Raw genomic sequence first — 42,441 nt, 5'->3', positions numbered from 1 at the left:
AAACGCATGCGCTTATATGCTGAGCGATCGTGGGAAGAGTTTCAACAAGCTGTGTTACGACCGCCGTCTCGGCCATCCAAAGGCCGGCGTAAGAAAGGGCGGCCAGGAAGGCCGAGAAAACATCCGTTGAAGCTCAAGAGCGTCAAGATGGTACTAGAGTAACCGAATGATTCATCTACTAATTTTTGGTAACATGACTACACTTCACGTCCTGTTACCCTTTTAGCACATTGGCGGAAAATAGAAATGGNAAATTTTAATCCAATAAGCTGATATAACCAATATTAACAATTAATTGAATACCATGTCACTTTAGATGCAAGGCTAGTGCTGTGGCAAGCGTTAGCCGGAACAGATCACGGCGCCCGGCGGGCTAGGAGCAGGTAAGCGCAGTCAGGCGCAACTAGAACAGTAAAAGTAACTTGCGCGGCGGTAGCGTAATGAGTTGGCAATTGGGAACTCGCGGAGTAACTAAAATTAGCGGCATCAGAGTCACTTGCGGATCAACAACAGAAGAACTGCAGGAATAGTGACAGAAGTGACTGTGGCAGTGACAGTGACTATTGGCAGTGACTGTGACTGTGGCAACAACAGCAACAACAGCCGAGAAACCTGCAGCCACAGCGAACCTGCGCTCCAACGCTTGCCAGCTACGCTATTTCGTCTAAAACAGGGGGTGTTGTGCATCCTTAACCCTGAAGAGGGCTGCAAACTAGCCCTTTTCGCCGCCCTAAACTCCCCAAGATGGACGTGAACTTTGTACGATGATCTCCCCTCTTTTTTGCGGCCCAATCCCCCGGCACCAAGCCCGCAGACCATGCTCGTCCATTCCTTCGGAATATTTATCCAAGTGCAAGGATACAATGGGAAGGGCACGCTATTAATCCTATGAAACAAAGAAAAAAAATTTGTTCAAAGGAACTTGAAATCTATTCGCAACTTGAGTAATATAAAAGTGGTTGTTAGCACTTGGGATGATCGAGTGCTAATATTAATGACAACATCTACACATAACACCACATATTTAAAGGAGGCTGTTTTTTCATGATCAAACCTTTAGGTGAACGCGTTCTCGTGCAACCGATCGAGCAAGAGGAGACAACGGCATTTGGCATCGTGCTTCCAGACACAGCCAAAGAAAAACCACAGGAAGGTAAAGTCATCGCCGTTGGCAGCGGAACTTTGAAAGATGGCGTCCGCGTTCCGTTGGAAGTGAAAGAAGGAGACCGCGTTATTTTCTCCAAATATGCTGGCACTGAAGTGAAATACGAAGGCAAAGAATACTTGATTATGAAAGAAAGCGACATCCACGCGATCATCGGCTAATCCGCCGATTCGTATCTGAACGAATATCTACACAACTATATGGGAGGTAATTGAACAATGGCAAAAGAGATTAAATTCAGTGAAGACGCCCGCCACGCGATGCTTCGTGGGGTTGACGCTTTGGCAAACGCAGTAAAAGTAACGCTCGGTCCTAAAGGCCGCAACGTTGTACTGGAGAAGAAATTCGGCAGCCCGCTCATCACGAATGACGGCGTAACGATCGCAAAGGAAATCGAACTGGAAAACGCCTTTGAAAACATGGGTGCTCAGCTCGTTAAAGAAGTTGCGACGAAAACCAATGATGTAGCCGGTGACGGTACGACAACGGCAACGGTTCTGGCACAAGCCCTGATCCGTGAAGGTCTGAAGAACGTTACTGCCGGCGCTAGCCCAATCGGCCTGCGTAAAGGGATCGACAAAGCGGTTCGCGCTGCAGTCGAAGAACTGAAGAAGATCTCCAAAACGATCGAAGGCAAACAATCGATCGCTCAAGTTGCTGCAATCTCCGCGGCTGACGAAGAAGTTGGCGAACTGATCGCTGAAGCGATGGAGAAAGTAGGTAAAGACGGCGTAATCACGGTTGAAGAATCCCGTGGCTTTGCAACGGAGCTTGAAGTGGTTGAAGGGATGCAATTCGACCGCGGTTATGTATCTCCTTACATGATTACAGATACGGACAAAATGGAAGCCGTACTTGAAAATCCATACATCCTGATCACCGACAAGAAGATCAGCAGCACGCAAGAAATCCTGCCAATTCTGGAGAAAATCGTACAACAATCCAGACCGCTGCTTATCATTGCTGAGGACATCGAAGGCGAAGCTCAAGCCATGCTGATCGTGAACAAACTGCGTGGTACGTTCAGCGCGGTAGCTGTTAAGGCTCCTGGCTTCGGCGACCGTCGTGAAGCGATGCTGCAAGATATCGCTGCTCTGACTGGCGGCCAAGTGATCACAGAGAAACTTGGTCTGGATCTGAAGAGCACGACGATCGAGCAATTGGGTAACGCTCGTCAAGTTATCGTTACGAAAGAAAATACGACCATCGTGGACGGCAGCGGTGACAAAGCCGACATCGATGCTCGCGTAAACCAAATCCGTGCGCAACTGGAAGAAACGACTTCCGAGTTCGACAAAGAAAAACTGCAAGAACGTCTGGCTAAACTGGCTGGCGGCGTAGCCGTTATCAAAGTTGGTGCAGCTACGGAAACTGAACTGAAAGAACGCAAACTGCGTATCGAAGACGCACTGAACGCTACGCGTGCAGCTGTTGAAGAAGGTATCGTTTCCGGCGGTGGCGTAGCCCTCGTGAACGTATACAATGCAGTAGCTGCGGTTGAAGCAACTGGCGACGAAAAAACGGGCGTTAACATCGTGCTTCGCGCTCTGGAAGAGCCAGTTCGTACGATCGCTGCAAACGCTGGCGAAGAAGGCTCCGTTATCGTGGATCGCCTGAAGAAAGAACCAGTTGGCATCGGCTACAATGCGGCTACTGGCGAATGGGTGAACATGATCGAAGCAGGTATCGTTGACCCTGCGAAAGTAACTCGTTCCGCATTGCAACACGCAGCTTCCGTTGCAGGCCTGTTCCTGACAACTGAAGCCGTGATCGCGGACAAACCAGAACCAGAAAAACCAGCTGCTCCAGACATGGGCGGTATGGGCGGCATGATGTAAGATAGGCTTTAAAGTCTAGCCTAAAGAGGTCTCTCTTTTGAGAGGCCTCTTTTTTTGTCTTCTTATAATATGCAAATGGACGCTCCGTGTAGATTACAGCGGGATCCAATCCACGATTATCACCATGTCGTCAATTTATAGTTCAAATGGCACGAAAACTCATTATAATGGCTATAAAAGTTGTGTAATCTGTCTATGTTGTCGTATATTTTAAGTCAAATGCCAAGGAGGCTTACTAACAAATGATTCGCATTGGCAAAATCAGCTATTGGCACGTTCATGCAGAAGATTACACGAAGCAGGCACTAGAGCATCCTGAGACGAAGCTGGCTGCGATTTGGGATGAACTTCCCGAACGCGGGCAGGCCAAAGCGGCGCAGTATGGAGTACCGTACTATGCTTCACTGGATGAGATGCTTGCGCAGGACGACATCGACGCGGTTATTGTGGATGCACCAACGAATATGCACCGCGACGTCATGGTGAAGGCGGCGGAGGCAGGTAAACATATTTTCACGGAGAAAGTTATCGCCCCTACGGCTAAGGAAGTTTCGGATATTCTCGCTGCGGTTCGAAAAGCGGGCGTGAGGCTGATGGTTTCCCTGCCGCGCCTGTATGACGGTTACACGCAGACGATTGATCGGGTGCTCCAAGGCGGCAAGCTCGGCAAGCTGACGATGGCACGGGTGCGGCTGTCGCATAACGGCGCGACGGCGAACTGGCTGCCTGAACATTTCTTCTCGAAGGAGCAGTGTGGCGGCGGTGCCCTTATCGATTTGGGCTGCCATCCGATGTACCTGGTGCGGCGTTTCTTGGGGATGCCAGAGAGTGTAAGTGCGAATTTCGGCTATGTGACAGGGAAGGAAGTCGAAGACAACGCCGTAGCCATTCTGCGTTATGCGGAAGGGGCGATTGGCATCGTTGAAGCGGGCTTTGTGAACAGCCACTCGCCGTTCTCCATCGAGCTTCACGGAACGGAAGGCACGCTGTTGTACGGATTCCCGGATGAAGTTCCAGTCGTTCGTTACAACGGCGGCAGCGAACAGTGGGAGAAGCTGGAACTGGATGACCGATTACCTTATGCCTTCAGCCAATGGGTGGAACATATCAAGCTAGGCACCGAAGCGACGGACAATATCGCAGCAGCTGTGGATCTGACTAAACTCATGGAAGCATCGAATCGTTCGGTAGCGGAAGGCCGGCCGATTCGGATCGACGAACTGGCTGAATAAACATAACAGATGACCATTGAAGGAAAAGAGGGATCAAGATGCGGGCAGATCATCGCGAATCGACAGGGAAGAAGCCAACTGACCGTAAAACGGCGGGGAGCGCGAGTCCTTTTCCGTACGCCAGAATGGCGGAAAGACAGGATGCACTCGACCGACTGGAGCTGCAATTCCGCTGGGGCGGTTACGGCATTCGCGTGCTGCGCTGCCATCTGGCCTCGTTTCCTCCTGGACATATCATTCAGTTTCATAAGCACTCGGGCTATGAATTTCATTATATTCCGAAAGGCAAAGGCAAAGTCATTCTCGTCGACCAGACCTATGATCTCCACGAGGGCATGTTCTATTTGACCGGACCGGATCTGGTGCATTATCAGGAGTCGGACCCGGAAGATCCAATGTATGAACTATGCCTTCATCTGGAGATCGAGCCGCTGGAGGCGGGTGGCCAACCTGGCGGCTGGGGAGACGAGTTGGAGGCAGCGGAGGCGGAGGAGTGCATCACCTCGTTGGATCGTTTGCCCGTCGCACCGGTCGTTGACCGGTTCCATGCGATGAGTGGTTTTTTGGAAGCGTATCGTATATTGGAGGAACAACCGATCGGCTTCTACACGCTGCTGAAGCAGGAAATCGTGCAGATTTTGCTGCGCACCGTTCGCGTGCTGGACCGGGCCGATGACAGAACGGGAATTCCTGAGAGAGATATGAGCTTCCATCGATACAAGTTGGCCACGCAATACATTCAGGACAACGAAAGCATGCCGATCTCGCTGGAACAGGTTGCAGAAGCCATCGGGATCAGCCCGCGGCAGCTTCAGCGGATCTTCCGAAGTGAAGGGCGGACGACGTTCCGCGATTATTTGGAGCATACGCGGCTGACCGCGATCTGTTCGGACCTGCTCCTGACGGACAAAGCGATTGAGGAGATCGCCATTGCCCACGGTTTCGCGAATCCAAACTATCTGTACCCGGTGTTCAAGAGCAAGTATGAAGTAACGCCAAGCGCGTACCGCAAAATGCACGCGGGCGAGCATTCGGCACCCATTCCAAACGAGAGAAGGAAGCGAGCATATGAGTAAACATGTACGTATCGGCATTATCGGAAGCGGCGGAATTGCCAAAGCCCACGTATCGGCTTACCGGAAGCTTCCGTTCGTAGAGATCGTGGCAGTCGCCGACGTGATTCCCGGCAAAGCCGCGGATTTCGTGGAGGCGCTGCAATTGGACGGAGCGGCAGCCTATGACGGCCATCGCAAGCTGCTCGAGCAAGAGCTGGACGCCGTCAGCATCTGTACGCCAAACGTCTCACATCACGAGACAACGGTGGATTCGCTGAAGGCAGGCAAGCAAGTGTTGTTGGAAAAACCGATGTCCGTCACGTTAGCGGAGGCGCTGGAGATGACGCAAGTGGCCCGCGACACCGGCAACATGTTAACGATCGGGTTCCAGCCCCGCTATGACCCGAATATGAAGCTGTTGCAGGAAATTGTGCAATCCGGTCGGTTAGGCAAGGTCTATTACGCCGAGACGGGCGGCGGCCGCCGGCGTGGTATGCCGGGAGGCACGTTTATCAGCAAGAAGCTGGCTGGAGCCGGGGCGATGGCGGATATCGGCTGCTACTCGCTGGATATGGCGTTAAATACGCTGGGTTATCCTCGTCCGCTCACGGTATCTGCCTTTACGTCGAACCATTTCGGCCGCAATCCGCTTTACCATCCCGAAGCATCCAAGTTTGAAGTGGAGGATTTCGGTGTGGCGATGGTTCGCTTCGAGAACGATCTGGTGTTGCAGTTCAAAATCTCCTGGGCCATGCACATGGACACGTTAGGCGCAACGATGTTCCTCGGTACCGATGCGGGACTCAAGGTTACACCGGCAGGCAGCGGTCCTTGGTCTGGTGTATGGGACGGTGCGGTAGGTTCGGTTACGCTGTACCACGACGAATACGGTCGGAATACCCAGACGCCGATTCCACTCATCGAGCACAAACTGAACTTGTTCGATGAGAAGGTCCGGGACTTTGCTGAAGCGGTGCGCGACGGTCGTCCTGCACCGATCCCCGGCGAGCAAATTTTGATCCAACAAGCGATCATTGACGGCGTGCTGCGTTCCGCTGAAGCGGGGCGCGAGGTGTCTGTAGAACTCCCGCGGAATGATTAATCTTTCATCTATATTCGTTTTATCTCAACAGCCCCTGCGCTTCTTGGCAGGGGCTGTTTATGCGATGTCGCAAAAATGAGGGGGAATGCAGGATTCAACCGACTTCATGTTGAACAATATAAGGAATCTCATGGAAAAGGTGGGATATTTAAGATAACACAGCCATTCTAACTATGGGAAGTATTCTGACATAATCTTGATGGAGTTGTGAAGAGAAAAAGGCGCAGTGAGGCAATGTAAATAACCTATTCAATCAACAAAATTTTGCATTAGGGCTGGTTTTACATTGTCTTAGGAATTCTCTCTCATCTAACATATTATGAAAATTTTGAATATTTAACACTCGATTTACAAAAATAAATGCCATATTTCAAATGATCTATGTTAGAATAAGTGACAAATTGGGGTTCGGGAGGATGCAAATGTGGACTTATCTGATTCGTCGAGCTATTCAATCGGTGTTTGTGTTATTTATCGTTATGAGCGTTTGTTTTTGTGCGATGCGCCTGATGCCAGGGAATATGTGGACCCTTAGCATTGGGATGACCGAAGAGCAAATTCAATATGCGAACGAACAGAAGCATCTCTTTGGTCTGGACTTGCCGATCTACCAGCAATATTTCCGGTGGGTCAATGACCTTCTGCGTGGAAACTTTGGTCTGGATTATTATCACACACCGATTAGTAGTTATATCTGGGGATATTTCTGGAATAGCTTTTACTTATTGGGTACGTCATTTCTCATTGCTTTGCTGATTGCCATACCGTGGGGCATTTATAACAGTAAACGACAAGATGGGCTGTCGGATAAACTAGGTCTGATCCTAAGCCTGGTTGGTTACAGCATTCCTGTGTTTGTGTTGGGGCACTGGCTGCAGGAGATCTTTGCCTTCAAATTGTTCTGGTTCCCGCCAAGCAGCATGCATGCTCCAAACAAAAGAGGGGACTGGGTTGATCTTATCTACCACATGGTTCTCCCCGTGGCCACAGTTACGATCGGACTGATTGCTTATTATATGAAAATGGTTCGCACCAGCATGATTGAGGTGCTGCCTTCCGAATTTCTGAGTCTGGCCCGCGCGAAAGGGGCCTCGGAACGAAGAGTCACCTATCGACATGCATTAAGAGTCGCTGTAGTCCCCGTCATTACCATCATCATGCTGGATTTGCCGACCCTGATATCGGGTGCCGCGGTGGTCGAGAATGTTTTTAACTGGGGAGGTATAGGAAGCTTGGCGGTATTTTCCGCGCAATCCCGGAACTATCCCGTGTTGCTCATGATCATCTTAATCATCTCTGCATTTGTGGTGGTTGCCAACTTTCTGGCTGACCTGCTCTATACAATTGTCGATCCTCGGGTGAAGATTCATCGAAAAAGCGTTCTGCGGCGTTGATCAGCTGGAAGGCAGCGAGCTGTTCATGCGCTGAATAAATTCCCGCGGCGATATGCCTTCTACTTTTTTGAACACTTTGCTGAAATAAAACGCACTTTCATACCCCAGCTTCTGCGAAATTTCATAAATGCGGCCTTCACCGCGAACCATCATTTCCTTAGCGGCTGCGATTTTAGTCTCCGTGACATATTCCACGAAATTGATTTTGGCCGTTTTGGAGAAGAGATGGCTTAAGTAATTGGGGCTGAAGTTAAAAACATCCGCCACCTGATTTAAGGACAGCTTACTGTTCAAGTTCCGCTTCACATAGTCCTGCACGTTCCGCACGATTTGCTCCTTGTAACTTTGCTTGCGGGAAGACAGGATTTCGCAGCAACCGTCCCGGAATTGCACGAGCCAATCGATCACGCCTTGGGTTGTTTGCTTTTTATAGATCGCGCGATACCCCTCCGGCTCATTCTCGAAAATTTGCTCAACCACGTTCTCGCCGTCTGCCAGCAAAGAGGTGGCCATATATAAAATATTGCAAGCCGCATCGGTAGCGGGTACAACTAACTCCGGCCGGCCATTAAACCGATCAATGAGATTCGTGATCATGGTGTGCAATGCGTGGGTATCCAGTTCTTCAAAGGCGCGGCGGATCTCCGAACGGGAGACGATGGCATCGACTCCTGGGGAAGCGAGATTCTCCGCTTCGCTCTGGGTGAAGAAGACAAACGATTGCTGATCGAGGGCAAACGGCAACGCCCGCCGGGCAGCCAGGTAGCTTTCATGCAGCAGGTACGGGTCCTCCACGGCATTCCCAACCGCGCCGATGATTTTTACATTGAAATAGGAATGGAGCACCTCTGCCATATGGTGCAGGAGCTCCTCCACTTCCGGCATCCAGTGGGTCGGATCTGGATCTGACAGAGGCAGCACAATTGCAAAGTTCCGCAAATCCAGGCTGGTTACGAAGCAGGGGCGCGACGAGGCGAGTGTATCCTTAGCCATCTGCACCGTGCTGGAGCACAAAGCGACCAGCTTATCCCCGCGCGGAGGGACGCTCTCCGGTCCCTGAATCCGGCAGGAGCAGACGAGGTGGGCAGGAGCGGATAAATCCAGCTCAAGATCGTCTCGTTGCAACAGGAACTGATTTTTGTTCTCGAACAGCTGATTAAACAGCCGGATAAAAAATTTATCGCGCAGCGCATGTAAATTGCTGCGGTACAGCATACTCGGGTAACTCTCCACGGTTTGGTATTCCCCCAACATGGCAACGGCCTTCTGGACGGATTCGGCCAGGATCTGCGGGGTTAGCTCCAGCTTGACTAAATAATCCGCTGCCTGAAGATGAATGGCGCGACGTGCGTATTCAAATTCCTCATAGCTCGTTAAGAAGATGAAGAGCGGTATCCGGCCATATTTGTCGCGTACGGATTCAGCGACCTGCAGACCGGTTTTGACCGGCATCTTAATGTCGGAAATGACCAGGTCAGGACGCAACGATTCGATCATTTCCTCTGCCTGAGCACCGTTGTGGGCGATGCCAACGATTTCGATCTGATAATCTTCCCATTTGAGCATGGACTGCAGGCCGATACAGACGAGTGCCTCATCATCGGCAATCAGCATTTTAATCATACGATCACTTCCTCCCGTGGTTTACGATAGCGACAAGTTGTCAAAGTTGGAGGTCAAGACTTCCGGCAGGGCAACAGCAAATGCATTCTCGTAAATTCGTTCAACTTGCTTTCGATCGAGAGGCCGTATCGATCCCCAAAGGTCAGACGCAGCCGATCGTGTACGCTGCGGAGCCCGATATTTTCGAACAGGCCTTTGGAGCCGGGTTCTTCTTGCTTGGACAAAATCGCCTCAATTTGGGCTTCACTCATTCCCACGCCGTTATCCTCAATCGTAATCCGCATGTCATACCCGCTCTTGGCCACAGACACCGTGATGTTGCCGCGCCCCTTCGGTTCGATTCCATGAAAAATCGCATTCTCCACCAGCGGCTGCAGTGTAAAGCGGGGAACCAGACTGGAAAGGAGCTCCTCGTTATCAATGATTTGATCCATCGTAATCGTGCCGCCGTAGCGATATTTCTGAATGAGGAAATAGTCATTCATCAGGCTAAGCTCTTCCTGCAGCGGAACCAACTTGCGTTGATCTTTGGCGATGCTGCGCAGCAGCCGCGATAAGGAGGTGACCATATCTGCGATACCCGTAGCGTTCTGAATCGTAGCCATCCATCTTATCGAGTTCAGGGTATTATAGAGAAAATGAGGACTGATCTGGCTTTGCAGCATGCGATATTCCAGTTCCTGCTTCTGCTTCTCGTCCGCGACACGAGATTCCATCAGCGTCAAAATATCCTGGGACAACCGATTGATGCCGCGTCCCACATCCCCGAGCTCGCTGTTCCATTCAATATTCCGGTCGATAAAGAAATTACCTTGCGCGATCTTATCGATCCGTTTGCGCAGCTTCTCTACGGGCAGGCTGATGGTGCGGGTTAAATACAACATAATAAATCCGCTTAATGCCAGCACCAGCACAGAAACGCCAATCATTAGCAGCAGCCAAGCGTTGAGCTGTGGAGCAAATTGCTTCTTGTCCAGCGTCTGGGCGAGTCTGACGCCTTCCCGCACCGGATAGGACACCGAGATGAGGCGTTCCCCGTCCTGCTCCATCCATTCGAGCTTGGTGAGCGCCCCGGTGGCTTCACTTTGATCATACGGCAACAATGTGTAAGGGCTTTCGATTTCCTGCACTTTGTCCCCTTCGATCCGGTACGTTTGGCTGCCAAGGGAGAGCAGCAATTCCGAGCCCTCCGGCAGACTGTAGCCTTTAAGCTTATCGGTGATCACGGAGGTGTTCGCCAGAAGATAGACCGTCCCAATGCGTGCAGCCCGTTCACCGTAAATTGGCAGAACGATGGGGATGCCGCTGGAGCGGGAGAACGGGTCCTGGATCACGCGCTCCCAAGCTTCCTTCGCATCTGGGACCAGACCGGGAAGCTGGGTTATATTATGAATATTCAACGGAACTGAAGCGCTTCCAGAATTGTCGACCTGAATGAACTTATCTTGGTGATCCGTGATGATCAGGCGTCGCACGTAGCTGTTGGACCGGTTCACCCGGAAGTCCTCCTGCATTGACAAGAAGGCATTCAGCCGATCTTTGGCGCTGGCTTCCGGTGAGATAAAATAGTCCTGAATCAGCTGATTGGTAGGCGAGTTCGTACTGCTGGTCAAAGCCAAAGTAAACAAGTTATTTAAATCTTGATCGATGATATGAGAGACGAGCTGCAGGTTAAATTCTGTCGCCTGAATGGTGGTTTTGCGTTGAAAATACGAGATCAGCTCGTAGCTGAAAAAAGACAGAATTCCTGCGATCAGCAAGGCAAACACGGTCATGATCAGGATAATCCGGCTTTTGATAGTGGCTTTTCTTGCGCGCGTGTCGATCACCTCATCCGGTGTAAGATCAATGCGAGTTTTAACCGATATAGATAACAATAACATGAGTTGACATCATCGGTAGCGGTAAGGTTCATAAACAACCATTTTTACATCTTTTGAGTATGATTTTACAGCTTTTCATTCGTTTCTTGAAGAACCAAATAGAAAAGTGTAGGAAAAGAACGTAAAAATGTATGCCCTTTCATTTTAGATTTCGATACCATGAACCTAAGGATTCGGCGCTGCCGATCTGCAAGTTCAAAACAGGAGGAAAAGGGGTTTGAAGATGAGACGAAAGAAAATATTCGGTATTACCTTGGCGGCCGTTCTTCTTATAGGTCTGCTGGCAGGTTGTTCCGGCAACAACGGAAACTCAGGCAAAGCGAATACCACAGAGCCTCAAACGAACAATTCTGCAAGCGTTTCCAACGAGACGAGCGATAAGCCGGTCACACTGAAATGGGCGCTGTGGGATTGGGAAGCCACTGCTTACTACCAGCCTTTGATCGACGCTTATAAGAAAGACCATCCGAACGTAACGATCGAATATGTTGACCTTGGCTCTACCGACTACATGACGATGCTCAGTACGCAGCTCTCCGGTGGTGCTGACCTGGATATTCTGACCATCAAGGACATCCCGGGCTACGTCAACCTGGTGAAGCAGAACCATCTGGAACCGCTGAAGAGCTTCATTGACACTCAAGGCATTGATACTTCCCTCTATGGCGGAACGGTAGAACAAATTCAAATGAACGGCGATGTGTTCGCACTGCCTTTCCGCAGTGACTTCTGGGTCGTTTACTATAACAAGGACCTGTTTGACAAAGCCGGAGTTCCTTATCCTACCAACGATATGACACTGGATCAATACGACGAGTTAGCCCGGAAAATGACGTCCGGCAGCGGCTCGGAAAAAGTATACGGCGCGCACTACCACACTTGGCGCAGTGCAGTACAGTTGTTCGGCATCCTGGACGGCAAGAACAGCATCGTGGATGGAAATTATCAATTTTTGAAACCAATTTACGAACGAATCCTGAAACAGCAAGACGACGGCATCGTGATGGACTACGCTACGTTAAAAACCTCCAGCACTCACTATTCCGGCGTATTCTACAATAACTCCGTTGCGATGATGAACATGGGCAGCTGGTTTATCGCCACGCAAATTGATAAGGTGAAGAGCGGTGAATCCCAAGCTACCAACTGGGGGATCGTGAAATATCCGCATCCGGACGGCGTACCTGCCGGAACAACGCTGGGGACCATTACTTCACTGGCTGTAAACCAAAAGTCCGCTAACAAAGAAGCCGCTTTAGATTTCTTGAAATTCGTTACCGGTGAAGAAGGTGCAGCAGTGATCGCATCCACAGGTACGATTCCGGCGATCAAGAACGATGAAGTGGTCAGCTCCATCGCTTCCATGGACGGCTTCCCAACGGACGAGAACAGCAAAGCAGCTCTCACGACCGAGAGAACTTATCTGGAAATGCCGCTGCATGAGAAGAGTGCGGACATCGAGGTCGTCCTGAACGAAGCACACGACAACATCATGACGAAAAATGCGACCATCGACGAAGGATTGGCAGATATGGAGAAACGGGTGCAAGAGGTACTTAATAACTAATCTGATCTCGCATGAGATTTCGATGCTGCCAGGGGCGGGCCTTATGAGCCCGTCTTTTTTTCCCAATGCTCTAGCACAAGTTGGTTTGGAGGAGAAATCATGCAGAATGAACCCGTGTTAGGAACCAAAGCAGTTAAAAGAAGCGCGTTGTCTAAGAACGTCAAAGATCATTTGGTGGCGTACAGCTTCATTGCCCCCAACTTCATCGGCTTTGCCGTGTTTACGCTGGTGCCGATGGTTTATGCGTTTGTACTCGCTTTTGTGAAATGGGACGGGGCTAACCCGATGGAGTACGTGGGATTGCGTAACTTCTCTCGTCTGTTGCAGGACAGCACCTTTCACAAAGCGTTCTGGAACACCATTATTTATACGATTGGCGTGGTGCCGTTAACGATGGTTTGTGCGCTGGCGCTGGCGATCCTGCTCAATCAGAAGCTGTTTGGCCGCAACTTTATGCGGACCGTGTTCTTCTTCCCCTATGTCGCTTCACTGGTTGCCGTGGCAGCCGTTTGGAATTTCGTGTTCAGCCCCACGATGGGGCCGGTGAACAATCTGCTGCACTCGATTACCGGCATCCCCATTGAGGATTTGCCTCGCTGGGCGGCAGATAAAGATTGGGCAATGTTTACGGTCATTCTTTTTACAGTATGGAAAAATATGGGTTATTACATGGTCATTTATTTGGCAGGTTTGCAGGGAGTAAATCCCGAGCTGTATGAAGCTGCCGAGCTGGACGGGGCGGGGCCATGGAAAAGATTCGTCAACGTGACGATCCCGCAGCTGGCACCTACTACGTTCTTTGTCTTGATGATTCTGATCATCAACTCGTTTAAAGTGTACGACATCTTTATCAACTTGTTCGCCGGTGCCGATAATCAGCTGAACAATTCGACCCGGGTACTTGTCTATCAAATCTATAATACCGCGTTCCGCTCGCTGGATTACGGGTACGCCAGCGCCATGGCGATCGTGCTGTTCCTGCTCGTTCTGGGGATTACGCTCATTCAATTCCAGGGCGAGAAGAAGTACGGACAATAGGAGGATGCAAAAATGACAGGAGCTAACAAACAAGTCAAAACCGTTGCCAAGATTTTTGCGTACCTGGTACTCGCGGTCGTTGTACTATGCATGCTTGTTCCTTACGCGTGGATGCTGTCGTCCTCGCTGAAATTAAATAAGGATGTATTCTCGTTCCCGATGCAGTGGATCCCGGATGCTCCAAGATGGCAGAACTACGTGGAGATCTGGACGCGGATCCCGCTCGGCCGGTTTATATACAACACCGCGAAGCTTTCGGTGATCGTTACTTTGCTTCAACTGCTGACTTCCAGCTTTGCGGCATATGCGTTCTCGAAGCTGCGGTTCAAAGGGAGACACGCGTTGTTTCTCGGCTATATTGCGACCATCGCCATTCCGTGGCAAGCGTATATGGTTCCGCAGTTTATCATGATGCGTTCCATGGGGCTAAACAACACCCATCTTGCGATTATTTTTCTGCAGGCGTTCTCGGCCTTTGGCGTGTTCTTGATGCGTCAGTTCTATCAAGGCATTCCGGATGAGCTCTGCGAAGCAGCACGGATTGACGGACTAAACGAATACGGGATCTGGGCGAAAATCATGCTTCCGCTTTCGAAGCCGGCGCTGTCCACGTTGACGATCTTCACGTTCGTGAATACATGGAACGATTTCCTCGGGCCGATGATTTACTTGACCAAGACGGAGCTCAAAACGATCCAAATCGGGCTGCGAATGTTCATTACGCAATATTCCGCTGAATATGGGTTAATTATGGCCGCCAGCGTCATTTCGATCATTCCGGTGCTGATCGTCTTCCTCGCGCTGCAAAAATATTTTGTCCAAGGTGTGGCCTCGTCCGGAATCAAAGGGTAATCAATGGTAGTCTCGGAAGAAAGGAGCTGAAGTAATGAATAGTTTGACCGTTAATGCCCCGCTCCAAACGCGCAGCGACATGGTGAACGTGTTGGAAGAACTGGTGCATCCCCTACGGCCGTTCTATAGTAAAGGCGGCGCCCGGCTTGGGCTTGGCAAGAGCGGGGTATCCTACCCGGCGGCTGTGGCGGAGATGGAAGGGTTCTCTCGGGTGCTGTGGGGATTAGTACCGTTGCTTGCGGGCGGCGGCAGCAGTGAGTTATGGGACGTTGTTCTGGACGGCATCCGCTGCGGCACGAACCCGGAGCATCCGGAGTATTGGGGCGAGGTCGGCGATTATGATCAACGGCTCGTGGAGATGGCGGTTTTTGGCTACGCGCTGGCATTGATCCCGGAACACATTTGGGAACCGCTTCACCCGGAGGAACGTGATCGGCTGTACCGCTGGCTGAATCAGATAAATCAGCACCCCTGTCACGATTGCAATTGGTTGTTCTTTAACGTGCTGGTGAATGTGGGCTTCCGTAAAGTTGGCTTGCCTTACGATGCGGAGCAGCTGGAGCGAAATCTAAACCGGCTGGACGTATTCTATCTGGAAGATGGCTGGTACAGCGACGGCGTTGGGGGACACAGCGATTATTACGTCCCGTTTGCATTTCACTATTACGGGCTGCTTTACGCACGGATCATGGAACAGGAAGATCCGCGGCGTGCGCAAGTGTATAAAGAGCGGGCCGCGATGTTCGCAGGCGAGTTTCTCGCTTGGTTCGCCCCGGACGGTGCCGCGCTGCCGTACGGACGCAGCTTAACCTACCGCTTCGCCCAATCCGCCTTTTGGAGCGCACTGGCCTATGCGGGTGTAGACGTGCTGCCGATGGGGGTAATCAAAGGTCTGGTGCTGCGCAATCTGCGCTGGTGGTTAAGTCAGCCCATGCGCAGTTCCGATGGGCTGCTCACCGTGGGCTATGCCTATCCGAACCTGGTGATGGCGGAGAACTACAATTCGCCTGGTTCGCCGTACTGGTCGCTGAAAGCGTTCCTGCCGCTGGCCTTGCCGGAGGACCATCCGTTCTGGACGGCGGAGGAGCTGCCGCTGCCGGAGCTGCCGGCGCTGAAGGTCCAGCGCCCGGCACATCTCGTGCTGGCCCGTGATCCTGCGTCCGGCCACGTAGTAGCCTTCAACACCGGTCATCGCGGCACGAACGAGCATACTCATACCTCGGCAAAATACGAGAAGTTCGTGTATTCCACCGGGTTTGGGTTCAGCGTACCGCGCGCGGAGTGGGGATTGTCCCAAGGTGCGTTTGATTCCATGCTGGCACTCAGCGAACGCGGGGAGAACCTGTACCGGGTAAGACGCCGCAATCAGAAGACATCGATTCAGGATAACGTGCTGTATGCGGTATGGAAGCCTTGGTCGAACGTGGAGGTGCACACCTGGATCGTTGCCGGACTCCCCTGGCATGTGCGGATTCATCGCATCGAGACGAAGCGAGCGCTGGATATCGCGGAAGGAGGATTCGCGCTGGGGGTGGAGACGGAGCTCGCGGAGTGGATAGAGGGAGAACGGACAGGGGGGCTGGAAGCTGGTCGGATCGCAGCCGGAGCCGCCAGTCCCGTTGGAGCCAGCGGGGTGCAAAGTCTGCTTGGCTTCGAATCAGCCGAGCTGATTCGCCCGAACGCCAATACGAACGTTCTATACCCTCGCACTGTTCTTCCCACGCTCCTTGCTTCCCTGGAGCCGGGGGTTCATCTGCTTGCCTCTGCGGTTTACGGCGATCCGTCGCCGGGAGCCAAATGGCAGCCGGTGGCGCCTGAAGCGTTAAACCTTACGATTGGGGAGCGGGCGATTGTGATCACAACCTGCTCCGGCAATGACATCCGGATTGGTTTAGCTTAGTCAACGCCGCCGTTTTGGGCTGCGGTGGAAGGAGGAAAACGGATGACCGTTCGCGAGGGCTGGGAGCAGCTGGCCGAAAGTCTTATCCCTTTGAAGGCAGAGGATTATTATCCGCCCGGCGGCGGGCTGGCGTTTTGGACATCGTTGCGTGAAGCGTCGGAGGCTCAGGTCGAGCTTGAAGTGATCCGCAGTGAAGGGGAACGGCTGCTAAAGTTCCCGGCGGAAGAGCTGACTTATTCGCTGTTTTCATTATTTGCCGTTCAGGGCTCGCGGCTGGAGTATGAACGGGTGTATTTTGAGAAGCGACGGCGGCTGAACACCTTCGCCTTTCTGTCGCTGCTTGAACCGGAGTCGGCGGTTTACGAAGCGGCGCTGCGGGATGCCGTCTGGGCGATCTGCAGCGAATTTACTTGGTGCTTGCCCGCACATGTGGATGCGAAGCGTCCGGTCTCCGAGACCATCGACCTGTTCTCGGCGGAGACGGGGTTTGCGTTGGCGGAGTTATCTTTGCTGATGGGCTCTCGTCTGCCGGAGCTGCTGCGGGTACGGATCGCCGAACTGGTGGATGAACGACTGTTCCAGCCTTTTCTGGAGAAAGGCCCTTACCACTGGGAGGAGCTGACGAACAACTGGTCGGCGGTTTGCGCCGGCTCGATTGGTTCGGCTGCGCTGCTGCTGATGACCGAACCGCGCGATTACGCCCGGCTGGCTCGGATCTTAGAGAAAACCGAGCGCAGTATGGGCTTCTATCTGCGGGGATTCGGCGAGGATGGCGGTTGTCCGGAAGGGCTGGGCTACTGGAACTACGGGTTTGGCTACTTTGTGTATTATGCTGACCTGCTGTTAAAGCGAAGCCGGGGGCAGCGGGATTGGTTCAGCGAGGACAAGGTGCGGCGAATTGCCGAGTTCCAGCAAAAATGTTTTCTGGGCGGCCGGCTAGTCGCCAACTTCTCCGACGCGCTGCCGTACGGGAGCGTCCAGCCCGGGCTGTCGCATTACCTTGCGGAGCGGTATGCGGAAGTGGAGGCTCCGCCTGCCTTGCTCTATGCGGATTACCGCGAGGATCACTGCAGCCGCTGGGCGCCGGCGCTTCGCAACTTGATCTGGCGGGACCGCACTGCGGCAGGCCCGGCGGAGTGGAGAGACGGCGACTTTTGGTTTGAAGACGCCGGCTGGCTGATCTCGCGAATTACTGCCGCGGGGGATACGTTTGGTTTTGCCGCAAAAGGCGGGCACAACGGCGAATCGCATAACCACAACGACCTGGGCCATTTCATGCTGGCGGGCGGAGGCGCGTTTTTCCTGTCCGATCTCGGGTGCGGGGAGTATACGCGGGATTACTTTGGCGAGGGCAGGTATCGTTATGACTGTAACGGCTCACAAGGGCATTCCGTGCCGATCATCAACGGCTGCTTGCAGCGGGAGGGACAGGAAAGGGCAGCGTCGAAGCTTCGCTGCGACATGACTGCGGAGGCGTGCGAGTTCGCCTTGGAGTTGTCCAGCGCCTATGAGGATGATAATCTGCAGTCTTTTAGCCGAAGTTGGATTTGGAACAAGACGGAGCTGCCCAGCTTGATGCTTCGAGACGACTTTTGCTTTGCAGAAGTGCCGGAAAGCCTGGTTGAGCGGTTCGTGAGCCCAATTCAGCCGGAGATGACCCGCCCGGGGCAGCTTCGCCTTCACCGCGGCCAGTTTGTGCTGGAACTGTACTATGACCCAGATCAACTGGAGGCGGAGATGGAGGAACGGACCTACCGGGATCATCACGGGAAGGATGCGGTATGGTACGCATTAGATTTTCGGGTGAAGCAACCGGATGTGGGAATTGGCGTTGATTTTCTTTTTAAATTCGCGCGGCAATAAGGAAAATGGAGGACGAGATCATATGCATATCGGAAACGAAAGGGCATGGGTGGAAGCGGCCTGGACGAAGTCGTTGGACAAAACGTTGCGAAACACGGCGAGAATTGGCTCGGGATTTCCCCACGCCAGCAAGGGCGGGGTCTACGATCTGGCTGAGCCGGCCTGGTGGACGGCGGGGTTCTGGCCGGGGCTGCTGTGGCTGCTGTATGAAGGAAGCGGCCGGGAGGAATTGAAAGCGCTGGCACAAGCATGCGAAGCCAAGCTGGATGAGGTGCTGGACGGTTACGTGCGGCTGGATCACGATTTGGGATTCATGTGGACGCTGACCAGCATCGCTTCCTATAAGCTGACGGGGAATGAAACCTCACGGCTGCGGGCACTGAAGGCGGCGAACTATTTGGCGGCGCGCTTTAACCTGAAGGGGCGTTACATTCGAGCCTGGAATCCGTGGACGGAAGGGGAGCGGAACGAAGGCTGGGCAATCATCGATTGTTGCATGAACCTGCCGCTCTTGTTCTGGGCATCCCGGGAGAGCGGCGATCCCCGGTTCGCGCATGTTGCCGAAGCGCATTTGGACACCGTGCTCCATCATTTTGTCCGCCATGACGGCTCGGTCTATCATATCGTGGTCTTTGATCCGGTCACGGGCGAGCGGGTTGGCCCGCAAGGCGGTCAAGGTTACGCTCCGGAGTCGGCCTGGTCGCGCGGGGCTGCCTGGGCGATTTACGGTTTGACGCTGGGCTTCCACCATACCGGCAAGCCGGAGTATCTGTCCGCTGCGCAGCGGGTCGCGGATTTCTTCCTTGATCAACTGCCGGATGATCAGGTGCCGGCTTGGGATTTCCGCGCGCCGGAAGAGCTGCGCGAGCTGCGGGATTCATCCGCCGGTGCCTGCGCAGCTAGCGGGCTGTTGCTGCTGGCAGAGAAGCTTGGCGGTGAGGGAACAGCTGCCGCGAAGTATCGCGAAGCCGGTGAACGCATCCTGAAGTCGCTGTACGAAAATTACGGCGCATGGGACGACCCGGGGGAAGAAGGGTTGATCCTGCACGGGACGAGCAACTACCCGCAAGGGACGAACATCGATGTTCCGCTGATCTACGGCGATTATTTCTTTGTGGAAGGGCTCGCCCGGCTGAAGAGCGGCGGGCCGACGTACTGGGAATAGGGGAAGTATCGGGTTCAAGTGAAGCTAGAATGATGCTAAGCTCTGATCAAAGGATGGGATCAGAGCTTTTGTCATGATCAGGGAACTAGTGATAAGTGAACACTATAATCCGGATGCATAGGAAGCTTTGTATTCAGAAGGTGTCATATTCATATATAACTTGAACCATTTCGAAAAGTAACTTACATGCTGGTATCCTGACTCCAAGGCAGCCTCAAGCACGTTATATCTCCCTGTGCGCAGCAATTCTGCAGCTTTATTGATACGGATAAAATTGACGTACTCCATCGGTCTCATCCCCGTTTGCGTCTTAAAAAAGGTGCAAAAGTGAGAACGGCTCAGGGAGACGGCAGCCGCAAGCTGATCCAAGTCGAGTTTTTCGTGGGAATGCTCTTCAATATAAGTCAATACTTTCTTAATTTGCTCGTTGTCTTTACGTCTATGGGGATATCCGAGAGCATCATTTTTCTCTATGAGTCCGTACCGGCGAAGATCGGCAATCAGCAGCAGGAGAATGCCTTTCACAGCCAACTCGTAGGCAGGCAGCGGATGCTCAAAGCGAAGTATGAGTTGCCGGATGTACTCCAACAATTCAGACGGTGTCCCTCTAGAAGAGGACAACAAGAGGGGGAATTTCTCGGTTCCTTGAAGGATAGGCCTGAGAAATAGCTGCTGAATCCGATCGTTTTGATAGGAGGACAGCCAGGACAATTTGAAAACAATCGAATAATAGCATACAGCCTCATGGTCGTTCACTCCCGAATGCAGCTCGCCCGGATGAACAATGAGCGCTTCCCCCTGACAAAGGGCTAACTCGTGATTTTCGATGCGAAACGTGGCGGAACCCTGAGCCAAATAGATGATTTCCATTTCATTATGCCAATGAACGGGGAGAATGGAATGGGCTCCTGCGGGATGCTCTACCCTGTAAATGTGCATTGGAAATTCGGGAACCCCATGCAGTTTATCTTCCCGGTAACGATGCTCGTACATGGATACCCTCCTTAGGATCGTAATATTGTGATATAAAAACCGGATTATCTGCTAGATGATCCAAGAAAATCAATAATATCATTATATTAAAGCAAATCTATAAGGAAAGGTAGCGATGATTCTGAAGCTGACTCGATGGCAGGCCGAAGCAAATGGAATTCGATTGGACACTACTAATGGAATCATGCAAGTCGTCTTTTGTACACCGAGAATTGCTCGAATTCGTTATACCTTGGATTCGGATTTTAGCAGGAAACCGAGCTTCATGACGGTGGAGCGCTCGCAGAGTAGCAATGTGCAATTTAAGATCATAGACCACTCAGACGATCTGGAAATCACCACAGAGCTGCTTACGATCCGAGTAAACAAAACAACTTGTGCATTTAGCTATTGGGAGGCCGGCGGCAGACTGCTGACGAAGGAGCCGCCCCGAGGTGGAAAAACGCTTGAACGTACTGATGTCTACCGCACGATTTTTGATGTCTCAGCCGGTGAAGTTGCAACGGATCGCGGGGCAGACGGGTTCCGTGCACGTGCAGAGGGAAGCAACCAAATTTTTGACAGGACCGCCTACCATACGAAACTTGAGTTCGAATGGCAGGAGGACGAAGCGCTGTACGGACTTGGTTCACATGAAGAGGGCATGATGAATCTTCGAGGCAAACATCAATATTTGTACCAACAAAATATGAAGGCGGTTGTTCCAGCCCTAATCTCTACCCGAGGGTATGGTGTCCTGATGGACAGCTATTCTTTAATGAGTTTTCACGACGATTCCTTTGGGTCGTACATATGGACTGATGTGGACGATGAAATGGATTTCTATTTTATCTACGGTCCGGAATTTGATCAAATCATCGAGGGGATTCGTCATTTGACAGGAGACGCACCTATGCTGCCCAAATGGGCATACGGTTACATCCAATCGAAGGAGCGCTACATATCCCAAGAAGAGTTGATCGATATCGCACGGGAATATCGAGAGAGAGAGCTGCCGATTGATGGGATCGTCCTGGATTGGCAGTCCTGGACAGGAGAGCTATGGGGGCAAAAGACATTGGATCCGCAGCGCTTTCCAGACCCTTCGGAAATGATGCGGCAGTTGCATGCGTTACACGTCAAGCTGATGGTATCGATCTGGCCGATTATGAAAGAAGGGGGCGATAACCATCGAGAGATGAGCGAGCATGGATATCTGCTGGGAAATCAGGCCACTTATGATGCGTTCACAGATGGAGCCCGACGATTATATTGGGAGCAGGTTCATGCGGGGCTATTCTCCCATGGAGTCGATGCATGGTGGTGTGACTGCACTGAACCGTTTGAAGCGGATTGGACAGGACAGGTCAAGCCGGAGCCTGAACAGCGAATGCTGATCAATACGGCTGAAGCGAAGCGTTATCTTGATCCGGAATATATCAATGCTTACTCATTGCTGCATTCCAAAGGAATTTATGAAGGTCAACGCTCTGTAACCGATCATAAACGCGTAGTGAATTTAACGCGCTCTGCCTATGCAGGCCAGCATCGCTACGGCACGATCACTTGGTCAGGAGATATATCCGCCAATTGGGAGACCTTGAGGAAACAGATTGCAGATGGACTTAACTTTTGTGTGACCGGGTCACCCTACTGGACGATGGATATTGGTGCATTTTTCGTTCGGAACCAAGAGAATCTCTGGTTCTGGAACGGCGATTACAACGAGGGAGTTGCGGATTTGGGATACCGCGAGCTGTATGTCCGCTGGTTCCAATTTGGAGCCTTTCTCCCGATCTTCCGCTCCCATGGGACGGACACGCCTAGAGAGATCTGGAGATTTGGTGAACCAGGGGATCTCTTCTACGAAGCATTGGTCAAATATTTGAAGCTTCGTTATAGGCTGATGCCTTATATTTACTCGCTTGCGGGGGCGGTGGCACACCGGTGCTATACGATGTATCGAGTACTCGCTTTTGATTATCGGGAAGATCCGAGAGTACATGATATCGATGACCAGTTCTTGTTTGGACCTGCCTTTCTTGTTGCGCCTGTGACAACCGCGATGTATTATGGACCCAATTCCCGTAAGCTTCACGATGTGAGGAAGATGCGACAAGTCTACCTGCCGAGTGGAGGTTGGTATGATTTTTGGACCGATGAACATCTTGAGGGCGGGAAGACGATCGATGCGAAAGCGGATTTGGATACGCTTCCACTCTTCGTGCGCGCCGGATCCATCATTCCCATGGGGCCAGATGTCCAACACACGGGGGAACAACCGGAAGCGATGCTTCTGCTGAAAGTATATCCCGGCCAAGATGGAAGTTTTACGCTCTACGAAGATGAGGGGGACACCTATCATTACGAGAATGGCGCTTATTCGATGATCGAGATGAGCTGGGACGATACGAACCGCAGATTGACGATAGGGCAACGCATCGGCAGCTTTCCAGGGATGCCGGAGCACAGACAGTTCATGGTGGAAATTGCCGGGAGAGCGGGTCAAATCGTCGTTTCTTATCAAGGAACCCCAGTCGTCGTTCAGGCGACCGAATTCAAAGTTCAAGGGAGAGATGAAGTGTTATGAAAAAACAAGGACTAAACCCCTACCTCCCATCCTGGGAGTATATCCCGGACGGAGAACCGTATGTCTTTGGCGACCGAGTTTACGTTTATGGATCGCATGATCGTTTTAACGGCCATGTGTTTTGTTTAAACGATTATGTATGTTGGTCCGCCCCCGTGGACGACTTGAGCGACTGGCGCTATGAAGGCGTGATTTACAAGAAAACCGATGACCCTTTAAATCCGGATGGGCGGATGAACCTGTTTGCGCCGGACGTCACGCGTGGACCGGATGGGCGTTATTATCTCTATTATGTTCTCGACAAGGTTTCCGTCGTTTCCGTTGCCGTCTGTGACACTCCTGCCGGAAAATATGAGTTTTACGGGTATGTCCATTATGCCGACGGCCAACGGTTAGGGGAAAGAGAAGGCGATGAACCACAGTTTGATCCAGGTGTGTTGACGGAAGGCGATCGGACTTATCTGTACACCGGTTTCTGCGCTATTGGTGATCGATCGAGACATGGAGCCATGGCGACGGTACTTGGGCCGGACATGCTGACGATTGTGGAAGAGCCGGTATTTGTGGCGCCAAGCGAGCCTTACAGCAAGGGTACCGGATTTGAAGGTCATGAATTTTTTGAAGCACCTTCGATCCGCAAAAGAGGAGACACTTATTACTTTGTGTACTCTTCAATCGTTATGCACGAGTTGTGTTATGCAACCAGCAAATCCCCGACCAGCGGCTTTGTCTACCAAGGCGTGATCATCAGCAATAACGATCTGCATATCGATACCTACAAACCGGCGGAGAAGCCGATGTATTACGGCGGAAATAACCACGGCAGCATCGAGAAAATTGGCGATCAGTGGTACATCTTTTATCATCGTCATACCAATGGTACAGCGTACTGCCGACAAGGCTGTATCGAACCGATTGTCTTCCGGGAGGATGGTACAATCCCGCAGGTGGAAATGACATCCTGCGGCCCCAATGGAGGGCCGTTGGTCGGACAAGGAGAATACCCTGCTTATCTAGCATGCAACCTGTTCTGTAAGGATGAATCGCTGTATACTGGCGGTTTTGGTTCGGGGGCATGGTTGGACAGCCGATTCCCCAAGATTACTCAGGATGGGAAAGATGGGGATGAAGAGGTCGGTTATATCGCCAATATGACGGATTCTGCCACGGCTGGCTTCAAGTACTTTCATTGCCAAGGGATCAAGAAGGTGAAAATCAAAGTACGGGGATACTCCAGGGGGGTCTTTGAAATCAAGACGGCTTGGGACGGCCCTGTTCTCGGAGAAATTCCGATTCAATTTGCAAATATTTGGACGGAGTACTCCGCTGACATCCGTATTCCTGACGGTGTGCAGGCGTTGTATTTCACCTATAAAGGTGAAGGAAGTGCAAGCTTCGCCTCCTTTACCCTTGAGTAATGAGCTAAATACTCCTTTCTGCAAGCAGAAAGGAGTATTTTTTATCATCGGATAAGAGGTAGATATTAAAAAATGACAACGCTTTCTTAAAAATGTTGGCTTACTCTGTCCCTTCGCCAGGGAGTAACCTATTAACAAGGGAGGGACACAAATGGATGTAGATACACAATTGGCAGGACCGACCGGAATAAACAAGAAGGCATCACAATTTTGGAAGCGGTTTAAAAAGCAAAAGGTCCTGCATCTTTTCGTTGGGCTGGGCATGATTTTTTTGCTGATCTTCTCGTATACCCCGATGTTTGGCATCATCATGGCATTCAAGAATTATTCGATCTCCACAGGCATCAAAGGAATATTTACAAGTGAGTGGATTGGTCTTCAGCATTTTAGCGAATTCGTCAACGATTATCAGTTTGGCAACATTGTAAGGAATACGCTGGTCTTGAGTTTCTTGAAGGTCATATTTGCCTTTCCGGCTCCGATCCTCTTGGCTATCTTGTTAAACGAAGCAAAAAATCTTGGATTTAAGCGGGTTGTCCAAACCGTTAGTTACTTGCCGCACTTCATCTCTTGGGTCGTTGTTGTCGGAATTTCCTTTGCTTTGTTATCTACAGATGTTGGAATGGTCAACAAGGTGCTGTTGTCCCTCGGATTGATTGACAAGCCATTAGATATACTTACCAATCCCAATTATTTCTGGGGCTTGGCGGTGACGACGGCCGTGTGGAAAGAAATGGGGTGGTGGACGATCATTTTCTTGGCAGCCATCGCAGGCATTAATCCCGCTTTGTATGAAGCCGCGCAAATTGATGGCGCCGGAAGGCTGGCGCGTATTCGCCATATTACCTTCCCGGGGATGAAAGGAACGATCGTTGTCGTACTCATTCTTACCATCGGAAGTATTCTAGGCGGGGGATTAGTTGGATCCAACTTCGAGCAAGCTTATCTGTTCGGAAATAGTATTAACAATCCCACATCCGAAATCGTACAAACCTACGCATTTAAAGTCGGGTTAAAAGATGGACGGTTTTCCTACGCCGCAGCTATTGATTTGATTCAATCCGTTATCTCGGTCGTTCTGATCTTCTCTAGTAACTTCATCGCGAAGCGAACGTCCGGATCAAGTCTATTCTAGAAGGGAGAGGAAGACATTGACGCTAAGTCAACGACAAAAAGACCGGATAATGGATACCGTAGTAAACCTCATCTTATTCATCATCATGCTATGCATGCTTTATCCGTTCTATTACGTTCTGATCCTCTCATTCAACAAGGGGACCGATTCGCTTCTGGGAGGGGTGTATCTTTGGCCTCGAACGTTCACTTTGGAGAACTACTCCCAATTCTTGAGCGATCCTCATTGGTACCAGGCTTTTCTAGTGACGATTGCAAGAACGTTATCAGGCACCATATTGGGCGTTCTATTCACTTGTCTAGTTGCTTATGGTCTCTCTCATCGAGATTTGCTTCTCCATAAATTCTATTTCACCGTGATCATCTTCGCGATGTACTTCTCGGGCGGCCTTATTCCTTATTATGTGGTTCTTCGCTCGGTTGGATTGTTGAATTCCTTTGGCGTGTACATTATTCCGTCCATGTTAAGTACCTTTTTTCTTCTCATCGCGATCTCGTTTTTTCGTGAAATTCCTGGAGAACTCAAAGAATCGGCTCATATTGATGGTGCGAACGAATTCGTGATCTATTATCGCATCGTTCTTCCCGTATCGAAGCCGCTGATCGCCACCATGGCGTTGTTTATGGGGGTGGGCCAATGGAATTCCTGGCTTGACTCCGCGTACTTCGTTCAATCGGAAGAGTTACGGACCCTTGCCTTCCGCATGATGGAAGTCATCAACAGAAGTAATGCGCCGATGGACGCAATCGCCGTGGCTAACAGCGCGTCGGCGGGTGTCACGAGCTACTCCCTACAGGTTGCCGCCATGGTCATCTCTATCGCACCTATTGTTTGCGTTTATCCATTCCTGCAAAAGTTTTTTATTCAAGGTATTATGCTTGGTTCTGTGAAGGGTTGATTAATCCAATTGATATTAAAGCTTTGGCTTTAATATAAACTACAAGCTTGGAGGGGTGTTTAGATGAAAAAGAACAGGGGCAAGAGACTTACACTATTATCGCTGACCTTTGTGTTGGTCATCGCTTTGCTGTCTGCATGCGGTGGTGGTAAAGAGAATAGCAGCAGTCAGCAAGAAGGTGGTTCTACCAATACATCGTCATCTGCGAAGTCTGATGAAGTCACAGAGCTTTCATTATTTATTGATGCATCATGGTATCCAGTCAAAGAATGGAAGGGACCGATAGCTGAGAAAATCACGGAAAAAACAGGAGTCAAACTGAAAGTAACCGTTGCTACGGACGATAAGCAACTTCCGCTGATGATTTCTTCCGGCGACCTCCCGGATCTTGTCTTTACTTATGCCAATATTGACCGGATGTCAGATTCGAAGCTCTCCTATCCGTGGAACGAGCTGATCGAGAAATACGCGCCGGATTTCCAAATTGATAAAACTCGTATTGCCATCCATACCATGGATGATGGCAATTTCTATACTGTGCGCAACTCCTTTGCGACACAGGAAGAAATGGAACAGAACAAATACGCCATCGGCAGCGACGGAAACCCTGGTATTGCTGTTCGCGAGGATATCCTGCAAGAGCTTGGCAATCCGCCGATTAACTCGTTGGATGATTTCGTCAAAGTACTAGGTATGGTTAAAGAGAAGTACCCTGACATGGTTCCTCTCATTATGGATAAGGACTGGCTCGAGCAATATTTCCTGCAACAGTTTGGCGTCGAGGCGCTGTTGGATGGATGGTATGAACGTGACGGCAAAGTGGATTATGCCATCAGACAACCGGAGATGCTGGAATTCTTCAAATTTATGAACAGTCTTTATCGAAATGGGTATATTCTCGCTGAAAACTATACCTATACGAATGATCAGCTTGATGATGAATACGCCCTAAACGGAAAGGCATTTGCTCATAGTCATACCGTTAGTGTAGCGGACGCGGATAATATTAAAGCGCAAAATAATGGGAAACCGTACAAGTTCAAAATGTTGCCTAGCGCTTTGTCAGAAAATGCGAAAATCGTCAGTACGGGACTTGGCTTTGCGGGTACCTTTATTACCAAGAAAAACAAAGATCCAGAAAAATCGATTAAATTCCTTCAATATTTAGCCAGCGACGAAGGCAAGAAATTAACGATGTTTGGTATCGAAGGTGAGCATTGGACTTGGAATGAAGAAGGATACCCGGACTTGAAGTATGACCCATCGGACGCAGATTTCATTAATAGCAATGGTATCAAGTGGTGGTACTTGTACAACGATGGCGTTATGGAGGGATTGCAAAGCTATGTTCCAGGTACCCAAAAGACGCAAGCCTTAATGGAACGAAAAGAGATTACGATCTACAAACCTCAAATTGGATTGATCCAGACGCAACCGGATTCCAAGGAGAAGACAACGAAAACCAAAATAGACGAGATGATCAAGAACGAAAAAGTGAAGATTTACCTCGCCAATTCCGAAGAGGAAGCCGTGGCTAATTATCAGAACATGATAAAAACAGCTGAATCGATGGGACTTCAGGAACTGGTTGATTGGGCGAATGAAATCTATCAGAAGAAAAAGGATTTGTTCTAATAAAGTGAGCTTTCGGTAGGGACTTTACGTCCCTACCGCACTTTTATCTGCTGCAGGCTTCTTCCTGAAATGAAATGCTCATGGTAAGGTAACATTACAGTGCAGTTTCATTGCGTGAGGGGAGAATGGGGCCATGAGCATCATGCGTAAGATGATCTTCGGTTATGTGATTCTGATCTTTATTCCGGTCATTGTCTTTGGTTACCTATACTATTCTCAAATCTATAACAACTTGACGAAGCAATTTGTTGAAAGCCGACAGAAAATACTAGAGCAGGCTTATGCCAATCTCAAAACGGATTTTACCCGTATTCAATCCGTGCAACGAATGCTCCAATACAACCCGTATGTCACAGATTACCTGGATGGGATATACCAGACAGATGCTGAAAACGTTTATGTGTTTCTTCGTTATATCCGTCCGTTATATACCCAGTTGTTTTTTGCCCATCCGGAAATCAAATCGATTGAGATCTACAATATGAAGGACGATGTGTTCCCCATTCCGGATCATTTTTTGGACCGATCCCAACTCGACCCGCAGAGGGAGGAGATTGTCCGCGATTTGAAGGCGGGGAGCGGGATATGGGTCTTTGCTGATTCGAATACGTCGGAGTTGATCTATTATCAATATTTATACAATACTCAATACACGGAGAGGATCGGACTTCTGGAGATGCGGGTCAGCAGCCGCCTCATTGCTGATTTTTATAAAGGGGCAGGTGTTGAAGGGAACTGGGCAGCCGTACTCCTCCCCAAGGAAGGCGAACCGCGGATTGCGAACATAGGCGGAATCAATTTCAACGAGAAGACACTGCGGCAATTACAAGCAGAGGAGAGTCCGTTCTCGATTGATCGGAAGACGATTATCAACCAACTTGAAATAGATGAGCTTGGGGTTCGCCTGTTTGTCATTGGGGAAGTTCACAACGTATTTCAATCCATCAAGCAGAGAGAGCAAGTCATGGTGATGATCATTGTACTGCTGCTGCTTGTGTTGTCAGTGACTTATTATATGCTGGCTACCAACATTACCAAGCGCATTTTAAGATTGGCTCGACATATGCGCAACTTAGATGATGAAAATCTGAAGCAGCGTATGATCAAGCATGATCGGCTTATCTCCAATGATGAGATTGGATTCTTGACGGAAACGTACAATACGATGCTCCAGCGGATGGATGAACTGATTAACAATGTTCATCGTGCTGAGCTACGAAATAAAGAAGCCGCTTACAAAGTGCTGCAAGCTCAAATTAAACCGCATTTTCTCTACAATACGCTGGAAACGATTCGAATGATTGCTGAGTCCAACAATGACAAGGAAGTAGCCGATATTTCCTTTTGGTTCGGGCGGTTGATGCGTTATAGTCTAACGTCCGAGCAAGATGTAACCGTTCTCGAGAAGGAAATCGAAATGGTCACCTTCTATCTCAACATTCATCAAATGCGATTGCAAAGCAGGCTAACTTACGAGATTGATGTCGCTGTCAACGCGGACTCCATCGCTTGCCCCCGGTTTATTTTACAGCCGTTGATCGAGAATAGCGTTATCCATGGGGCTTCCGCTATTATACGCCCAGTACACATCCGTCTTCATGCCAGCGAGGACGAACGGGAGATACGGATCGTTGTTCAGGATAACGGGAATGGAATTTCTGCGGAGAAGTTAGCTGTCATACAGTCTCGGCTATCAGGTCATCACGTGGCAACAGAAGCTCAGTCCGAAGGAGGCGTGGGGCTTATGAACGTGAATGAGAGAATCAAGTCTTTCTTTGGCGGTGATTCAAGGATCGAGATCTCGAGTGAACCGGGAAAAGGGACGAGTCTCTGGATCTTCATCACGAAAAGGATGGAGGCTAACGATGAGAATATTGACGGTTGATGATGAACCATTGATTCTAAACGGACTAGTCAAGATCATCCGGGAAGCTGCGCCTTCAGGGACTGAAGTGCGAGAAGCGCTAAATGCGTATGAAGCGCTTGCGTTAATGAAGGACTTTGTGCCGGATGTTACGATAACCGATCTTAACATGCCTGAGAAAAATGGATTTCAGCTTATTGAGGAAGCCAAACAGAGCGGATGGTGCGATCGTTTTATTATTCTAACAGGCTACGATGAATTTGAATACGTACGTAAAGCGCTGCGTGCCGGAGTGGTAGATTACCTGCTTAAACCGATTGACAAAATTGAAATCGCTTCATTACTGGAGCGTGTCCAGGGAGAACTGCCAAGTGATTTTGATGCGGAATACACTTGCCATGCCCAACGTATTCTGACGTACATGAAAACGCACTTCAGGAAGGATCTTTCACTTGACCATCTAGCGGATATGATGAATCTTCACCCGAACTATATCAGCAGTTTGTTCAAAAAAGAAACCGGCCACACCTTCGTGAATTATCTGAATATGCTCCGGATTAAAGAGGCTCAGAAGCTGCTCTTAGCACAGCGTGACCTTCCGGTTTGTGCCATTGGGCAACAGGTCGGATATGATAACAAGCATTACTTTACGAAGGTGTTCAAGAAATATACAGGTACGACGCCGGGCGCCTATCGAAATAGCGAGAACTTGAGTGCTATTGAAGGGGGGATGGAATCGTGATTTGGAAAGATCATACATTTGGAGATATGATTGCGCGCTATGTGAAAGATGAACATACGGAGCAAGTGGGGTTAATGTTATTACCGCAAACTACAGTATCGCAGGTATGCCCTAAGAAATTTAAGATCGATTCATTAGTGCAACTCAAATTTATCGGAGATGCGTATCCTGGTGCTTTTGCTCATGGTCATTCCATGCGAGGCAGCGGGACGATCGACGGGCTGAAGTTTGGAGAGATCCGTGAAATTGGGCGCGACGACGGCACAACCGTCGTTACTGAATGGCGCAGCTCCAATTCATGCAGAATCGAACATCATTTACTCCATTATGAGGGATATCACGCGTTGGAATCTTACACGGTCATCCGGAACGACAGCGAGGTGCCCGTGACCTTAGAAATGCTCTCCTCCTTCTCGATAACAGGACTCACTCCGTTTGCAGAAGATGATGCTCCTGAAACTCTCTTTCTTCATCGTTTATTAAGCTCATGGTCTGCGGAAGGACGTCTCGTGTCCAGCGCCATTGAAGATTTGAATCTTGAACCGGCTTGGGCACCGTTTGGAACAAGATGCCTGCGATTCGGCCAAGTAGGTTCCATGCCAGTACGTGGATATTTCCCGGTTGCATTTATGGAAGATACCGGTTCCGGCGTAACCTGGGGCGTTCAAATCGCTCATCCTGCCTCTTGGCAGATCGAAGTCGGAAGAACAGACCAGGCTTTATCAATGTCGGGTGGATTGGCGGACAGAGAATTTGGCCATTGGACCAAGACGCTTGAACCAGGTGAGACGTTTCAAACCCCCAGTGCTTATCTTACAACCGTAGCAGGCGGTGTGGACCGTGCTGCCGCGCGATTAACCGGGATTCAAGCCCGTTCACTACTCCATGGTCCGGCTGTGGAAGAAGATTTACCGATTATCTTTAACGAGTATTGCACAACCTGGGGCTCCCCGACAGCCGAAAATCTTCATCAAATAGCCGAACAACTCAAAGATAAAGGGATTCGTTATCTTGTGATCGACAGCGGCTGGTATAAGAAAGAAGGAACGAACTGGTACAACAGTATGGGGGATTGGGATATCAGCCCCATCGCATTTCCCGAAGGATTCAAGCCCACTGTCGAACATATTCGAAAATGCGGGATGATTCCCGGGATCTGGTTCGAGATCGAGGTATGTGGTGCGGAATCCACGGCATTCCATTGGGTGGATCATCTTCTTAAACGTGATGGATTGCCGATTACGACGGGGGGGCGGCGGTTCTGGGACTTCCGAGCTCCCTTTGTCTTTACCTATTTGAAAGAGAAAGTGATTGGTCTCATCAAACATTATGGCTTCGGATATCTGAAAATCGACTATAACGATAGCCTGGGGATTGGCTGTGACGGTGCAGAATCGCTTGGCGAAGGATTGCGTCAGCAGATGCTGGCAGTCCAGGACTTCTTCCGGTTAATCAAACAGGAAGTGCCGGATCTTGTCATTGAAAATTGTGCCTCTGGTGGACACCGTCTGGAGCCTACCATGGTTGGATTAACGAGCATGTCGTCCTTCTCGGACGCACACGAATGTGAGGAAATCCCGATCATTGCGGCAAATATGCATAGAGTGATTTTACCGAGACAAAGTCAGATCTGGGCTGTGCTCAGGAAAAATGACAGTTTGCAGCGATTGGTATACTCGCTCGCCAGTACAATGCTTGGCAGAATGTGCTTATCCGGCGACATTCATGAGTTGAATCCGGAACAGTGGAGTAAGGTAGATGAGGCGATTTCCTTCTATAAGCTCGTATCTCCAATCATTAAGGAAGGGACGACGAATCGTTTCGGACCTCGGGTGCCCAGCTATCGCCATCCTCGAGGATGGCAAGGGATCACACGCACCTCTGCAGACGGATCTCAATTGATGGCGGTCATTCATACCTTTGGAGGTGACAACCCGGAATGGATCAGACTTCCGCTTCCTGGAGCTGGGCACTACCAAATCAAGCAGGTCTTTTCGGATGGAAACGCAGATGTCAACGTGGAGGGCAGCGAGCTCATTTGTCGATTAAGTCAACCCTTTTCTGCCGTCTGTTTGCTTCTTACAGAAATGTAATCCGACGTGGAATGAAAGGAATGAGGTGATGAAATGCGTATTGATGCGCACCAGCATTTCTGGAAGATCGATCGCGGCGATTATGGCTGGATCACACCAGAACTGCCGATCCTTTACCGTGATTTTTTGCCCACCGATCTTGAACCGTCTTTGCATAAGCATCAAATCGATAAGACTATTTTGGTCCAGGCGGCCCCGACTGTGGAGGAAACTGAATTTATTCTTCAATTAAGTGAAACCGCTGATTTTATTGCTGGCGTCGTAGGCTGGCTGGATCTTGAGGCGCCGTCTTACAGGGAGCAATATGAGCGCTTTGCTCAACATCCTAAATTTATAGGATTTCGCGTGATGATACAGGACATGGAGGACCCGAACATCATATTATCACCCGCTTATATTGAAGCGCTCTCTTATTTTGCGGATCGGGATGTACCGATTGATTTGCTAGTCCTTTCTCACCAATTGCCGCAGCTTGTTCAATTGCTGGAGCGGGTTCCGCATCTTCGAGGAGTTGTGGATCATATGGCGAAGCCGCTCATCGCTTCAGGGGAAATCGAGCCGTGGAGAAGCCAAATGGCTGAAATTGCGAAGCATACAAGCATCTACTGCAAGCTCTCTGGTATGGTGACGGAGGCGAACCGAGAATTCTGGAAGAAAGAAGATTTTACCGCATATGTCAATGAAGTTCTCGATTTATTCGGCCCAGAACGTATCATGTTCGGCAGCGATTGGCCGGTCTGTCTCCTGGCAGCGACCTATGATGAGGTGGTGGACTTGTTCCGGTATACCGTGCGGGATCGGCTGACACCGGAAGAGACTGAAGCGGTCTTTGGCGGCAACGCTGCGAAATTTTACAAGTTGTTATCCATGGGAGGGTGACGCGATGCAATACCGGAAGTTGGGAAAGACGGGGTTGGACGTATCGGCGTTAAGTTTTGGAGCTTCTTCGCTTGGGGGAGTATTTCGAGACATTCAGAAGGAGGAGGGGATCCGCACAGTTCATACCGCCATCGATATGGGAATCAACTTGATTGACGTTTCTCCCTATTACGGCTTGACTCAAGCGGAAACGGTGCTGGGGGAAGCGCTGAGATCGGTTCCTCGGGACCGTTATGTGTTGTCCACCAAAGCAGGGCGTTATGGACAAGACGAGTTTGATTTTTCGGCGAATCGGGTGATTCAAAGTGCGGAGGAAAGCATGCGGCGCCTTGGGACGGACTATCTCGACATCCTGTTGCTGCATGACATCGAATTTGGTTCGGTAAAGCAAGTGCTGGAGGAAGGGATTCCCGCACTCGAACAGCTGAAGCAATCCGGGAAAATTCGCTTCTTTGGCGTATCAGGGCTGCCGTTGAATATATTTAATATGGTGTTGTCCCATACGACGCTGGACGTGATTTTATCGTACTGTCATTATTCCTTGAACGACTCTACGCTGCTAGAACTGCTTCCGCTGCTGGAACAGCAAGACGTTGGTTTGATCAATGCTTCACCGTTATCTATGGGATTGCTGAGCAATCGGGATGTGCCGGAATGGCATCCTGCGAGTGAGGAGATCAAAGCGGTATGCCGACGTGCTGCTGAGTTGTGCCGAAGCCAAGGTACGGATATCGCCAAGCTGGCCATTCAGTATTCGACGGCAAATGAACGCATCACGACGACGCTGGTTAGTACGGCAAATCCGGAAAATATTCGCAACAACATTATGTGGACGGAAGAACCCCTGGATGAATCCTTGCTGAAGGAGGTTCTGGAGATCCTGAAGCCAATTGACGGTAAAACTTGGCCAAGCGGGAGCCCGGAATGGGGCGGAGCGCCTGCACATCAGAACGGGGGGCGAACTTCATGAAGGGGATCATCTGCGAAGATATCGGACGGTTCTTTTTTCGAGAAGACCTGCCGGAGCCGCAAATCGGGGATGGGGAGGCGATTGTGAAGATCCGTAGAGTGGGGATTTGCGGAACCGATCTGCATGCGTACCGGGGGAACCAGCCTTATTTTACGTATCCGCGGATATTAGGGCATGAGTTGTCAGGAACGATTGAGCACATTGGGGAGAATCGGGAAGGGTTTCGAGCCGGAGATCAGGTAAGTGTAATTCCGTACCTTCATTGCGGCCAATGTCGTGCCTGTTGCAGCGGCAAAACGAACTGCTGCCAACAAATGAAGGTGCTTGGCGTTCATATTGACGGCGGAATGCGGGAAAGAGTGGCAGTCCCGATATCACATCTGATTCGAACGGAAGGACTAACGTTGGATCAGTCCGCGATGCTGGAACCGCTTGCGATTGGCGCTCACGCCGTCAGACGTTCAGGACTAAAGGCAGGCGATGAAGTGCTGGTCATCGGTGCTGGTCCGATCGGGTTAGGCGTTATGGCCATGGCTGGTTATGCCGGTGCGAAGGTGATTGCGATGGATGTGATCGAAGAACGTCTTGAGTTTTGCAAGGTGTGGGCAAAAGCTGAACATACCGTAAATGCGCTGCAGGCACCAAAGGAATGGTTAGCTAACCATACGGATGGCAATTTTCCAGCCTTTGTGATCGATGCCACCGGGAATGCTGCGTCCATGGAAAACGCCTTTGGACTTGTCGGCCATGGTGGAACCTTAACATTTGTCGGATTGGTAAAAAACACGATCACCTTCAACGATTCCGATTTTCACGCGCGCGAAATGACCGTACAGGGCAGTCGAAACGCGACGAGAGAGGACTTTGTGCGCGTGCTTGCGGCGGTGTCAGAAGGCAGCATTGACATCGGCTCTTATATCACCCACCGTTGTGCATTTGAAGAGATGATCGATCATTTCGAGAAATGGCTCCAGCCTGAATCCGGGGTGATTAAAGCACTGGTGGAGCTGGAATAACCGAATGAAGCACTTTCGCACATTCTGCGGACAGGAGGAAGAGCATGACGAGCATGGCTAGTACGGAACAGAAGCACCGATTGTGGTACGGTAAGCCCGCCTCAGAATGGAACGAGGCTTTACCTATCGGCAACGGCAGACTAGGTGCAATGATTTTTGGAGGTATAGCGGAGGAGAAGCTGCAGCTTAACGAGGATTCCGTATGGTACGGTGGGCCTCGCAATCGAAATAATGAGGATGCTTTGCCTCATTTGCCTGAAGTTCGCAGGTTGATTCTGGAAGGGCAACTTCAGAAGGCTGAAGAACTGGCGGCGATGACGATGGCCGGAACGCCGGAAGCGCAGCGACACTATTTGCCGCTTGGGGATTTACTCCTTTCTTTCGGTCATCATGGGGAGCATGCCGAGGACTATGTACGGGAGCTGGATTTGGAGCACGGGGTAGCCCGGGTCAGCTATCGAATTGGCGGGGTGCGATATACCCGTGAGATGTTTGCCAGTTATCCGGATCAGGCGATCATCATTCGGGTGTCCGCGGACAAGGAGGCGGCTGTATCACTCAAAGCCCGATTTAATCGCCGGGAATGGCGATATTTGGAGCAGACAGCCAAATGGGAGAAAAACGGGTTAGTGATGCGAGGGGAGTGCGGTGGTAAAGGAGGCAGCTCTTTTTGCGCTGTATTGAAGGCGCTTCCCGAAGGTGGGACTTGCCGGACTTTGGGAGAATATTTGTTAGTGGAAGGGGCCGACGCGATCACTCTGCTGCTCGCGGCGGGTACAACGTTCCGCCAGCCCGATCCGGAGCTTTCCTGCAAACAACAGTTGACTGAACTGAGTCGGTTCACTTATCCGGAGTTGCGAGTCCGGCATATCGCAAATTATCAGGAACTGTATGGGCGAGTAAATCTGGAGCTTCCGGAGAGCCCGGAACTTCAAGCACTGCCTACCGATGAGAGGCTGGACCGTCTCCGGAAGGGGGGAGAGGACCATGGACTGATCGCTACCTATTTCCAATTTGGACGTTATCTGCTGATCTCCTCCAGTCGGCCCGGATCATTGCCAGCTAACCTTCAGGGCATCTGGAACGACAGCTTCACCCCGCCTTGGGACAGCAAGTTCACGATTAATATCAACGCCCAAATGAACTACTGGCTGGCTGAAAATTGCAACTTGGCTGAATGTCATGAACCGCTGTTCGATTTGATTGAACGGATGAGAGAGCCCGGACGGGTGACAGCCCGCACGATGTATGGCTGTCGCGGATTCACGGCGCATCACAATACAGATATTTGGGCTGACACCGCTCCGCAGGACACGTACCTTCCAGCTTCTTTCTGGCCAATGGGCGCCGCATGGTTGTGCCTGCATTTATGGGAGCATTACCGGTTCAGCCAAGATGCCTCCTTTCTGGAGCGTTCCTATGAGACGATGAAGGAAGCGGCACTGTTTCTGCTCGATTATTTGATCGAGGACGAAGAAGGGCGCCTGATCACCTGTCCTTCGGTCTCGCCGGAGAACAGCTATAAGCTGCCGAACGGGGAAACGGGCGTGCTCTGCTCCGGGGCTTCAATGGACTTTCAGATTATTGAAGCGCTGTTTGAAGCTTGCATCCGCAGTTCGGAAATCCTTGGACGGGACGAGGCGTTTCGCGAGGAACTTGTTACTACACTGAAGCGGCTGCCTGAGCCGCAAATTGGCAAATATGGACAAATTCAAGAGTGGATGGAGGATTACGAGGAACTGGAGCCAGGGCATCGTCATATTTCCCATCTATTCGCCCTTTATCCGGGTGAAGGCTTTAGCGTGGATCGGACACCGGAACTTGCTGCAGCTGCAAGAAAAACGCTGGAACGCAGATTAGCTCATGGCGGAGGACACACGGGTTGGAGTCGGGCGTGGATCATTAACTTCTGGGCCAGACTGCGAGATGGCTCGAAGGCCTTTGAAAATGTAAAAGAGTTGCTTAAACACTCCACTTTACCTAATCTGTTCGACAATCATCCTCCGTTTCAGATTGATGGGAACTTCGGTGGAACCGCAGGGATTGCCGAGATGCTGTTGCAAAGTCATGAAGGAGTCATTCAGTTATTACCTGCGTTGCCTGAGGCTTGGAATGAGGGGAAGGTAAGCGGACTTCGGGCCCGGGGAGGATTTACAGTTGATTTCACTTGGGCAGCGGGCAAAGTGACGGAAGCACAGGTCACGTGTTCTGTAACAGGGACATGTCGTTTGGTTGCCCCTGGTCTTGAACCAGTGACATTTGCAGGGGAGGCAGGGCGAACTTACGTATTTCGGCAATAAGGCGAAGGGCGAATAAGGTGATGCTCCGGCGGGTGGATAACGAGCTGCCGGAGCATCAACATCCATGAGGGGGATATATGGGATATGATGTTATTCCACATAAAACACTTCCGCGCTTGGATGCTCACCATAGTTCCCGAAGCCCTTGCCGAATAACGTCAAACCGCCTGGATAACGGGCGTCCGGCTCCACGGATAGACGCAGCGTCCATTGCTTCTGCCGAATGTCAATGTCGTGAAGGGTGACGTCGGACATCTTCAAGCCGTCCATATACGTCCCGTCCAACGTAATTCGTAGACGTTTCAGCAGGCCATATTGATTCGCCTGTCTTGGCCACCACTCAGGGGTATATTTTCCAGGCAGCTCTCCGTAATCGCCAGGGCTCGTCCAGATGCCCAAAACCTTGCCATTCAAGGTAAACGTAATATCCGAAGGATAATCGTCCTTGGTTCCGGGAGCTTCGGACGCGATTTCCATCGTAAAGACCAGCTCCTCGGGCTTCTGGGAAGACAGCAAGTAATTAGGGGTTTTGTATTCGATATACCCCGTGCCAAACCAGAGAATCGCAGCATGAATCCGCTCCGGGTCCCAGAAATACCTAGGATCGTCAAAGCTGCCGATGATTTTGTCAGTTGTTGCAATGCCGCAGGTTGGCTCGATGTGAAAATCGGAGTAATGGCCAACCGGGATTTCAACCCGGTGGCTTTTGCGCTCGACTGCCGTTTGGGCAGGAAACTGAATTTCTGCGCCGGAGACAGCGAGTGAACAAATCTTCTGCAAACCGCTCTTGCCAGGCGCCATATGGGTGGCGACGAGACCGCATTCTGACAGCTTGCGCACATGCATGGTCATAATCGCGCTGGATAGCCCTACGGCTGCGGCTAACTCCTTAATGTTCATCGGGCGGTTGGCTAACAGACGCAGAATATGCAGACGAACTGGACTTGCCAGTGCCTCATACACGGGCAGCGATTGTTCAGATAAATCAAGCTTCAAGATGCCTTCACCTCACCCGAATTTTAGTTAATCATTATATTAACGAGAAATGTATTGTTTGACAAGCATCTTCCATGTAGTTGTAAAATTTGGTAGAATAATTGACGGGGTTATGGTCGTTTGCCTATAATATTAAGTGAGTAGTTATTTAATTAATATTTATATTAACTAAGGAGTGAAATGACAGATGCCACTGCATGGAGTGTTAAATGCCGATTCCGGCAAAGGAACGATTAATCGCAATATTTACGGTCATTTCTCTGAGCATTTAGGTCGCTGTATTTACGAGGGATTTTGGGTTGGAGAGGATTCCCCGATTCCAAATACCAATGGCATTCGCAACGATGTTGTGAAAGCGCTTAAACAAATTCGAATTCCGGTGCTGCGCTGGCCGGGCGGCTGTTTTGCCGATGAATATCATTGGAAAGACGGCATCGGGCCGAAGGAAGCCCGTAAGCGGATGGTCAATACCCATTGGGGCGGCGTGGTGGAAAATAACCATTTCGGGACCCACGAGTTTATGGAGCTTTGCCGGCAGCTGGGCTGCGAGCCTTACATTAACGGCAACCTGGGCAGCGGAACCGTTCAGGAAATGTCGGAGTGGGTGGAATATCTGACTTTTGACGGCGTATCGCCGATGGCTGAGCTGCGGGCGCAAAACGGACGCAAGGAGCCTTGGAAGGTGACCTACTTCGGTGTTGGCAATGAGAACTGGGGCTGCGGCGGCAACATGCGCCCGGAATATTATGCTGACGAGTATCGCCGGTATCAGACGTACGTCCGTAACTATGGGGATAATCGAATTCACCGGATCGCCTGTGGTCCAAATTCGGACGACTATAATTGGATGGATGTGTTGATGCGGGAAGCCGGACGCTTTATGGACTCCATCACGCTGCACTACTATACGCTGCCCAACGATAATTGGCAGGATAAAGGGGCGGCGACCGGGTTCGACGAGTCTGCCTGGTTTGCCACGTTGCGAAAAGCCCTTCGCATGGATGAGCTCATCACTCGCCACCGCACGATCATGGATAAATACGATCCGGAGGGCCGAGTCGGTTTGATTGTGGATGAATGGGGAACCTGGTACAACGTGGAGCCGGGGACCAATCCTGGATTTTTGTATCAGCAAAATACGATGCGCGATGCGCTTGTCGCCGGACTTACACTGAACATCTTCCACAAACATAACGAGCGCGTACGGATGGCGAACATCGCTCAAACCGTCAACGTGCTTCAGGCCGTCATCCTCACGGAAGGCGAGAAAATGATCTTGACGCCAACGTACCATGTGTTCGATATGTATAAGGTTCACCAGGACGCTGAGCTGCTGGATCTGTCGCTGGAAACAGGCAGCTACAAGCTGGAAGACAACGAGATTCCGGCGGTGACAGCTACCGCATCGCGGGATGCAGAAGGCAAAATCCATCTCAGCTTCTGTAACCTGCAGCCTCATGCGAATACACAGGTAACGATCGACATCCGGGGCTTGGCCGGCAACAGCTTGGCGGTGACTGGCACCACATTAACCGGCGATTCGATTGACGCCCATAATACGTTTGCGCAGCCGGAAGTCGTGAAGCCGCAGCCGTTTGAAGCATTTAAACTGGATGGCGGTAAGCTGACGGTTGATTTGCCGGCGAAATCGGTGACGACGCTGGAATTGGCTGCGAGGGGATAACGTTACATGGCGGATACCTCATGCAAAGCGTGCCGGGACGATTACCGGGTGACGGAGGAGCAGATCCAACGTTTGCTGAAAACGACGGCGTTTGCGCCCGAACGCAGGGTGAGTGAGGAGCAGTATCAGGAGAGACTTCGTGCATGCGAAGCGTGTCCGAAGCTGATGGACGGGGTGACTTGCACAGTCTGCGGTTGTATCATTCCGGTAATCGCCTGGCTCAAGGAACGGCATTGTCCGCTGCCGGGCGGAGGATTGTGGGCGAGCATTGAGGCGTAATAGGAAAGGCTTCGACTTTATGGCAGCAGGGTGATTCCTTGCTTGTGCATAAAGGCGGAGCCTTTTTTGTTTGGATGGAGTCCAGTTATTTCGCTTCCTCCAACAGTTCCTTTGTATTGTTGCGCACGTTCCCGACGGCAGACGAGACCGGGTACGCCCGCATTTTCGCGGCATCGTAAGGTTGCAGCAGCTTTAGCAGCGAGCCCGTATCCGTGTTGTCCCGGGCCAGCCACTCGGCTTCATGCGCAGGTTGCAGGATCACGGGCATCCGGTTGTGGATCTCGGCCATCAGCGAGTTGGGCTCCGTGGTGATGATCGTACAGGTCGCCAGCTTGTTGCCTTGCGGATCGGTCCAAATGTCATACAGACCGGCGAAGGCGAAGGGGCTGCCGTCTTTCATGACGATCCGATACGGCTGCTTGCCTCCGGCCCGCTGCTGCCATTCGTAGAATCCGTCGGCAGGGATGAGGCAGCGCCGGGTCGTCAGCAGCTTTCGAAACGCCGGTTTGTCTGGAAGCGACTCAGCGCGGGCGTTGATCATGCTGGCACCGATCTTGTCCTCCTTCGCCCAGGAAGGCACCAGGCCCCAGCGCAGCTCACCCAGCCGGTTGCCCTGCTTGCCTTCAATAATGGCGGGGATGAACTGCATCGGGGCTACATTATAGTTTGGGGCGAATTTCGCCAGCCGATTTTCCATGATGAGATACCGGACAATCAGCTCGTCCAGAGGAAGTGTAATCGTAAAGCGGCCGCACATAAGGAGACCTCCATCGTAAGATCTAATTGTGCTATTCAAGTTCTTCGGACTCGTTTCGTAAGACGTATTTGGATGTAATCATTGTAATCGATTTGCCTGCGGGCCTGCCAGTCACACTTGAAGTACGCTGCACATTGCTTAAGTCGCTTATTTCGTTCACCTAAATGCAAAAGTGCAGTTCATTTTCCTCAAAAGCGGGTTTTCAGGCGACTTAAATGTAAAAGCGGCTAGGCCCCCTAAATCCGGAGTCCTGACCTACAAGTTTTGTGTTATCGCAGTCTAGCTCATTTTCTTGTGTGTTTACATCGATTTATGGAACTTTGAGGTATCCTCTAGCATTTTGACCCATAACGAAAACTTCATGGGAGCCATATGCTTCAGGCTACCATGCATTCTTCGATAATTATAAAAGTCCATATATTGATCAAGTGCGATAAACGCTTCTTCAAACGTCATAAATTCTCGTCTGCTAAACAAGTCGCGTTCCAATATGCTATGAAATGATTCGATATAGGCATTCATATTGGGAGTCCTTG

General features: G+C 50.8%; 32 protein-coding genes. 26 read left to right on the top strand and 6 right to left on the bottom strand.

The genetic code is table 11. The features are described from left to right. The first annotated feature begins 1,044 nt into the window (after positions 1-1,044). The 6 genes from groES to M891_RS0116390 all read left to right on the top strand — a co-directional run bounded on the left by groES (position 1,045) and on the right by M891_RS0116390 (position 7,786). Complete coding sequence (groES, locus tag M891_RS0116415; protein WP_016313170.1) at positions 1,045-1,326, top strand: co-chaperone GroES; 282 nt, start codon at positions 1,045-1,047, stop codon at positions 1,324-1,326. Positions 1,327-1,383: 57 nt separating this feature from the next. Then, positions 1,384-3,003: a chaperonin GroEL gene (gene groL / locus M891_RS0116410; protein WP_016313169.1), complete on the top strand. Its 1,620-nt coding sequence runs from the start codon at positions 1,384-1,386 to the stop codon at positions 3,001-3,003. 242 nt (positions 3,004-3,245) lie between these two features. Beyond that, the gene (locus M891_RS0116405; RefSeq protein ID WP_028539586.1) at positions 3,246-4,235 is read left to right on the top strand and encodes a Gfo/Idh/MocA family protein; all 990 of its coding nucleotides are present in this window, start codon (positions 3,246-3,248) and stop codon (positions 4,233-4,235) included. 38 nt (positions 4,236-4,273) lie between these two features. Beyond that, positions 4,274-5,311, top strand: a complete 1,038-nt coding sequence (locus M891_RS24075) for an AraC family transcriptional regulator (protein ID WP_051417057.1) — start codon at positions 4,274-4,276, stop codon at positions 5,309-5,311. Then, positions 5,304-6,392 (top strand): Gfo/Idh/MocA family protein, encoded by a 1,089-nt coding sequence (locus tag M891_RS0116395; RefSeq protein ID WP_016313166.1) that lies wholly within the window; start codon positions 5,304-5,306, stop codon positions 6,390-6,392. The genes M891_RS24075 and M891_RS0116395 overlap by 8 nt, the downstream gene beginning before the upstream one ends. Positions 6,393-6,814: 422 nt before the next feature. Next, positions 6,815-7,786 carry an ABC transporter permease gene (locus tag M891_RS0116390; protein WP_028539585.1) on the top strand — a complete coding sequence of 324 codons (972 nt, stop codon included), beginning with the start codon at positions 6,815-6,817 and terminating at the stop codon, positions 7,784-7,786. Here the strand turns inward: M891_RS0116390 and M891_RS0116385 are convergent, their stop codons facing one another. Both M891_RS0116385 and M891_RS0116380 read right to left on the bottom strand, forming a co-directional pair. Next, entirely contained in the window at positions 7,787-9,409 is a 1,623-nt protein-coding gene (locus tag M891_RS0116385; RefSeq protein WP_028539584.1) for a response regulator, read from the bottom strand. 53 nt (positions 9,410-9,462) lie between these two features. Beyond that, on the bottom strand, positions 9,463-11,292 hold the full coding sequence (locus M891_RS0116380; protein WP_232228360.1) for a cache domain-containing sensor histidine kinase: 1,830 nt from the start codon (positions 11,290-11,292) through the stop codon (positions 9,463-9,465). Positions 11,293-11,515: 223 nt separating this feature from the next. Between M891_RS0116380 and M891_RS0116375 the strand changes: the two genes are divergently transcribed. From M891_RS0116375 to M891_RS0116350, 6 genes are all read left to right on the top strand, one after another. Continuing rightward, positions 11,516-12,859 carry an ABC transporter substrate-binding protein gene (locus M891_RS0116375; protein WP_036625428.1) on the top strand — a complete coding sequence of 448 codons (1,344 nt, stop codon included), beginning with the start codon at positions 11,516-11,518 and terminating at the stop codon, positions 12,857-12,859. Between the two features lie 99 nt (positions 12,860-12,958). Further along, the gene (locus M891_RS0116370) at positions 12,959-13,897 is read left to right on the top strand and encodes a carbohydrate ABC transporter permease (RefSeq protein WP_009226434.1); all 939 of its coding nucleotides are present in this window, start codon (positions 12,959-12,961) and stop codon (positions 13,895-13,897) included. A gap of 12 nt (positions 13,898-13,909) precedes the next feature. Next, positions 13,910-14,749, top strand: a complete 840-nt coding sequence (locus M891_RS0116365) for a carbohydrate ABC transporter permease (RefSeq protein WP_016313161.1) — start codon at positions 13,910-13,912, stop codon at positions 14,747-14,749. Positions 14,750-14,783: 34 nt separating this feature from the next. Next, entirely contained in the window at positions 14,784-16,649 is a 1,866-nt protein-coding gene (locus tag M891_RS0116360) for a DUF2264 domain-containing protein (RefSeq protein WP_016313160.1), read from the top strand. A 42-nt stretch (positions 16,650-16,691) separates the two neighbouring features. Then, the gene (locus tag M891_RS0116355) at positions 16,692-18,512 is read left to right on the top strand and encodes a heparinase II/III family protein (protein ID WP_051417055.1); all 1,821 of its coding nucleotides are present in this window, start codon (positions 16,692-16,694) and stop codon (positions 18,510-18,512) included. Between the two features lie 22 nt (positions 18,513-18,534). Continuing rightward, entirely contained in the window at positions 18,535-19,677 is a 1,143-nt protein-coding gene (locus M891_RS0116350; RefSeq protein ID WP_036700724.1) for a glycoside hydrolase family 88 protein, read from the top strand. Positions 19,678-19,779: 102 nt separating this feature from the next. On the opposite strand, the gene M891_RS0116345 is transcribed toward M891_RS0116350, so the two are convergent. Beyond that, the gene (locus M891_RS0116345; protein WP_016313157.1) at positions 19,780-20,670 is read right to left on the bottom strand and encodes a helix-turn-helix transcriptional regulator; all 891 of its coding nucleotides are present in this window, start codon (positions 20,668-20,670) and stop codon (positions 19,780-19,782) included. A 115-nt stretch (positions 20,671-20,785) separates the two neighbouring features. On the opposite strand from M891_RS0116345, the gene M891_RS0116340 reads away from it, so the two are divergent. The 12 genes from M891_RS0116340 to M891_RS0116285 all read left to right on the top strand — a co-directional run bounded on the left by M891_RS0116340 (position 20,786) and on the right by M891_RS0116285 (position 38,189). Next, complete coding sequence (locus M891_RS0116340; protein ID WP_157268828.1) at positions 20,786-23,239, top strand: glycoside hydrolase family 31 protein; 2,454 nt, start codon at positions 20,786-20,788, stop codon at positions 23,237-23,239. Further along, on the top strand, positions 23,236-24,657 hold the full coding sequence (locus M891_RS0116335) for a family 43 glycosylhydrolase (protein WP_028539579.1): 1,422 nt from the start codon (positions 23,236-23,238) through the stop codon (positions 24,655-24,657). The genes M891_RS0116340 and M891_RS0116335 overlap by 4 nt, the downstream gene beginning before the upstream one ends. Positions 24,658-24,808: 151 nt before the next feature. Next, on the top strand, positions 24,809-25,792 hold the full coding sequence (locus tag M891_RS0116330) for an ABC transporter permease (protein WP_016313154.1): 984 nt from the start codon (positions 24,809-24,811) through the stop codon (positions 25,790-25,792). Between the two features lie 16 nt (positions 25,793-25,808). Next, positions 25,809-26,690, top strand: coding sequence for a carbohydrate ABC transporter permease (locus M891_RS0116325; RefSeq protein WP_028539578.1), 882 nt, complete (start codon positions 25,809-25,811; stop codon positions 26,688-26,690). Between the two features lie 111 nt (positions 26,691-26,801). Continuing rightward, complete coding sequence (locus M891_RS0116320) at positions 26,802-28,325, top strand: extracellular solute-binding protein (RefSeq protein ID WP_232228359.1); 1,524 nt, start codon at positions 26,802-26,804, stop codon at positions 28,323-28,325. A 133-nt stretch (positions 28,326-28,458) separates the two neighbouring features. Continuing rightward, the gene (locus tag M891_RS0116315) at positions 28,459-30,210 is read left to right on the top strand and encodes a sensor histidine kinase (protein ID WP_028539576.1); all 1,752 of its coding nucleotides are present in this window, start codon (positions 28,459-28,461) and stop codon (positions 30,208-30,210) included. Next, entirely contained in the window at positions 30,191-30,931 is a 741-nt protein-coding gene (locus M891_RS0116310) for a response regulator transcription factor (protein WP_028539575.1), read from the top strand. The genes M891_RS0116315 and M891_RS0116310 overlap by 20 nt, the downstream gene beginning before the upstream one ends. Beyond that, positions 30,928-33,024, top strand: coding sequence for a glycoside hydrolase family 36 protein (locus tag M891_RS0116305; RefSeq protein ID WP_051417053.1), 2,097 nt, complete (start codon positions 30,928-30,930; stop codon positions 33,022-33,024). Before M891_RS0116310 ends, M891_RS0116305 begins: the two co-directional genes overlap by 4 nt. Positions 33,025-33,057: 33 nt before the next feature. Next, the gene (locus M891_RS0116300; RefSeq protein ID WP_028539573.1) at positions 33,058-33,903 is read left to right on the top strand and encodes an amidohydrolase family protein; all 846 of its coding nucleotides are present in this window, start codon (positions 33,058-33,060) and stop codon (positions 33,901-33,903) included. 4 nt (positions 33,904-33,907) lie between these two features. Further along, complete coding sequence (locus M891_RS0116295) at positions 33,908-34,873, top strand: aldo/keto reductase (RefSeq protein ID WP_028539572.1); 966 nt, start codon at positions 33,908-33,910, stop codon at positions 34,871-34,873. After that, complete coding sequence (locus M891_RS0116290; protein WP_028539571.1) at positions 34,870-35,889, top strand: zinc-binding alcohol dehydrogenase family protein; 1,020 nt, start codon at positions 34,870-34,872, stop codon at positions 35,887-35,889. Before M891_RS0116295 ends, M891_RS0116290 begins: the two co-directional genes overlap by 4 nt. Before the next feature lie 53 nt (positions 35,890-35,942). Next, positions 35,943-38,189 (top strand): glycoside hydrolase family 95 protein, encoded by a 2,247-nt coding sequence (locus tag M891_RS0116285; protein WP_028539570.1) that lies wholly within the window; start codon positions 35,943-35,945, stop codon positions 38,187-38,189. Positions 38,190-38,279: 90 nt separating this feature from the next. Here M891_RS0116285 and M891_RS0116280 read toward each other — a convergent pair whose 3' ends face one another. Next, the gene (locus tag M891_RS0116280; RefSeq protein ID WP_028539569.1) at positions 38,280-39,185 is read right to left on the bottom strand and encodes an ArsR/SmtB family transcription factor; all 906 of its coding nucleotides are present in this window, start codon (positions 39,183-39,185) and stop codon (positions 38,280-38,282) included. 187 nt (positions 39,186-39,372) lie between these two features. Here M891_RS0116280 and M891_RS0116275 point away from each other — a divergent pair, with 187 nt between their 5' ends. Beyond that, complete coding sequence (locus M891_RS0116275) at positions 39,373-40,869, top strand: alpha-N-arabinofuranosidase (RefSeq protein WP_028539568.1); 1,497 nt, start codon at positions 39,373-39,375, stop codon at positions 40,867-40,869. 6 nt (positions 40,870-40,875) lie between these two features. Further along, the gene (locus tag M891_RS0116270; RefSeq protein ID WP_028539567.1) at positions 40,876-41,148 is read left to right on the top strand and encodes a DUF6171 family protein; all 273 of its coding nucleotides are present in this window, start codon (positions 40,876-40,878) and stop codon (positions 41,146-41,148) included. A gap of 85 nt (positions 41,149-41,233) precedes the next feature. Here the strand turns inward: M891_RS0116270 and M891_RS0116265 are convergent, their stop codons facing one another. Then, entirely contained in the window at positions 41,234-41,905 is a 672-nt protein-coding gene (locus M891_RS0116265) for an SOS response-associated peptidase (protein ID WP_016313141.1), read from the bottom strand. 300 nt (positions 41,906-42,205) lie between these two features. Beyond that, positions 42,206-42,441 (bottom strand): integrase core domain-containing protein (locus M891_RS24070; protein WP_157268824.1); only part of this gene is annotated, 236 nt, incomplete at its 5' end.

The sequence above is a fragment of the Paenibacillus sp. J14 genome, from assembly GCF_000518465.1.
GTDB lineage: Bacteria > Bacillota > Bacilli > Paenibacillales > Paenibacillaceae > Fontibacillus > Fontibacillus barengoltzii.
The sequence above is the reverse complement of the archived record's forward strand: the minus strand, read 5'-3'. Positions and strand labels throughout refer to the sequence as shown.

Bases quoted from the DNA above. Each gene is read 5' to 3' on its own strand.
- M891_RS0116340 (WP_157268828.1), top strand. From the start codon at position 20,786: ATGATTCTGAAGCTGACTCGATGGCAGGCCGAAGCAAATGGAATTCGA.
- M891_RS0116355 (WP_051417055.1), top strand. From the start codon at position 16,692: ATGACCGTTCGCGAGGGCTGGGAGCAGCTGGCCGAAAGTCTTATCCCT.
- M891_RS0116365 (WP_016313161.1), top strand. From the start codon at position 13,910: ATGACAGGAGCTAACAAACAAGTCAAAACCGTTGCCAAGATTTTTGCG.
- M891_RS0116330 (WP_016313154.1), top strand. From the start codon at position 24,809: ATGGATGTAGATACACAATTGGCAGGACCGACCGGAATAAACAAGAAG.
- M891_RS0116375 (WP_036625428.1), top strand. From the start codon at position 11,516: ATGAGACGAAAGAAAATATTCGGTATTACCTTGGCGGCCGTTCTTCTT.
- M891_RS0116295 (WP_028539572.1), top strand. From the start codon at position 33,908: ATGCAATACCGGAAGTTGGGAAAGACGGGGTTGGACGTATCGGCGTTA.
- M891_RS0116370 (WP_009226434.1), top strand. From the start codon at position 12,959: ATGCAGAATGAACCCGTGTTAGGAACCAAAGCAGTTAAAAGAAGCGCG.
- M891_RS0116335 (WP_028539579.1), top strand. From the start codon at position 23,236: ATGAAAAAACAAGGACTAAACCCCTACCTCCCATCCTGGGAGTATATC.
- M891_RS0116380 (WP_232228360.1), bottom strand. From the start codon at position 11,292: ATGTTATTGTTATCTATATCGGTTAAAACTCGCATTGATCTTACACCG.
- M891_RS0116310 (WP_028539575.1), top strand. From the start codon at position 30,191: ATGAGAATATTGACGGTTGATGATGAACCATTGATTCTAAACGGACTA.
- M891_RS0116270 (WP_028539567.1), top strand. From the start codon at position 40,876: ATGGCGGATACCTCATGCAAAGCGTGCCGGGACGATTACCGGGTGACG.
- M891_RS0116350 (WP_036700724.1), top strand. From the start codon at position 18,535: ATGCATATCGGAAACGAAAGGGCATGGGTGGAAGCGGCCTGGACGAAG.
- M891_RS0116290 (WP_028539571.1), top strand. From the start codon at position 34,870: ATGAAGGGGATCATCTGCGAAGATATCGGACGGTTCTTTTTTCGAGAA.
- M891_RS0116345 (WP_016313157.1), bottom strand. From the start codon at position 20,670: ATGTACGAGCATCGTTACCGGGAAGATAAACTGCATGGGGTTCCCGAA.
- M891_RS0116275 (WP_028539568.1), top strand. From the start codon at position 39,373: ATGCCACTGCATGGAGTGTTAAATGCCGATTCCGGCAAAGGAACGATT.
- M891_RS0116405 (WP_028539586.1), top strand. From the start codon at position 3,246: ATGATTCGCATTGGCAAAATCAGCTATTGGCACGTTCATGCAGAAGAT.
- M891_RS0116265 (WP_016313141.1), bottom strand. From the start codon at position 41,905: ATGTGCGGCCGCTTTACGATTACACTTCCTCTGGACGAGCTGATTGTC.
- M891_RS0116390 (WP_028539585.1), top strand. From the start codon at position 6,815: ATGTGGACTTATCTGATTCGTCGAGCTATTCAATCGGTGTTTGTGTTA.
- M891_RS0116315 (WP_028539576.1), top strand. From the start codon at position 28,459: ATGAGCATCATGCGTAAGATGATCTTCGGTTATGTGATTCTGATCTTT.
- M891_RS0116360 (WP_016313160.1), top strand. From the start codon at position 14,784: ATGAATAGTTTGACCGTTAATGCCCCGCTCCAAACGCGCAGCGACATG.
- M891_RS0116300 (WP_028539573.1), top strand. From the start codon at position 33,058: ATGCGTATTGATGCGCACCAGCATTTCTGGAAGATCGATCGCGGCGAT.
- M891_RS0116385 (WP_028539584.1), bottom strand. From the start codon at position 9,409: ATGATTAAAATGCTGATTGCCGATGATGAGGCACTCGTCTGTATCGGC.
- M891_RS24075 (WP_051417057.1), top strand. From the start codon at position 4,274: ATGCGGGCAGATCATCGCGAATCGACAGGGAAGAAGCCAACTGACCGT.
- M891_RS0116395 (WP_016313166.1), top strand. From the start codon at position 5,304: ATGAGTAAACATGTACGTATCGGCATTATCGGAAGCGGCGGAATTGCC.
- M891_RS0116285 (WP_028539570.1), top strand. From the start codon at position 35,943: ATGGCTAGTACGGAACAGAAGCACCGATTGTGGTACGGTAAGCCCGCC.
- groES (WP_016313170.1), top strand. From the start codon at position 1,045: ATGATCAAACCTTTAGGTGAACGCGTTCTCGTGCAACCGATCGAGCAA.
- groL (WP_016313169.1), top strand. From the start codon at position 1,384: ATGGCAAAAGAGATTAAATTCAGTGAAGACGCCCGCCACGCGATGCTT.